The following is a 57,671-nucleotide window of genomic DNA, read 5'->3' on the forward strand; positions in this document are numbered from 1 at the left end:
CTTATCAGGCCTACAAAACCCGAACCACAGGTCGGATAAGGCGTTCACGCCGCATCCGACAGCCAGCGCCTGATGCGACGCTACCGCGCCTTATCAGGCCTACAAAACCCGAACCACAGGTCGGATAAGGCGTTCACGCCGCATCCGACAGCCAGCGCCTGATGCGACGCTACCGCGCCTTATCAGGCCTACAAAACCCGAACCACAGGTCGGATAAGGCGTTCACGCCGCATCCGACAGCCAGCGCCTGATGCGACGCTACCGCGCCTTATCAGGCCTACAAAACCCGAACCACAGGTCGGATAAGGCGTTCACGCCGCATCCGACAGCCAGCGCCTGATGCGACGCTACTGCGTCTTATCAGGCCTACAAAACCCGAACCACAGGTCGGATAAGGCGTTCACGCCGCATCCGACAGCCAGCGCCTGATGCGACGCTACCGCGCCTTATCAGGCCTACAAAATCCGAACCGTAGGTCGGATAAGGCGTTCACGCCGCATCCGACAGCCAGCGCCTGATACGACGCTACCGCGCCTTATCAGGCCTACAAAACCCGAACCAGAGGTCGGATAAGGCGTTTACACCCGTCCGTAGCGATCCGAAAAACGCACCACATCATCCTCTTCGAGATAAGAGCCGGAGCGCACTTCAATTAAATCGAGCGGAATTTTCCCCGGATTTTCCAGGCAATGCGTCGCCCCCAGCGGAATATAAATGGACTCGTTTTCACCAAGCAGTTTGATATCACCGTCAATGGTGACTTTTGCCGTTCCCGCCACCACCACCCAGTGTTCTGCCCGGTGATGGTGCATCTGTACCGACAACCCCTCGCCCGGTTTCACTGTGATGCGTTTCACCTGGTAGCGGTCGCCTGCGTCGATAGAGTCATATTTGCCCCACGGGCGGTACACTTCGCGATGCACCCGATGCTCATGACGACCATCAGCTTTGATCTGCTCGACCACTTTTTTCACATCCTGCACCGCGTTCCGATCGGCAATCAACACCGCGTCTTTGGTCTGCACCACGACCAGATCTTTCACCCCAACGGTGGTCACCAGGCCAGATTCGGCATACACATAGCTGTTTTCGGTTTTGTGATTAATCACGTCGCCGTGGCAAACATTGCCCTCGGCGGTGTGTGCGCTGATCTCCCATAATGAGGACCAGGAACCGACATCGCTCCAGCCCGCATCCATCGGCACCACAACGGCATCTGCCGTGCGTTCCATGACCGCGTAATCCACCGACTCTTCCGGGCAGGCGAGAAACGCTTCTTCATCCACACGAATAAAATCGAGATCCGGATCGATGGCGCTCATCGCTTTTTCACAGGCGTCGAGAATATCCGGACGATATTTTTTCAGTTCTTCGAGATAGCGTCCGGCGCGGAACAGGAACATGCCGCTGTTCCAGTAATAATCACCGTTTGCCACATAGCCCTGCGCGGTTTCCAGATTCGGTTTTTCGACAAACTGCGCCACTTCAAAGGCCACCATATCCTGCTCGCCGGGGGAAACGTCGCCGCGACGAATATAGCCATAACCGGTTTCAGGTAGATCCGGCACAATGCCGAAGGTCACCAGCTTGCCCGCTTCGGCATACGGCATGGCATTACGCACGGCGCTGCGAAAAGCGTCCTCATCGGCAATCACATGATCCGCCGCCAGCACCAGCATTAACGGGTCGCTCTCGGGGCTATGGCGTTTTGTCGCCAGTGCCGCCAGCGCAATGGCAGGTGCGGTGTTGCGCCCTACCGGTTCGAGAATAATGTTCTCGGTGAGTTTGTTTAGTTGACGCAATTGCTCCGCGACAATAAAACGATGTTGTTCATTGCAAATCACCACCGGGCTTTCGCACTCCACGCCATTCAGGCGGCAGATGGTGGTTTGCAGCATGGTGAGATCACCTTTCAGGCATAAAAACTGCTTGGGGTAAAGTACGCGGGAAAGCGGCCATAAGCGGCTACCGGAGCCACCTGCCATCACCACAGGATAGAGTTTCGACTGCGCCATAATTATCCCCGAATATCATTTATAAATTGACGTAACACGTTCTCTTTATCGAGCGTGCGTTCGGCATATTCACGTGCCACCGTGTTGTGTCTGGGCAGCAGGAGCGCCTGGCGGATCCCCGCCACCAGCGCCTCTACCGATTCCGGTTCTACGCAAACTGCAATACCTGGAAAGGTGGCGCAAAGCTGCCCCAGTTCTGTGTGGGCTTCTGCGGTAATCACCGCGTTACCGCCTGCCGCCAGAATATTGGTCAGTTTCGACGGCAATACGGCATCTGCCGCGCCGCGTTTTTGCACTACCAGATGGCAATCGCCCATCTTCAGCAGCGCGGGCAAGGCTTTATACGATTGCAGCGGGAAAAATTGCATGTTGCGCAGTCCACGCTGCTGCGCCATTTTTTCCAGCCGCGCTTTGCCGCCGCCCTGCCCGACAATGGCAAAAATCAACGGTTCATCGCGCAGGCGATCGGCGGCGTCAATAACGTTTTCCAGCCCCTGCTTTTCGCCAATATTGCCGGAGTAAAGAATGATTTTTTTGTTATCCGGCAGACCAAGCTGGTTACGAAGGGCGTCGACATCGGCCTGTGCAACGTGCTGAAAACGGGCGATTTCCGACCAGTTGGGGAAGAAGATGACTTTTTCCGCCGCCACGCCTTTTTCGATGGCTTTATTCATCATCGAGCGTGAAATCGTGGAGACATTATCAACGTTGTGCAGCCCGCTACGTTCGAACGCTGTTGCCAGGCGGGCCACTTTGCCGCCGTTGCCTTTTCCGGCAAGACCCAGCCCCAGCATGGCGTCCACTTCGTAATCCTGAATATGCAGCACGGTACGCGCGCCAGAGAGTTTTGCCAGCAGGCGCATTCCTGGCGTGCAAAACAGCGTTGGCACCACGCCGATAATGCGATCCGGCCTCCAGCGGCGTTGCGCCATCAGCGGGAAGAAACTGCTGACGGCAAAACTGCCAAGATGCAAAAGGCGTTTCAGGGTACTGGGCTGTTCTGGCACATACAGCGGGCAGCGCCACACCGTGGCTGCGCCCTCTTCCCGTTTGTACCGCCAGGCGGAATAGTTCTCGCCCACCTGCCACTGCGGATAGTAAGGCGGCGCGGTAATGACCCGCACTTCATGACCTTGTGCTGCCAGCCATTCCACCATCTCGCCAGTGTATTTGCCGATACCGGTTAGCTCTGGCGAGTAGTTAATGCCGTAGACCAGAATTTTCATAAGCCAGGCACTCCGGCACGCTTCTCAGCGAGAAAATAGGCGCGGCTGTTCGCATGAACATCGTCACTGGCCAGCAGCGCGTCCGCCGTCAACCAGCGGTAATCGTCATGCTGTTCGTCCGGCAGCAACAGCTCTTCTTCCGCTACCCTGAAGCGAAAACCGAGCACCACATAGTGGGTGGTGAAATCTGTACCGGAGAAGTTATCGTCATAAAAATGCTGCCAGACGCCGTAAAACTGGCCTGCTTTCATCGGCAGTCGCAGCCCCAGTTCCGCCAGCGTCAGCCGCTCAAATGCGGCTTCCAGCGTTTCATCTTTCTGCACGCGCCCTCCCGGCACAAACCAGTAACCCTGCGCCGGGCGGTTGGTTCTTTTGCCAAGCAGGAACTCGCCGCGGCTGTTCTCGACAATAAAGTCGAGAGAGACAAGCGGGGTCGAGCGCACTACTGTGGCAAAGTCTTCCTGACGTAAAAACATCATTACCCCCGAAAACGCTCTTGATTCTCAAGAAACCACTGGTAGGTGCTGGCAAGCCCCGCCTCCAGTGAGATTTCGTGATACCAGCCAAGTTGATGCAGGCGTGTCACATCCAACAGTTTGCGCGGCGTGCCGTCCGGTTTGCTGGCGTCGAAAACTACCCGACCTTTGTAGCCCACCACTTTAGCGATAGTTTGCGCCAGCTCGCGGATGGTGCAGTCAACGCCGGTGCCGACATTAATGTGCGACAGCATCGGCTGGGTGTTCTCCAACCAGACTTCGTGCGCCAGCTCCATCACATGAATGCTCGCCGCCGCCATATCATCGACATGCAGAAATTCGCGCATCGGTGTGCCGCTGCCCCACACCACCACGTCCGGCGCATTCTGTGCTGTCGCCTCGTGGAAGCGGCGCAGCAATGCAGGGATCACGTGCGAGTGACTCGGGTGGAAGTTGTCATGTGGCCCGTACAGGTTGGTCGGCATGACCGAGCGGTAATCGCGTCCATATTGGCGGTTGTATGATTCGCACAGTTTGATCCCGGCGATTTTGGCAATCGCGTAGGGCTCATTGGTCGGCTCCAGCGTCCCCTGTAACAACTCGCTTTCTGCCATCGGCTGTTTTGCCAGTTTTGGGTAGATGCAGGACGAACCGAGAAAGAGCAGTTTGTTCACGTCGTTCTGATGCGCGGCGTGAATGATGTTGCTCTCAATCATCATGTTCTGGTAGATGAAATCCGCCGGATAAGTATTGTTGGCAACAATGCCGCCCACTTTCGCCGCCGCCAGATACACCTGGTCAATGCGCTCACTGGCAAAGAAATCATCCACCGCGCGGCTGTCCAGCAGGTTCAGTTCGTCGCGGGTACGCAATACCAGTTCCACATCGCCGCGCTGTTCGAGCTGGCGCTTGATGGCGGAACCGACCATCCCGCGATGGCCAGCGATAAAAATACGTTGTTTACTCATGCTTAAGACTCCAGCGCGATCGCCACGTCGTAGCCGTGAGATTTCAGCAGAGAGTGTTTTTTCGCTGCCTCAAGGTCGTTAGCCACCATTTCAGAGACCATCTCTTTGAGGGTGATTTCCGGTTTCCAGCCCAGTTTTTCGTGCGCTTTGGTCGGATCACCGAGCAGCGTTTCAACTTCAGCCGGACGGAAGTAACGTGGGTCAACGGCGATAATTACATCACCCGGTTTTACGCCTGGTGCGTCATGCCCGGTGACGGAAACCACTATGCCCTTCTCTTCAACGCCCGTGCCTTCAAAGCGCAGTTTGATACCCAGTTGTGCCGCCGCCATTTCCACAAACTGGCGCACGGAGTACTGAACGCCGGTCGCGATAACGAAATCTTCTGGCTGTTCCTGTTGCAGCATCATCCACTGCATTTTTACGTAATCTTTGGCATGACCCCAGTCACGCAGGGAATCCATATTGCCGAGGTACAGGCAGGACTCCAGCCCCTGAGCGATGTTGGCGATTGCGCGGGTAATTTTGCGGGTGACGAAGGTTTCGCCACGGCGCGGCGATTCATGATTAAACAGAATGCCGTTGCAGGCGTACATGCCATAGGATTCGCGGTAGTTGACGGTTATCCAGTAGGCGTACAGTTTGGCGACCGCATACGGAGAGCGCGGGTAGAACGGCGTAGTCTCTTTCTGTGGAATTTCCTGCACCAGACCGTACAGTTCAGAGGTGGAAGCCTGATAGAAACGGGTTTTCTTTTCCAGACCGAGGAAGCGGATCGCCTCCAACAGACGCAGCGTGCCCATCGCGTCAACGTCTGCGGTATATTCCGGTGATTCAAAAGAAACCGCAACGTGGCTCATCGCGCCCAGGTTGTACACTTCGTCCGGCTGTACTTCACGCAAAATGCGCGTCAGGTTGGAGGTATCACTCAGGTCGCCATAATGCAGATGGAATTTCGGGTTGCAGGTGTGTGGATCCTGATAAATATGATCCACGCGCTCGGTATTGAATGACGATGCGCGGCGCTTAATACCATGCACCTCGTAACCTTTCTCCAGCAGCAGTTCTGCCAGGTAAGAACCATCTTGTCCGGTTACGCCGGTGATGAGAGCGACTTTTGACATGTCTTATTCCTCTGTATTTTTTGAATTTATTCAGTTTCAACGCGTTTGCGTATCACCACTGCGGGGTTCCCCCGGCAAACCACATTTGCCGGAAGCGATTTAAAAACACTGCTTCGCGCACCTACGACGGTGCCGTCGGCAATAGTGACGCCGGGCGCGACAAAAACATCCGTCGCCAGCCAGCATTTCTCGCCAATCACAATTGGCAAGGCGTTAATAGTGAAATAGTCACTTGCATGATCATGACTGCCGGTACACAAATAACTTTTTTGTGAAATTACCGAATGAGCGCCAATGGTAATTTCGCCAAGGGTATATAAATTAACCTCATCACCGATCCACGCGTAATCACCTAAAGTTAATTTCCACGGATAAGTAATTTTTACTGACGGGCGAATAACTACGTTTTTTCCTATTTTTGCGCCGAATAAACGTAACAAAAATGCCCGCCAGCGATACAATACTTGCGGTGACCAGGCAAATAATGTTGCCTGTACCGCCCACCATAATTGCACTTTAATCGCGTTGCCGCCCCGGAACCCTTTCGGCACCGAGAACCCACTTAAATCCTGCATCGTTTTCCCTTATATTCAGCTTTTGTTATATAAGGCTTTCGTCTTTGAGGTAGTACGTTGGCGTAAATGCCAGGATAATTCAGCCCAAAAGCCAGGCACATGTAATATTTGTCGTTGTACTTTTTTGGCGTCTGCACACAATTCCATATTATTGGTGGTAGAAATTCCGCCCATGGAAAATTCAGACACCAGGCCATTGAGTTTTTTAAATGCATAACCGGCCTTATACATTTTGGCCGCCAGCGCGTAATCGGAAGAAACTTTATATTCCAGATCATAGCGCCATTTTTTCAGACCAGAAACCGGGAAAAATATCGCCTGATGACTGGCGGGCAGACTGTGATAAATATACCAGCCAGGTTTGGCGCTACGTTTAATTTTATGGCCATCGCCAAAATCCAGCAGCGCATCGCCAGTGACCATCACGTTATCTTGTTGTGTTTTTAACTTACGCACAAAATTCGCGGCATTCGGATGAAAGATATCGCCCGAGTTAAGAAACAAAGCAAATTTGCCTTGCGCCATCGCAATGCCTTTGTTCATGGCGTCGTAGATGCCGTTATCTGGCTCACTGACAAAGCGTAAGTTATGAACACCATTGAGATTTTCCAGATACTCACGGCTGCCGTCGTTCGAACCGCCATCGACAACAATCCATTCGAAGCTGATATCCTCCGCCTGCGCCAGATGCGTCAGGGAGGCGTGTGTTTTAACTATCCCTTCGAGATTACGAAACGCGACGGTGATTATGCTAAGCAACATGTTCTTACCTCGTAATACCCGTCATACTTCAAGCTGCATGTGCGTTGGTTTTCCTCGCTCCCCCCAGTCACGTACTCGTGTACGCTCCTGGGATTCGCTGTGTCACCAACTTCCTGCAACTCGAATTATTTAGGGTGTATATTTAACGCTTTTCGCAAAATAAACGGACAGACGATTAAAAATGCATATTCCGGGCTAAATATTGAACCGGTAAAAAACAGCGACACCGGAGTAAAAAGATATAATTGCACGCGAAAATTGCGGTTATCACCAAAAGCGTTGAGCATCATTTTTATCACTTTCCCCATGTACCACAGCGATAAAAACACCGCGAACCAGGAAAAATAAATAATCAGCAGATATAAACCATTGTCTATGGTTTTTCCGACATCCGCACCGTTAAATATTCCGAATGATGCGACATATTCATAAAGTGAGCCAAATCTGACCACACCGTCAATATGGGTCAAAGAATAACCGACCATCACCAGCGGACCAACAATACGATAATACGATGACGATCCTTCCGTACCTAAATCTCCCAGACGGGTGGAAATATAAGGAAACGCAATGACCACACCAACCAGGAATACAGTCAAAGAAATCAATGCCAGCGGTAATTTTTTCTTAATCGCCTCTTTATTCAGATACTGAAATGCCCACTCCAGCAAATAAAACAGGATAAAGGTCATAACCCCTGAAAACGATCCGGATAATATTATCCCTGCGAGAATCATAGCATCGGTTTTAGGGGTTTTGATACCAAACTGTTTGATACTGAGCCAAATTGAGATTAATGCCAGAGCGAAAAATGCTGGTTCGAAATAAAGTGCCGTGGTGCGCTTGCCACCGAATTTAATGAAATTCAGTACATAGCTGTTACTGTAAATCAGGTATTTCGAAATCGACTCCATAATACTGCTGCCGCCAGTAAGGATAATTTGCGCCATCTCCACCGCCGCCAGCGCCACCACCAGCCCAACCACCAAATAAAAGAAGCGTAATATCTTGCGGTGGTTGTGTGGCGAAATGGTTTTAAAGCGAATGCTCCACACCATGCCAATAATGATCACGATATAGACAAACAGCATCGTCGAGGTAACGTATTTGCTGGCATCCAAAGACTGACCAAACAGGTAGTTAAACGCCGTGAGTCCCGCACCAATCCCTAACGCTATCATCAATTTTTTAACGCTGATGCGCTCTAAAAACAGCAACAACAAGACAGGCAAAAAGGTGACGATGGTGATGGGAAAACTTTCGCCAAGCTGGGCGATTTTGACGTTAACCAGCAGGTAAATCAGCGGCAACAGTAGGTAGCTACAGATCCTGATAGAACTTGACATACTCCTCCAGCATCTGTTGTCCACTGTAGGCGGTGCGACTGCGCTGGCTGAACCCGGTAAGTGTGGTGCCAAATATCGCCTGCGCGATTTCTGGTTTACTTAACTGCACCAGTTGCAGCACTTCTTCTTCGCTGACGGTTTTACCGCCAGACTTTTGCAGCACTTCCCACGCCGCGTCGCTGTGAGTGGCAATCACCGGCACACCGATGGATAACGCTTCACACAAAATCAGCGGGTAGTTATCGACGCGAGAGCTAAATACCAGCGCATCCATTTGATTAAGCGCGCTCATCAGCTTACGTTTGTCGGTTTCAAAACCGTGATTGACCACGTTGCCTGCGCTAAACGGCGAGAACTTACCGAAGGTATGAAGTTCGATTTTATCGTCCAGCGCCATCATTTCGCGTACCAGTCGCTGGTTAGTTTTGCCGTCATAACGCAGGTCATGCGCCACCACAGCGATTTTCGGCTTGCCCTGGGTTTCGCGCACCGGTGGCAGTTCCGCCAGAATTGCCTCGGTTGCCACGTCAATCCCGTTATTGATAATCCGGCAACGTCCAGGCCCGTACAGACTATTGAAAGCGTCAGCCACATGCTGGCTGGGGGAAATAAACTGACAGCCCAGCGCCAGCATCTCACGGAACAACTGGCGTTTGCCTGTAACTCGCTGGTGCGCGCGATCAACCTTCACCGGCGGATAGTTATTTAGAGTCGGGCATTTCTGACAGCCCGTTTTCCAGCCTTCACAACCGTCGGTAAAGGCGCAGCGTCCGGTGACACTCCAGTGGTCGTGCAGCGTCCAGAGCAGAGTGACATCTGGCTTGTGGTTTTTCACTTTTTCGCAAAATCTCACCACGTTGTTGAGATTCAACCAGTAACTGTGCAGGACATGAAAATGCAGCACCACTGGCCCCTGCGTGCGGGTAATGGTGCGATATAACGCATTAAAATTGCCGAACACGTCGCGGTTAAACAGTGGAAACAGTGCGATATTCGCCATCGCCGTCAGGCGTGGGGTGTGTTTAATCACCTGCGGATAGTTTTGATGGCTGACACTCTCTTTGCCGCCCTTGCCGTAGCCGTAGACAAAATGTGACGCCAGCCCCTGTTGCAGTGCGCGCTGGTGGAGATCTAACGCCACGCCTGCCGCCCCGCCCTCCGCCAGCCGCACATTAAATTGCAATATATTCATTTAATTACCTTCACTCGCGCTTTTTCTCCCACCACCAGCGCGTTGTCCGGGACAGCATCGAGCACCACGCTGCCCGCGCCGACAGTCACGTTGTGACCAATGGTGATATCGCCAAGAATAATGACATTGGCACCGAGTTCGACGCCGTTGCCAATTTGGGGGCACGCCATGTTGTCGGCTCCTCGATTGCCAATAGTGACACCGTGGCGAATGGTGAAATCATCCCCCGCCACCACGTTTTTATTGATCACCACCGCGTAGCCGTGATGGATGGTAAAACGACGTCCGATGGTCGCGGCAGCCTGGATTTCATAACCGAAAAAGCATTCAGTGATAATGCGATACAGCACCAGCAGCGGAACCGCCCACAGATTGTTGAGGACGTTCTTTTTGCGCCACACCGAGCAAAAATGGGCAACGCGATAGGCGAGAACCATGCAGCACGGGCGGAGACTCCAGCTATTGGCGCGCAGATCTTCCAGCATCCTTAGCGCCCCCGCAGCCCGTCCGCCAGACGTTTACCATTGCGCACTGACAACAGTGTCAGCAAAGTGCGCCAGGTCATGTGCTTATTGCGGATTTGATAGAGGGTAAACAGTTGATACTTTTTGCTGGCGCGGTCGAATTTGTCTTTGTGCTTGCGGTAAAAATGGAAGTATCCGGAGAATTTTTTCGGTGACGAGGTGATCTGCATTTCGCCGTGATTGATATGCAGGATCTGCGTCGCCTCTTCCACTTTCCACGGTTCGCCATACTCCACCACCATCCGCAGGAAGATGTCGTAATCCTGTGCCGCTTTCAGTTCGGTATCGAACAAGCACTCTTTGAAACGCCACGCCCAGGTAAAAACCTGGTTGCCGATGATGTTGCGCTTGTAGAACAGGCGGCGTGAATACGGCGATTTGGGATACAGCGGCAGGCTTGCCGGTTGGGAATAGACTTCGCCCTGGCAAACGTAGTCGTTAGCGTACAAAAAGGCGTGAGTGACCAGTTGCTGTTTATGGGCGAGGAAGACACTCAGGCGGTTGGGTGTCCACTCGTCATCGTCATCGATCCCGGTGATGTATTCCCCTTGAGCCAGCATAATCGCCTGGTTGCGTACCGCACAGGCTCCACTGTTAATATCGTTGTGAATGTAGGTGATGCGTGGGTCATTGAGGGCTGTGACGTATTGTTGCAACTGTTCCCAGGACGTAGAGCAATCATCAACGATGATCATCTCCCAGTTGCTGTAGTCCTGGCGCAGAATCGATTTGATCGCCCGAATCGCCAGTTGTTGGCGGTTCCAGGTCGGCATATAGATTGAGATCAGCGGATTTTCTTTCATAGTTTGTTCTCCCGGCTTATGAGCTGGTTTGCTTGCCGGATGCGGCGTGAACGCCTTATCCGGCCTACGGGGCGGTGCGAATGCAGGTATCGGGAAACCGACCTCGTTATTTTGCATCCGACTTATATTCATATTCGTAGTAGCCATAATCCTGATACGCACTGGCGCGGCGGAAGATGGAGTTCAGAATCACCCCTTTCACCGTAATCCCGTTCTGCTCAAAACGGCTGAGGCTGGTTTCCACTTCTTTCAAGGTGTTGACCGCATAACGCGCCACCATCAAGGTGGTTCCGGCATGACGCCCGACAATTGCCGCATCGGTCACCGCCAGAATCGGCGGCGTATCAATCAACACCAGGTCGTAGTTTTTACTCGCCCAGCTCACCAGTTCGGCAAAGCGTTCGCTCATCAGAAGTTCAGACGGATTCGGCGGCACCTGACCGCGCGGGATCAGGTCAAAATTAGGAATCGAAGTGGGTTTGGCACTGGCCGCAATATCACCCTTGCCAATCAGTAGCTCCGACAGGCCATTGACGTTATTGGTGCCGAGTAACTCGTGGGTATAGCCTTTGCGCATATCGCAGTCGATCAACAACACCCGTTTATTGGTCTGACTGATCACCGCGGCAAGGTTGGCACAGACAAAGGTTTTACCAATTGACGGGCTAACCCCGGTCAGCATCAGCACATTATTTTGCGCCTGCATCATCGCGAAGTGCAGGCTGGTACGCAGACTGCGGACGGCTTCAATCGCCAGATCGGTTGGATTCCCCACCGCCAACAACTGGCTCTGTTTGTAGCGTTTAATACCTTTAATCGTTTTGACACTATCGCGTGCTTTCTGCCATTCCGACAGTGGAATGCTGGCGTAAACGCTGATGCCATGTTCTTCCAGCACCTGCGGGCTTTCAATACCGCGATTAAACAGTGAGCGCAGCAACACGCCAACAATGGAGAGCATCAGGCCGAGGATAATCGCACCAAGAATAATCAACCCTTTCTTCGGTTTCAGTACACCAGGCTGGGTGATTGCCGGGTCAACAATACGTACATCACCGACGGTACTGGCTTCAGTAATTTTCAGCTCCTGCTCTTTATTCAGCAGTTGCATATAGACCTGTTGACCAGATTCCACATCGCGGGTCAGGCGCACAATCTCTTGCTGAGTTTTCGGCATCGCCGTCACCCGGCCGTTAAGTTTGGCTTTTTCGTCTTCCAGTGCCTGACGTTTCTCCAGCAAGGTACGGTAGGCCGGGTGGACTTTGGTATACAGTTTGGAGATTTCCGCCTCTTTAAAGGTCAGTTCGTTAAGCTGTGCGTCGATGTTGACCATCGAATCGAGCACTGCTTTTGCTTCCAGCGGTAAATCGACGGAATCTTTATCCTGACGGAAGGCATTCAGTTTGTTTTCAGCGACGTCAAGGCGGCTGCGCACTTCCGGCAACTGCTGTGCGAGGAAGGCGAGGCTTTTCGACGCTTCTGCCGACTTACGTTCAATATTTTGTTCCTGATAGTTACGGGCGATGCTGTTAAGAATGTCGCGGATCTGTTCGCGATCTTCACCGGTATAAGTCAGGCTAAGTACACCAGCGTCTTTGCCGTTCTCCGTTACCGTCAGGCTATTTTGCAGTTGATTAATCATCCCGAGCGTGGAGTATTTCGTAACCGTAAACGCACTGCCCGGACTGGCGTGAATGGCTTCGACCATCAGCGCGACGCCCTCTTTTTTCAGCATCTGGCCTGCTTGCCCACGGGCGCTAAAGCCACCATCACTGATCAGGGTGTAGTTTTTGTTGTCCAGAACGTTAAGCGTAAATACCTGATCCGCCATCTCTTTTGGACGGTTAAAGGTGGTCACTTTCACCGTCTCGTTCTGGCGTCCCATCAGACGATCCCAACCCGCACCGAAAATCGGGAACGTGTTTTTGCTCACCGCAATATCAAGGTCGAGATCGTCAACCGTTTTGCCGAGCACCAGACGCGATCGAATCAACTGGATCTCGGCGTCCGATGCTGGCGGTTTGTTGGCTAACGCCGAACCGATGTCCTGCACCAGCGAATTACCGCCACTTTGTTCGATTTGAACCAGTGCATCGGCGCTGTAAATCGGCGTGGCGAAGAAGGTGTAAATCACGGCACAGAGGGCGAATACGGCAGTGATGCCAAGCACCCACCAGCGCGCTTCAATGACGGTGCCGACCAGACGACCAATATCGATTTCATCACTGCCCGTTACCGGAGCGGCATGTTGTTTTACTTTTTCTGTCATTCTTATACCTGCTCTGCGTTCAATGCCTGCGCCCACTGGCGGGCAGACCGTTCAAGTAATGTGTACACCGCTGCAAACGTTTCCCGACTTTTGCGATAGGGGTCGGGGATTTCACATTCGTTATCCCAGTGACCAAACAGCATCACTTTGCCGCGCATCTCCGGCGCTATCTCGCATAAACGGGCGATATGGCGCTTTTCCATGGTCAAAATCAGGTCATAGTTGCGACACAGGCGGCGGCTGATTTGCCGGGCGCAGTGACCTTCCAGAGACAGTTGATGTTCTGCGGCGACGCTGATGGCGGTAGGATCAGCGCCTTTACCTACCAACGCACCGAGCCCAGCGGACTCCACTTTCAGCTCAGGGTGATAACGTTGCAGTAAGCGCTCCGCCGTCGGGGAGCGGCAAATATTGCCGACGCAGACAACTAAGATGTTGTTAAACATGACGATTACCAGTTATGAATGTCGCTGGCTGTATCCGTCATGTAACGGACACCGCTAATAGTTGGCAGCAACTGATTGATCAGGCGGTTCCAGCGGGAAACCGGGGCGGTGGTGACATACACCACGTCGTAAGGCTGGAGGCGGAATTCCGTCGCCATCACCAGCGAAGTGGCATCGGACATATCCAACTGGTAGATGTTGGCAATCTTGCCGCCGCGCCCGCCCTCGCCTTTCAGTGGACGAATGACAAAGATGCCGCTGGCGTTAGAGGTGGTCATATCAATACCTTCGGCATTGCCCAGGGCTTCAGTCAGGGTCATGCCGCTAAAGTCCATTTTCAGGGTGCTCTGTTTCTTCACTTCGCCCATCACGAACACTTTCAGATCGTCATTACGCGGCACGTAAAGAATATCGCCCGGATAAAGCAGTCGGTTCTGGTTGAGATCGCCGTTTTGCATCAGCGCCTGCAAAGAAATACGTTCTTCGCGGCCATTGTGTGTCAGAACGACGTTGCGCCAGTCGGCGGTGTCGGTCAGGCCACCAGCGGCGTTAATGGCATCGAGAATGGTCAGCGGCACGTTGGTAATGGCCTGCTGACCGGATTTATTCACCTGGCCGGAGATATAGGCTTTTTGCGAACGGAAGGCGGCGATATTAACGTCCACCTGCGGGTCAGCGATGTATGTCGCTAAGCGGCGGGTAATATCACTGCGAATTTCAGCGAGAGTTTTGCCCACCACGTGAACCTTGCCAATATACGGATAGAACATGGTGCCGTCAGGCTGTACCCAGTTACCGGCATCGCTGGAGCTGCGGTACTGACCGGCAGGCGTGGTGAGTTCAGGGTGATCCCAGACAGTGACGTTAAGAACATCGCCGGGTCCAACACGATACTGGTAATTAGCAATCTCACTTTCCAGCGTCATATTAGGGCGCGCCACGTTGGGGCGTGGGCGTAATTGATCAACCAGACGTGGGGTAAGCGGATAAACATTCACCATTTTGTCGAGATCGAAATCAGCGTCCTGCTGTTTGATGACGTCTTTACCCATCGTAGACATATTGCTGCCCGGAAGTACTGTGCAACCGCTTATCAAGGTTACTGACACCAATAATGGCATCAATTTCATTTTGGATTTCATCATTGTTTATTTATCACTTTGGCAGAGTCATTATCCTGTGCATTATTCGTCGCAATATCACTATGCACATTTACCTTGCAGTTAATTGAATAAAAATTTAACTGGCATCAGTCCTAAAAAAATTGATTTCATCCGCAGGCTATTGACAGAATAATTCAGACTCATCGTTCAGGCATCCAGACACGCTACCGCCCCTGGCTTTTTAGCTACCAATACACTGATTTGGTTCAAATTTTACAACCCTTTCACCATGCAACAGTCTATGTGAAAGCATTATTCCGGAAATTATTTCCCCGACTATAAGATAGCATTATGGTAATTAAATATTTGCTCTCCAATAATTCAGGAAGAAGTGTTACAGCTAAAGGAATAGCAGGCAAGGTAACAAATCGGTAATTGACTATTTTTAAGAATTATATGAAGGCTATTTTTTGTATCTTTTAGGAGTTTCTTTATGTTGACAATATTTAATATACCACCTCCATATGCGATATTTCTTAAATATATTTGCGGTAAGAGAGTTATTTTCAACACAAAATAAAGGGGATTGATTACCGGATTCATTGTGAATAAAAATCTGATAAGTCATGCCTGAGCATTGCAATTTGGCGCATCATTATCCATGATCGAATTGTGACATTTGTCATACAACGAATAGGTATTGCACTTACTATGGAATGGATTGCCGATCCGTCTATCTGGGCCGGGTTAATCACGCTGATAGTGATCGAACTGGTCCTCGGTATTGATAACCTGGTCTTTATTGCCATCCTCGCAGAAAAACTACCGCCGAAGCAGCGCGACCGCGCACGAGTTACCGGACTACTGCTGGCAATGTTAATGCGCCTGTTACTGCTGGCGTCAATCTCCTGGCTGGTCACTCTGACCCAACCGCTGTTTAGCTTCCGCTCGTTTACCTTTAGCGCCCGCGACTTAATCATGCTGTTCGGTGGTTTCTTCCTGCTGTTCAAAGCTACGATGGAGCTGAACGAGCGGCTGGAAGGGAAAGATAGCAATAACCCCACACAACGCAAAGGAGCGAAGTTCTGGGGCGTGGTGACGCAGATAGTCGTGCTGGACGCCATCTTCTCTCTCGACTCGGTGATTACCGCCGTTGGGATGGTCGATCATTTACTGGTAATGATGGCCGCCGTCGTTATCGCTATCAGTCTGATGCTGATGGCCAGCAAGCCGTTAACTCAGTTCGTTAATAGCCACCCAACCATCGTTATACTGTGCTTAAGTTTCCTGTTGATGATTGGCTTTAGCCTGGTCGCGGAAGGTTTCGGATTCGCCATTCCGAAGGGGTATTTGTACGCTGCTATTGGTTTCTCAGTGATGATCGAGGCGCTCAACCAGTTAGCCATCTTTAACCGACGCCGTTTTCTTTCCGCCAATCAGACGCTGCGTCAGCGCACAACCGAAGCAGTGATGCGCCTGTTAAGCGGGCAAAAAGAAGATGCAGAACTGGATGCCGAAACCGCGTCAATGCTGGTGGATCATGATAATCAGCAAATCTTTAATCCGCAGGAGCGGCGGATGATCGAGCGGGTACTCAATCTGAACCAGCGTACCGTCAGCAGCATTATGACCTCACGTCACGATATTGAGCATATTGATCTCAACGCCCCGGAAGAAGAGATCCGCCGGTTACTGGAGCGAAATCAGCACACGCGTCTGGTCGTTACCGACGGTGACGACGCCGAAGATTTGCTCGGTGTTGTTCACGTTATCGACCTGCTGCAACAGTCGCTGCGCGGTGAACCGCTCAACCTGCGGGTGTTAATTCGCCAGCCGCTGGTATTTCCGGAAACCTTGCCATTGTTACCTGCCCTCGAGCAGTTCCGTAACGCTCGCACGCACTTTGCTTTTGTGGTGGATGAGTTTGGCTCAGTGGAAGGGATTGTGACATTAAGTGACGTCACCGAAACCATCGCCGGGAACCTGCCGAACGAAGTGGAAGAGATCGACGCCCGTCATGATATTCAGAAAAACGCCGACGGCTCCTGGACGGCGAATGGCCATATGCCGCTGGAAGATCTGGTGCAATATGTGCCGCTGCCGCTGGACGAGAAGCGTGAATATCACACCATTGCCGGGCTGCTGATGGAATATTTGCAGCGCATTCCACAACCTGGCGAAGAAGTACAGGTAGGGGATTATTTGCTCAAAACGTTGCAGGTGGAGAGCCATCGCGTGCAGAAGGTGCAGATTATTCCGCTGCATAAGGAAGATAATTTGGAGTATGAGGTGTGAGGGCATGTAGGCCTGATAAGACGCGTAAAGCGTCGCATCAGGCGTTTCATTCAACCGGGAGAGTATGTGACATTGAAGGCTGTTCCGTTCACTTTATGTTCCTCGCTACTTTGGAACGCTCAAGCCGGTGAACGTGCCAGGGTGGCTCAATCGCCACCACCCTGGCAACCCGGGCTCCCGGCGGTAAATCGCCGCTGGCGCGGTCCCCTCATCTTATTCCTTTCGGCTATCGGGTACGGGCGCGAGGTAACATCCCTGTAAAACGCGCCCTCAGCCCACATCCATGTGGGCTGCCCCGGCCTACAGGAAACGATTCGGCGATTTACAGCCGGACCAACACCCTCGCTGAAATACCTTACTTTTACTGATGATTCATCTTTGCTGAAAGTAATCTACGTGATTGCCTGATGCGACGCTTTACGCGTCTTATCAGGCCTACAAATTATGTCATCTGGAAACTTACATCTTCTCCAGCAACTTCTTCACATCTTTACCATTGCGGGAGTCTTTATTGCGCTCAGCCCAGTCGTTCAGGCGACGTTTGGCTTCGTCCTGTAACTGTTTACGCAGCAACTGATCCACTTGCAGACTGTAATTGAGTTGCTGCCAGTTGCCATAAACCCGCAGCGGAACCGGTGTTTCTTTGAAGAATTCAACCAGCTTGCTTTCTCCGTTCCAGCCGCCAACGACACGAATATCAAACTGGGTGTCACAGGTTTGCTCTGCCAGATTCAACGTGCCAGCCCCTGTCAGCGCCAGCACTGGCGATTCACCCTGCATGTCGTTTAACGTCACGACGCCATTATTTAGCGTCAAATCCGTCGTAAAACGGTCAAGCCGTGTCACATTATCGAAGTTTTCAGCAGCCTTCACATCACCGCCGTTACGTTCTACCGCCTGCTGGATCATCTGCTGGAAGTTCATCCCTTCCATGCGCGTGTCGGCCATTTCAACATGCGCCTTCCCTTGCCAATTATGGCGGAAATCTTCCGCATCAATGTCAGCACCGGAGAAATCACCGGCCAGCGACATTTTGCCGGTCAACGAAATCGGATAGTTAAACGCCTTCAGAATAGTGCCAATCTCAACGTTTTCCAGCCGGGGTTGAAAGGATATCCGCGGATTTTTTACCGTCGAGTCCAGCGTGCCCGGCAGCGAAACTTGCCCACCGTTGAGTTTGCCTTGCAGTTGGATAATCTCCAACAAGCCCGACTTGTTGGTCATTTGCGTGGCGACATCGGTAAAATTCATTCCGCGCCAACGCACGTTATCAGCCTGCAACAATATATCGGCGGCAAAACCTTTTAACCCCTGGTAGGCTGGCTCATCAATACGCGAGGAAATAACGGGACGTGGTAACGTTGGTTGATTCTGCCCCTGCTGCGCAGCACCGATTTCACCGTTAACTGTTTCATTAAGCGGGATTAAGTTATCGAGATTAAGCTGCGGGAATTGCAGTCTTAACAACCATTCCGGCTTCTCTGTCAGCGTGACCTGCGCTTGCCCACTGAGCGTACTGTCGTTAGCGGTTAAATTGATTTGATGAAATGACAGACGTTTATGTGGCTCTTGCCACTGGGCCTGGAAACTCCCCTGCCCCTGAATACCTTGTTTTGGCAAGTCTGCGCCCTGCAACTGCCAGTTAATTTGTTCAATAGCCGCCGTTAAATCTTGCGGATAATCAGAGGCATCCACCGTGCCTTTGAGAGATAACGTGAGATCGCGCTGGTCGCGATTAACCCGCCCGGAGAACTCAAACGAGCCACGATGTTGGGGATCTTGCTCCATTTGCAGACGGATATTGCGAATCGTCACCTGCTCGTCATTTTCATGCTGGAACACCAGCACACTGTCAGCTACCTTCAGGCTGGAGATATCAAACGACCAGCCGCGACCTTCTGACAGCTCCGGCAACGTATTATCGCGCGGCGCAACGGGGGCATCTTCACTCCGCACCGCTTCTGTCTGCGGCGTCAGTTGAATGACTGCGCCTTTCAGCATCACCTGCTTAACGCTCAGTTGATGGCTCAGTAGCGGTAAAAGCGCCACATCAAGGCGCATATTATCGGCTCGTACCAGCGGCTGGCTGGCACCCTGGGCGGTAAGGGACATGCGCCCGGAGAGAATACTAAGTTGCGGCCAAACGTGCCAACGCAGTGGCCCGTCCAACTGCAATTGATAGCCGCTACGCGCAGCAACCTGCTTGACCATATAGTCGCGGAAATCATTCGGATTCACCAGCAACACTAGCGCAGATAACCCGGCCACCAGCACGACCAGGAGTATCATCAGCGTCGTCAGAAATCGTCTCATGGAATCCTCAATGGGCCTGAATTAGTCTTTATCGATTCGACTGGCGACCGCGCCCTGCTGGTTGCGATATTTCGCATCTTCACGGCGGTTGTATGGACGCGCTGCCGGGCCGGAAAGCGGCTCAAAGCTCAGCGCGCCAATTAACATCCCCGGGCGCAGCGCCAACGGCAGTTTACCGGAGTTGTAAAACTCCAGCACAATGCAGCCAGACCAGCCCGGATCGATACGGTGTGCGGTGACGTGCACCATCAGCCCTAAACGCGCCAGTGAAGAACGCCCGTCCAGCCAGCCCACCAAATCAGCAGGCAAGGTTACCGACTCCAGCGTCACCGCCAGCGCCAGCTCACCTGGATGAAGAAAAAACGCCTCGTTTTCATCGAGCACGATCTCATCGCTCATCACGCGATCAAGGGCCGCGCTCACTTCGTCTTTAGGACCGCTCAGATCGATAAACGCTGCCGTGTGGCCCCGGAAGGTACGAAATTTATTGCCCAGGCGCACATCCACCGTCGCGCCATTAATACGCTCCACCGGCGGACGTGGGTTGATCGACAAACGGCCTTCATCAAGCCAGGCTTCAATATCTCGGTCACACAGACGCATGGCATTTTCTCCTTTCGCGCATCACTCCCTTAACGCCTTTTACGTCAAGGGCATACCAGGTTATCACTGAACGGTACACAATTTACCAGGCTTATTCAAAGAACTGACTTATTTTCGCTTTCAATATATCGATCGCGATGCGGTTTTTACCGCCGCGCGGCACGATAATGTCGGCATATTGTTTGGAAGGTTCAATGAATTGCAGGAACATTGGGCGCACGGTTTTTTGATATTGCGCCATCACCGAATCCATCGAACGCCCGCGCTCGTTAACATCGCGCTTGATGCGGCGCATCAGGCAGATATCCAGCGGGGTATCAACAAAAATGGAGAAGTTGAGTTCGTCACGTAAACGCGCATCCGTCAGCAGCAAAATGCCTTCGAGAATGATGACTTTCTTCGGTTCAACCTTCACCGTTTCTTTCATACGCGTATGTTCAACATAGCTGTAAACCGGCAGGTCAATAGCCGAACCACGTTTCAGCGCTTGTAAATGCTCAAGCAGCAGACTGTGATCCATCGCACTCGGATGGTCGTAGTTGGTCTTAACGCGTTCTTCCATCGACAGATGGCTTTGATCTTTGTAGTAGCAGTCTTCCGGAATAACGCCGATGTGTTCATCACCCACTTGTTCACGTAATTCACGATAAAGGGTACTGGCAATGAGACTCTTGCCGGAAGCCGATGCGCCAGCGATACCGATAATGACGCACTGATGAGACTGATCAGTCATAAATTTAGCGACCTGATTAACCTGGATGTTAGGAAGGGGGGGCCGAAGCACCAAACGCGGCAATTATAGGGATTTCATCCGCCTGATACCAGTCGAATAGCGTTGCCGCACATTTAGAGTTAATTGTTGACGATCCATTCCCTGACGCAAATTTAATTGTTTACTTTTAACGCAATGTGAAAAATGTTATGTCCGGTTGTGCAAATTGCCGCCAATTACGTCACTTTATGAACAAACCGCATATAAAATGTAAAACTTTTGTACTAGCATAAACACAGATACTAATGCTGGCGACTTGGCCATATGGATAGAGCGGTAATGAGTAAACGATCACAACGTGTTTTAATTACCCTGCCTCATCCACTGCTTCACCTCGTCAGTTTAGGTTTAGTCTCGTTTATCTTTACCCTCTTTTCACTTGAACTTTCGCAGTTTGGTAGCCAGCTTGCGCCGCTGTGGTTTCCGACGTCCATTATGATGGTGGCGTTTTACCGCCATGCCGGGCGGATGTGGCCGGGAATCGCATTGGCCTGCTCGCTGGGAAATGTCGCCGCATCTGTACTGCTTTTTTCTACCAGTTCGCTCAATATGACCTGGACGACCATCAACATTATTGAGGCCGTCGTGGGCGCAATGCTGCTGCGTAAATTATTACCGTGGTATAACCCACTACAAAATCTGGCTGACTGGCTACGTCTGGCATTTGGCAGCGCTATCGTGCCACCTGTATTGGGCGGCGTGCTGGTTGTCTTGCTGGTTCCAGACGACGATCCACTTAAAGCATTTCTGATCTGGGTGCTTTCCGAATCAATCGGCGCACTGGCGCTAGTCCCGCTGGGATTGTTGTTTAAGCCACACTATCTATTGCGCCATCGCGACCCGCGGTTGCTGTTTGAGACGCTGTTAACGTTATCCATCACGCTGGCGTTAAGCTGGCTCTCGATGCGGTATCTGCCGTGGCCTTTTACTTTCATTATTGTGCTGCTGATGTGGAGCGCCGTGCGTTTGCCACGGATGGAAGCCTTTTTGATTTTTCTTGCCACGGTGATGATGGTGTCGCTGATGTTGGCAGCCGATCCGGCTTTACTCGCCACGCCGCGAACCTACCTGATGAGCCATATGCCGTGGCTGCCATTTTTGCTGATCCTGCTGCCCGCCAATATCATGACCATGGTGATGTATGCCTTTCGCGCTGAACGCAAGCATATTTCCGAAAGCGAAACCCGCTTTCGGAATGCGATGGAGTATTCCGCCATCGGCATGGTGTTAGTGGGTATCGAAGGGCAATGGCTGCAATCCAACAAGTCGCTATGCCAGTTTCTTGGTTACAGCCAGGAAGAGCTGCGTGCCATTACCTTTCAACAACTTACCTGGCCGGAAGATCTCAATAAAGATCTGCAACACGTTGAGAAGTTGATCAGCGGTGAAATAAACACCTATTCAATGGAAAAACGCTACTACAACCGTAATGGCGACGTTGTCTGGGCGTTGCTTGCCGTCTCACTGGTACGCCACACCGATGGCACACCACTCTATTTTATTGCCCAGATTGAAGACATAAACGATCTCAAACGCACCGAACAGATCAACAAACGTCTGATGGAACGGATAACACTGGCTAACGAAGCCGGTGGCATTGGCATCTGGGAGTGGGAGCTGAAGCCTAACATCTTCAGTTGGGATAAGCGGATGTTCGAGCTGTATGAAATTCCGTCACATGTCAAACCGAACTGGCAGGTGTGGTACGACTGTGTGCTGCCAGAAGATCGCGGGCACGCCGAGAAAGTGATTCGCGATTCATTGCAGGCTCGTTTGCCTTTTAAACTGGAATTTCGCATTACCGTAAAAGATGGCATCCGCCATATTCGCGCCCTCGCCAATCGTGTGCTGAATAAAGAGGGCGAAGTCGAGCGCCTGCTCGGCATTAATATTGATATGACCGAAGTGAAACAGCTCAATGAGGCGCTGTTTCAGGAAAAAGAGCGCCTGCACATTACGCTGGATTCCATCGGTGAAGCCGTGGTCTGTATTGATATGGCGATGAAAATCACCTTTATGAATCCGGTTGCCGAGAAGATGAGCGGCTGGACGCAAGAAGAGGCGTTGGGTGTTCCGCTACTCACGGTGTTGCAAATTACATTTGGTGATAATGGTCCCTTAATGGAGAACATTTACAGTGCCGACACGTCGCGTTCCGCTATCGAACAAGATGTCGTTCTCCACTGCCGTAGCGGCGGCAGCTACGACGTCCATTACAGCATTACGCCGCTAAGTACCCTTGATGGCAGCAATATTGGTTCGGTGCTGGTAATTCAGGACGTCACCGAATCACGCAAAATGCTGCGCCAGCTTAGCTACAGCGCCTCCCATGATACCCTGACGCATCTCGCCAACCGTGCCAGTTTTGAGAAGCAGTTGCGGATACTTTTGCAGACGGTAAGCAGTACGCATCAACGACATGCTCTGGTGTTTATCGATCTTGATCGCTTTAAAGCCGTAAATGACAGCGCCGGGCACGCGGCAGGTGATGCCCTGCTGCGAGAACTGGCATCGCTGATGTTAAACCTGTTGCGCTCCAGTGACGTGCTGGCGCGGCTCGGCGGTGATGAATTTGGTCTTTTACTACCTGACTGTAATGTTGAAAGTGCCCGCTTTATCGCGACACGCATTATCAGCACGATTAATGACTACCACTTTATGTGGGAAGGCCGTGTGCATCGGGTTGGAGCCAGCGCAGGAATTACACTGATCGATGACAGCAATCATCAGGCGGCAGATGTGATGTCGCAGGCCGATATCGCCTGTTATGCTTCAAAAAATGCGGGCCGCGGCCAGGTGACGGTTTACGAACCACAGCAAGTTACCGCACATAGCGCACAGGCAGCGATGTCACCCGATGATCCGTGGATGATGATTAAAGAGAATCATCTGCTGCTGATCGCCCACGGCGTCGCTTCTCCGCGAATTCCGGAAACGCGTAATCTGTGGCTGATTTCGCTTAAGCTCTGGAGTCGTAACGGCGAGGTTATTAACGAACTGACATTTCGCCGTAGCTTCAGTGATCCGATGCTCAATCTCGCCCTTGATCGCCGGGTATTGCATGAATTTTTCCAACAGGCAGCAAACGCAGTTGCCAGTAAAGGCTTAAGCATCGCCCTTCCCCTTTCCGTTACCGGTTTAAGCAACACCACGCTGGTGGATGAACTGCTTGAACAACTGGAAAATAGCCCACTACAACCACGGTTATTACATCTGATTATTCCGGCAGAAACCATTTTCGACCACGCAGAAAATATGCACAAACTGCGGCTGGCGGGCTGCCGGATCGTGCTCAGTCAGGTGGGACGCGACCTGCAAATCTTCAACGCACTGAACGCGAATATGGCAGATTATCTGCTACTCGACGACGAGTTATGCGCCAGCGTACAAGGCAATTTGATGGATGAAATGCTGATTTCGATCATTCAGGGTCACGCCCGGCGGCTGGGATTGAAAACCATCGCCGGGCCAGTAACGCTGCCGCTGGTAATGGATACGCTTTCTGGCATCGGCGTCGATCTGATTTATGGCGAGGTGATTGCCGATGCCCAACCGCTGGATTTGCTGGTTAATAGCAGTTATTTCGCAATTAACTGAGTATTTTGCCGCCCCCATCGCCTGATGCGTCTACAATTCATCCATTTCGTCGGCCGCCCGGCGACCAGCATCATGCTTCATCTGGTTGCCAGCCTTCCGTATACCAGATATGCAACAGCGCATAAGAACGCCAGGGTTTCCAGCGTTCGGCATAACGGCGGATTTGTGCCGGTGTCATTCCCGGAAATCGCTGTTTAATTAAATAATCATCCGGTAGAAAAACATCTTTCGCTTGCCAGCCGCGCAAGGCGAAATAATTCGCCGTCCAGCGCCCGATTCCAGGAAAGGTTTGCAGCGTTTTCATCGCCTGCTCAACATCACCGGGCATTGTTATCGGTAAGGAGCCATCCAGTACCGCATTTGCCAGATGGATCAACGCCTCTGCACGTTTCAGCGGCATCCCCAACGCTTTTAGCGCCTGCGAATCGGCTGCTGCCAGCCGTTGAGGCGTGGGAAAGCAGATATAATCCGGGAAATCATCCAGACGTTCGCCATAAAGCTGCACCACTTTGGCGGTCAATTTCGCCGCCATCGCCACGCTCACCAGTTGGCCTAAAATGGCGCGCACGCCCTGTTCAAAAGCATCAACACAGCCAGGTAAACGCAATCCCGGCCGCGCCGCGCCTAACTCACCTAACGCCCCATTAACAATCTGCGGATTACATTGCAGATCAAACAGGCGGCTTATTTTCGCCAGGCACTCGGTCGCCACCGGTTCTAATCCCGAACTTAAGTTCACTTGCAACGTATTATTTTCGACATCAGGAACCACCGTTATCATGCCCCGATGTTCGCCCACTGCCAGACTGCGGGCATAATAATTGTCAGCGACCGTTTCCACACCGCTCACCGCACGAGTGGCAAGAAATCCCAACATCCACGACCAGTCATACGGCGGTTGCCAGTTCAGGGTATACATCGCATCTCCTTTTTTATCCGCTTTCAGCATAAACGTTATTCAGACGCAGCGCTTTGCTTTCATATTCCGGTTGTCGCGGCGACAACATTTCGCTAAAGTCACGCCCCTTCTTCACCGGCATGGGGATTATTTCGTGTTTATTGGTTTTGATTACGGTACAGCAAACTGTTCAGTAGCGGTGATGCGTGACGGTAAACCACAGTTGCTGAAAATGGAAAATGACAGCTCGCTGCTGCCTTCAATGCTTTGCGCACCAACGCGTGAAGCTGTAAGCGAATGGCTGTACCGCCATCATGATGTTCCGGCAAACGACGATGAAACGCAGGCGCTGCTGCGTCGGGCGATTCGTTACAACCGCGAAGAAGATATCGATGTTACGGCGAAAAGCGTGCAGTTCGGTCTTTCCTCACTGGCGCAGTACATTGATGATCCGGAAGAAGTGTGGTTTGTGAAATCACCGAAATCGTTCCTCGGAGCCAGCGGTTTAAAACCGCAGCAGGTGGCGCTGTTTGAAGATCTGGTCTGCGCAATGATGTTACACATTCGCCAACAGGCACAAGCGCAGTTACCTGAAGCGATTACCCAAGCGGTGATTGGCCGTCCGATTAACTTCCAGGGGCTGGGTGGCGATGAAGCTAACGCCCAGGCGCAGGGGATCCTCGAACGTGCGGCGAAGCGTGCCGGGTTCAAGGATGTGGTATTCCAGTACGAACCGGTGGCGGCCGGGCTGGATTACGAAGCGACCTTGCAGGAAGAAAAACGTGTACTGGTGGTGGATATCGGTGGCGGTACGACTGACTGTTCATTGTTGCTTATGGGCCCCCAGTGGCGTTCGCGCCTGGATCGTGAAGCCAGTCTGCTTGGTCACAGTGGCTGCCGTATTGGCGGTAACGATCTGGATATCGCACTGGCGTTTAAACACCTGATGCCACTGCTGGGCATGGGTGGCGATACAGAAAAAGGTATCGCCCTGCCGATTCTGCCGTGGTGGAATGCGGTCGCCATCAACGACGTACCTGCGCAAAGCGATTTCTACAGTAGCGCCAATGGTCGTCTGCTTAATGATTTAGTACGAGATGCCCGCGAACCGGAAAAAGTTGCCCTGTTGCAGAAAGTCTGGCGGCAACGTTTAAGTTATCGCCTGGTACGCTGCGCAGAAGAGAGCAAAATTGCGCTTTCCAGTGAAGTTGAAACTCGCGCGTCGCTGCCATTTATCCGCGACGAACTGGCTACGCTGATTAGCCAGCAAGGGTTGGAGAGCGCCCTCAACCAGCCGTTGACGCGGATTCTGGAACAGGTGCAACTGGCGCTGGATAACGCCCAGGAAAAACCGGACGTCATCTATCTGACTGGTGGTAGCGCCCGCTCGCCGCTGATTAAAAAGGCACTGGCGGAACAGTTGCCGGGGATTCCGATTGCTGGCGGCGATGACTTTGGCTCCGTCACCGCCGGACTGGCACGCTGGGCGGAAGTGGTATTTCGTTAAATGAAGGATGGCTCAGCAACGGCTTAAATCTGCCTGCACCTGAGCCAGTTTCTCCGCCGCCTGACGTAACGGTTCCAGCAACGGCATAGTCCGTGCAGAAGCATGAAGACGGAAACGCTGCAATTCTGTCGCGCCGACAGTCAACGCCGATTCCAGTCGATGTCGTTTGGCGGCAATTTTCGCCATTACCGCCTGCCTGTCTGCTGGCGTTACCGCTTCATTCGGCCTGAACACAAATCGGCGTTCGCAGCTCGCTTTCCAGTCAATGACAGCCTGGGTCAGATGGTCGCCAAACCCTTTCACTTGCTTAACGCCGCGTCGGGTAACATCCGCCGCCGTTTCAATACCAAAGGAACGTAACGCCGCTTTACGAGCCGTGCCAACGCCTGGAATCGACGCGGTATCAATAAAAAATCCTTCGAGGAATTTGTGCTTCTGGCGTTCCCGTGCTGTGTCATGGAGTGCTGCCAACGCTTGCGTTTCTTCTTCCGGCAGACCGAGAAGCTCGCTCTTCATTTTTTCGAGCATCGTCCGTTTAGCGATAAAACCTTCCAGCCCACCTGCCTGCTGGATCTGGTTAACTAAATGGTCATAGTCCATTTTTGCGCTATTAAACGCCTCACGGCGTCGTTGGACTTCTGCTTTGTACGCTTTGCTTGCCAGACTGCCAATAATCCAGATAGCCGCCAGCACGGGAACCAAAACGATATAGCGCGGTTCCGCCTGAAGACCGCAAAGTAACAGCGATAACGCTGACAACGCGATCTCAATCAGAATGATGTATTTACTCCTTAGTACCCCAACAGGAAGCAGCCTGCCAGTAAGTTGGAAATGTCCCGGTAATGGTAACTGTAATGCTGGCGGTGGCACTGACGCCATTACCATCGCCCAGACTTTCGCCAGCACAAAATTTCCGCCGGTGGTAATGACCTCTTCACCGGGATCAATAAAATAGATAACGCCTTGATTATCGAGCGCACACCACGGGCAGTCAGTTAAATGATCCGGGTAAATATGCATTGCTGAAACGGTACATTTCTTTAACTGTTGGCGTAGAGAATCAAGTGCCGCTACCCATGTTTTTGCCGTCGGACGCGCGGTTGCCACGCCACTTTCGGTGAACGCCTGCTGAAACAGCGCTTCAATATGGGTTGGTAGAATCGATAACGGAATAGATCGTGGCGGCGGTTTTAATCCTCGTTGCTGACTGCCCGACGCGTAGGCATAACGGAAATGGGCAATATCCGTCTCCAGCGCATTACCCGCTTCAGGTATAAGCGGCACACCGGAATAAGGATGACGCCCACCAAATAAGACGTGAAAAATCAGCAACGCAAGGCCAAAATTATCGTGATTCACTGTGCGTTCAAAGCCAACAAATGACGGCAAGCTTTGCAGTTCTGGCGGCGTAAAATGCGACACGCCGACTTCGCATAAATGCAGCGTGCCATTGGCGTTAATCTGAAAGGAATCACTGTCGATCAATACAACTTTGCTATCGCGGCCTACCATAAAGCTATTCTGGTTTACGTCACCCACGACATGCCCGTGCTCGTGAATCGTAGTAAAAGATGAAGCTATATTACGCGCAACATAGAGTAGAAAATCCCACGCACAATGAGGGTAACTCTGGCGACGATGTGCCGGGCTATAGATCATATGAATCGGTTCTTTACCTGAAACCTTTGGCATCATAAAACCGATGGTTTTTCCGCCGCGCCCGGCGTGAAGCGTTGCCTGCGGCCAGGCGACATAATTCAGCAACTGCGCATCAACTGTCGCCGCCATAAAGGCAAGTTTGTCCTGTTTTAAGGCGGGTGGCGGCGTGTGATAAATCTTGGCGACGCTATCGACAAACTCCTCAATATCATAAACCGCACCTTCGCCACCTTTGCCCAGTTCACGGTCTGGCGTAACGCACTCGCCAGTAGCGGTATACAAGGTTGATTTCATGGTAACCAAATAGCCAGCGCCAGCGTTTTATCATCGTTCGTGCGTTCATTTACTGCCTCACTGAACAAAAATTGCTTCAATAAATCTGGCAGTAAATCGTATTGTTCAGGCGTAGCTGATTTGAGTCCATTGAAAAATGGCGCAAAGAAAGGCCCATGGGGCACGTTATCCAGCATATTTAATGCCAGCCGTTGAATGCCATCCGTAAATGTTGCCACTTTTACCGCCCGTTCAGTGCAGGTGTAAGTTTCCAGTCTGGAAACGGCATCTTCATCGGTAACGAAGTGCGTCATATTGGCATATTCACCCACCATCGGCATGAGCGGCAGTTGCAGGCCGTGACCAAAATCCACCACCACGCCACCATCGCCAATCTGCATAATCAAGGTGCCGTTAGCCGATGAAATCAATCCCAGAAACGTGCAGGCAAAATCGCGAACCGCTAATTCTTTGGCTTCAGCCTCGGCAAAAAGTCGCTGACGAATAGACAGCACAATATCCGTGGCGAGGACGTCATTAAGCCCCAATTCCCCGCCCTGCACTTTCTGCAACATATAAGCCATCGCTTCATTGACAGCAAGCATCGCGCCTTCACCACCCAGCGACACGCTACCTGCGCCATCAGCAAGAAACACCACCAGTAATGGCTGCTGGTCTTTTAGCCAGACAACCTGCATCTGGCAGGCATCCTGGCAAGGCAAGCCAGAGCTGATGTGCGACGTTCCGACGGCAGATGCATAAACCAGGCGCCAGCTCACACTGACGTCCAACCTTTCGGTGCTTCCAGTACAACTTCCGTTCCCGGCGTGGAACGGGAAACCGAACGTAGCGAACTGGATAACCAACTAAACAATTCGCGGAATTGTAATCCTTGCAGTGTCAAAGGCTGGCGGACGCTGATTTGTGCCAGGGTCTTCATATCAGCCCCCTGAACACCAATGGTGAAAAAGGCAAACTTCTTAGCGTCTTCCCCCTGAAACACTTTGTGGGCGGCAGTCTGCCACTCATCGGTTGGCGCGCCATCGGTGATCAGGAAAATCCACGGACGATAATAGGAGATACCATTGGCACGATACTCCCGCTTACGTTCCTCAACCATATTCAAGGCTTTGGTAATGGCTGCGCCCATGGGTGTATCGCCCTGAGCAAACAGGATGGGCGGGAAAAAGTTAGCGGCGCTGGTAAATGGTTGTTCCACATACACCGGGCCGAAAGTCACAATACCCAGTTCGACTCTTTTTAATGCCAGCGGATCGGCAAGCAGTTCATCGCGAAAGGTAACCAATCCGGCGTTAAGTTCATTAATGGGTTTGCCGTTCATCGAACCAGAAACATCCAGCAGCAAAATGCAGGGGCAACGTGGTTCCGGATTACTGGCAAAATCGCTGGTGGCAAAGGTGATTTGTTCGCTCATAAGAGATCCTTTCTTAGAGAATTATTAAGGTTCGGTATCATACCGACTGCAATAATGAATTAAGAGCAGGTGAAACAACTTTCAGAATTCAGTCCAACTGCGTAGATAATTTTGCTATTCGCCTCGCAAGAACGAGGTCTTATAGATTGACAGTAAGGGGGGAGTGACATACTTTCAGGAGTGAGGGTTGAGCGGGGTTTCCCCCGCCCTGGTAGTCTTAGTAAGCCGGTAAGCTAACGACTAAGAGCACCACGATGATGATCCATTTCATCATGACCCTTTCCTTCTTTAAGGCCCCTTCTTCGGGAGGGGCTTTCCCGTTTCAGCATCCCGCTGAAATCGTCGGCTTACCTCCTTATCGCCATGCACGTAGTCTATCGCTAACCTGCAGATAAAATAGTTTCACATGTTATTACTGGATGCGCGCTCGCAAAGTGCACAACCATTCAGACGATTCGCGAAACTGTTTCATAATTCCTCCATTTTTCTCCCTGATTAGCTGGCTACACTAGTATCATTCCGCGAAACGTTTCAGGAAGAGAAACTCTTAACGATGAAAGGCAGTTATAAATCCCGTTGGGTAATCGTAATCGTGGTGGTTATCGCCGCCATCGCCGCATTCTGGTTCTGGCAAGGCCGCAATGAATCCCAGAGCGCAGCGCCTGGTGCGACGAAACAAGCGCAGCAGCCGCCAGCCGGTGGCCGTCGTGGTATGCGCTCCGGACCGCTGGCTCCCGTGCAGGCAGCAACTGCCGTTGAACAGGCAGTTCCGCGTTATCTCACCGGGCTTGGCACCATTACCGCTGCAAACACCGTCACAGTGCGCAGTCGCGTTGACGGCCAGTTGATGGCGTTGCATTTTCAGGAAGGTCAGCAGGTAAAAGCGGGGGATTTACTGGCTGAGATTGATCCCAGCCAGTTCAAAGTTGCACTGGCCCAGGCACAAGGACAACTGGCAAAAGATAAAGCCACACTTGCCAATGCCCGCCGTGATTTGGCGCGTTATCAACAACTGGCAAAAACCAACCTCGTTTCCCGTCAGGAACTGGATGCCCAACAGGCACTGGTCAGTGAAACCGAAGGCACCATTAAGGCGGATGAAGCCAGCGTTGCCAGCGCACAACTGCAACTCGACTGGAGTCACATCACCGCACCAGTCGATGGTCGGGTTGGCCTGAAACAGGTTGATGTCGGTAACCAAATCTCCAGCGGCGATACCACTGGCATTGTGGTGATCACCCAGACGCATCCTATCGATCTGGTATTTACTCTACCGGAAAGCGATATCGCCACCGTTGTGCAGGCACAAAAATCCGGAAAACCGCTGGTTGTTGAAGCCTGGGATCGCACCAACTCGAAGAAATTAAGTGAAGGTACGCTGTTAAGTCTCGATAACCAAATCGACGCCACCACTGGCACCATCAAAGTAAAAGCACGCTTTAATAATCAGGATGATGCGCTGTTCCCCAACCAGTTTGTTAACGCCCGCATGTTAGTGGACACTGAACAAAACGCCGTGGTGATCCCAACCGCTGCACTGCAAATGGGTAACGAAGGCCACTTTGTCTGGGTGCTGAATAGCGAAAACAAAGTCAGCAAGCATCTGGTGACACCGGGCATTCAGGACAGCCAGAAAGTGGTGATCCGCGCAGGTATTTCCGCAGGCGATCGGGTAGTGACGGACGGCATTGACCGCCTGACCGAAGGGGCGAAAGTGGAAGTGGTTGAAGCGCAAGGCACAAGCACACCAGAAGAGAAAGCCACCAGCCGCGAATATGCGAAAAAAGGAGCGCGCTCCTGATGCAGGTGTTACCTCCGAGCAGCACAGGCGGCCCGTCGCGCCTGTTTATTATGCGTCCTGTCGCCACCACGCTGCTGATGGTAGCGATCTTACTCGCCGGGATTATTGGCTACCGCACCCTGCCCGTTTCGGCGTTGCCGGAAGTGGATTATCCGACGATTCAGGTGGTTACGCTTTACCCCGGTGCCAGCCCGGATGTGATGACCTCTGCCGTTACCGCGCCACTTGAACGCCAGTTCGGGCAAATGTCCGGACTGAAACAGATGTCGTCGCAAAGTTCCGGCGGCGCGTCGGTCATCACTTTACAGTTCCAGCTAACATTACCGCTGGACGTTGCCGAGCAGGAAGTGCAGGCCGCAATTAACGCCGCCACTAACCTGTTACCAGGCGATCTGCCTAACCCACCGGTTTACAGCAAAGTGAATCCGGCAGATCCGCCGATCATGACGCTTGCCGTTACCTCAACCGCCATGCCGATGACGCAGGTGGAAGATATGGTAGAAACCCGCGTGGCGCAGAAAATCTCGCAGATTTCCGGCGTCGGGCTGGTAACGCTTTCCGGCGGTCAGCGTCCGGCCGTTCGCGTCAAACTTAACGCTCAGGCGATTGCCGCCCTCGGCCTGACCAGCGAAACTGTACGCACAGCTATTACCGGCGCGAACGTTAACTCGGCTAAAGGTAGCCTCGACGGCCCCTCCCGCGCAGTCACGCTTTCCGCAAACGATCAAATGCAGTCTGCGGAAGAGTACCGTCAGTTAATTATCGCGTACCAGAACGGCGCGCCGATTCGTCTTGGCGATGTCGCTACCGTAGAACAAGGGGCGGAAAACACCTGGCTTGGTGCGTGGGCGAATAAAGAACAAGCCATCGTCATGAATGTTCAGCGCCAGCCTGGCGCTAACATTATCTCCACCGCTGACAGCATTCGTCAGATGCTGCCGCAGCTCACTGAGAGTCTGCCGAAATCAGTAAAAGTGACGGTGCTTTCTGACCGCACCACCAATATCCGCGCATCGGTCGACGATACCCAGTTTGAGCTGATGATGGCTATCGCGCTGGTGGTGATGATTATCTACCTGTTTCTACGAAATATTCCGGCAACCATCATTCCTGGCGTCGCGGTGCCGCTGTCGTTAATCGGCACCTTCGCGGTCATGGTATTTCTCGATTTCTCGATCAATAACCTGACCCTGATGGCGTTAACCATCGCCACCGGGTTTGTGGTCGATGATGCCATCGTGGTGATCGAAAACATTTCGCGCTATATCGAAAAAGGTGAAAAACCGCTGGCAGCGGCGCTCAAGGGTGCAGGCGAAATCGGCTTTACCATTATCTCGCTGACCTTCTCGCTGATTGCAGTGCTGATCCCATTGCTGTTTATGGGCGATATCGTCGGGCGACTGTTCCGCGAATTTGCCATTACTCTGGCAGTAGCGATTTTGATCTCAGCCGTCGTGTCGCTGACCCTGACGCCGATGATGTGCGCGCGGATGCTTAGCCAGGAGTCGCTGCGTAAACAGAACCGCTTCTCCCGCGCCTCGGAAAAAATGTTCGAGCGGATAATCGCCGCCTATGGTCGCGGACTTACGAAGGTGCTGAATCATCCGTGGCTGACCTTAAGCGTGGCGCTCAGTACGCTGCTGCTTAGCGTGCTGCTGTGGGTGTTTATTCCAAAAGGCTTCTTCCCGGTGCAGGATAACGGCATTATTCAGGGCACCTTGCAGGCACCGCAATCCAGCTCCTTTGCCAATATGGCCCAGCGGCAACGCCAGGTCGCGGAGGTGATTTTGCAAGACCCGGCAGTGCAAAGCCTGACCTCATTTGTGGGCGTTGATGGCACTAACCCGTCGCTGAACAGTGCGCGTTTGCAGATCAATCTGAAACCGCTGGATGAGCGTGATGATCGGGTACAAAAAGTTATCGCCCGTTTGCAAACGGCGGTAGATAAAGTGCCGGGCGTCGAGCTCTTCCTGCAGCCAACGCAGGATCTGACCATCGATACTCAGGTCAGCCGCACGCAGTACCAGTTTACATTGCAGGCCACGTCTCTGGATGCGCTCAGTACCTGGGTGCCGCAGCTAATGGAAAAACTCCAGCAACTGCCGCAGCTTTCTGATGTCTCCAGCGACTGGCAGGACAAAGGACTGGTGGCGTATGTTAACGTTGATCGCGACAGCGCCAGCCGTCTGGGGATCAGCATGGCGGATGTTGATAACGCCCTGTACAACGCCTTTGGTCAGCGGCTAATTTCGACGATTTATACTCAGGCCAACCAGTATCGCGTGGTGCTGGAGCACAACACTGAAAACACACCAGGGCTGGCGGCGCTGGATACCATTCGCCTGACCAGCAGCGACGGCGGCGTAGTGCCACTCAGCTCGATAGCTAAAATTGAGCAGCGTTTTGCGCCGCTCTCCATCAACCATCTGGATCAGTTCCCGGTAACGACCATCTCCTTTAACGTGCCGGATAACTATTCACTGGGCGATGCGGTGCAGGCGATTATGGATACCGAGAAGACGCTAAATCTGCCAGTGGATATCACCACGCAATTCCAGGGTAGTACCCTCGCCTTCCAGTCGGCATTGGGTAGCACTGTCTGGCTGATTGTCGCGGCAGTGGTGGCGATGTATATCGTGCTCGGTATTCTGTACGAAAGCTTTATTCACCCGATCACTATTCTCTCGACGTTGCCAACGGCAGGTGTCGGCGCATTGCTGGCGTTGCTGATTGCCGGTAGTGAGCTGGATGTGATCGCCATTATCGGCATTATTTTGCTGATCGGTATTGTGAAGAAAAACGCCATCATGATGATCGACTTCGCGCTGGCCGCTGAGCGCGAGCAAGGCATGTCGCCGCGAGATGCCATCTACCAGGCCTGCCTGCTGCGTTTTCGTCCGATCCTGATGACCACGCTGGCAGCGCTGCTCGGTGCATTGCCGCTGATGTTGAGTACCGGAGTCGGCGCGGAACTGCGTCGTCCGTTAGGTATCGGCATGGTCGGCGGTCTGGTTGTCAGTCAGGTGCTGACGCTGTTCACCACGCCGGTGATTTATCTGCTGTTCGACCGCCTGGCATTGTGGACCAAAAGCCGCTTTGCCCGCCATGAAGAGGAGGCGTAAGTGAAGTTTTTTGCCCTCTTCATTTACCGCCCGGTGGCGACGATTTTACTGTCGGTTGCCATTACCCTTTGCGGCATACTGGGCTTCCGTATGCTGCCGGTCGCCCCGCTGCCGCAGGTCGATTTTCCGGTAATTATGGTCAGCGCCTCGCTGCCCGGTGCGTCGCCAGAGACGATGGCGTCTTCCGTTGCCACACCGCTGGAACGCTCGCTTGGACGCATTGCCGGGGTCAGTGAAATGACCTCCAGCAGTTCGCTCGGCAGCACGCGTATCATTTTGCAGTTTGATTTTGACCGGGATATCAACGGCGCGGCGCGCGATGTACAGGCGGCGATCAACGCCGCCCAAAGTCTGCTGCCCAGTGGGATGCCAAGCCGTCCGACTTATCGCAAAGCGAACCCGTCGGATGCACCAATTATGATCCTGACGCTGACGTCCGATACTTATTCGCAGGGGGAACTGTACGATTTTGCCTCGACGCAACTGGCTCCGACAATTGCACAAATCGACGGCGTCGGTGATGTCGATGTCGGCGGCAGCTCGCTGCCTGCGGTGCGCGTCGGGCTGAATCCACAGGCGCTGTTTAATCAGGGCGTGTCGCTGGACGATGTGCGCACCGCCATCAGCAATGCCAACGTGCGTAAACCGCAGGGGGCGCTGGAAGATGACACTCACCGCTGGCAGATCCAGACCAACGATGAGCTGAAAACTGCCGCCGAATACCAGCCGTTGATTATTCATTACAACAACGGCGGCGCGGTTCGTCTGGGTGATGTGGCAACGGTAACCGACTCAGTACAGGATGTGCGCAACGCCGGGATGACCAACGCCAAACCGGCTATTTTGTTGATGATCCGCAAACTGCCGGAAGCCAATATCATCCAGACGGTAGACAGCATCCGGGCGAAATTACCGGAGTTACAGGAGACAATCCCGGCGGCGATTGATCTGCAAATAGCTCAGGATCGCTCCCCCACCATTCGCGCCTCGCTGGAAGAAGTCGAGCAGACGCTGATTATTTCGGTGGCGCTGGTGATTTTAGTGGTCTTTTTGTTCCTGCGTTCAGGTCGGGCGACGATCATTCCTGCGGTTGCAGTGCCGGTTTCGCTGATTGGCACCTTTGCAGCGATGTATCTTTGCGGTTTCAGTCTCAATAACCTGTCGCTGATGGCACTCACCATCGCTACTGGCTTTGTAGTCGATGACGCCATCGTGGTGCTGGAAAACATTGCCCGTCATCTGGAAGCGGGAATGAAACCGCTACAGGCCGCACTGCAAGGCACCCGCGAAGTCGGTTTTACAGTTCTGTCGATGAGCCTGTCACTGGTAGCTGTGTTCCTGCCGCTGTTGTTGATGGGCGGCTTGCCGGGGCGCTTGTTACGCGAGTTTGCCGTGACGCTTTCGGTGGCGATAGGTATTTCACTGCTGGTTTCCCTGACGCTGACGCCGATGATGTGCGGCTGGATGCTGAAAGCCAGCAAGCCGCGTGAGCAAACACGGTTACGCGGTTTTGGCCGGATGCTGGTTGCACTGCAACAAGGCTACGGCAAGTCGCTGAAATGGGTTCTCAATCACACCCGTCTGGTAGGCGTAGTGCTGCTTGGCACCATTGCGCTGAATATCTGGCTGTATATCTCGATCCCGAAAACTTTCTTCCCGGAGCAGGACACCGGCGTACTGATGGGCGGGATACAGGCCGATCAGAGTATTTCGTTTCAGGCGATGCGCGGTAAGTTGCAGGACTTCATGAAAATTATCCGTGATGACCCGGCGGTGGATAATGTCACTGGCTTTACCGGTGGCTCGCGAGTTAACAGCGGAATGATGTTTATCACGCTGAAACCGCGCGATGAACGCAGCGAAACCGCCCAGCAAATTATCGACCGTCTGCGCGTGAAGCTGGCGAAAGAGCCAGGGGCGAATCTGTTCCTGATGGCGGTACAGGATATTCGCGTTGGCGGACGTCAGTCGAACGCCAGCTACCAGTACACGTTATTGTCTGACGATCTGGCAGCACTGCGCGAATGGGAGCCGAAAATCCGCAAAAAACTGGCGACGTTGCCGGAACTGGCGGACGTTAACTCTGACCAGCAAGACAACGGCGCGGAGACGAACCTGGTTTACGACCGCGACACGATGGCGCGATTGGGAATCGACGTGCAGGCCGCTAACAGCCTGCTGAATAACGCCTTCGGTCAGCGGCAAATCTCGACCATTTACCAGCCAATGAACCAGTATAAAGTGGTGATGGAAGTTGATCCGCGCTATACCCAGGACATCAGCGCGCTGGAAAAAATGTTCGTCATTAATAACGAAGGCAAAGCGATCCCGCTGTCATATTTCGCTAAATGGCAACCGGCGAATGCGCCGCTGTCAGTGAATCATCAGGGACTGTCCGCAGCCTCAACCATCTCGTTCAACCTGCCGACCGGGAAATCACTCTCGGACGCCAGTGCGGCAATCGACCGCGCAATGACGCAGCTTGGCGTACCTTCCACGGTGCGCGGCAGTTTTGCCGGAACGGCGCAGGTGTTCCAGGAGACGATGAATTCGCAGGTGATCCTGATTATCGCGGCCATCGCCACGGTGTATATCGTGCTGGGGATGTTGTACGAGAGTTACGTGCATCCGCTGACCATTCTCTCCACCCTGCCCTCGGCGGGCGTTGGAGCGCTACTGGCGCTGGAGCTGTTTAATGCTCCGTTCAGCCTGGTCGCCCTGATAGGGATTATGCTATTAATCGGCATCGTGAAGAAAAACGCCATCATGATGGTCGATTTTGCGCTTGAAGCCCAACGCCACGCTAATCTGACGCCGCAGGAGGCCATTTTCCAGGCCTGCCTGCTGCGTTTTCGCCCGATAATGATGACGACCCTGGCGGCGCTGTTTGGCGCGCTGCCGCTGGTATTGTCGGGCGGCGATGGCTCGGAACTGCGGCAACCATTGGGGATCACCATTGTCGGCGGCCTGGTGATGAGTCAGCTCCTGACGCTGTATACCACGCCGGTGGTGTATCTCTTTTTCGACCGTCTGCGACTGCGTTTTTCGCGAAAATCTAAAGAAACGGTAACCGAGTAAATGACAGATCTTCCCGACAGCACCCGCTGGCAATTGTGGATTGTGGCTTTCGGCTTCTTTATGCAGTCGCTGGACACCACCATCGTTAACACTGCCCTTCCCTCAATGGCGCAAAGCCTGGGGGAAAGCCCGCTGCATATGCACATGGTCATTGTCTCTTATGTGCTGACCGTGGCGGTGATGCTGCCTGCCAGCGGCTGGCTGGCGGACAAAGTCGGCGTGCGCAATATTTTCTTTACCGCTATTGTCCTGTTTACCCTTGGTTCACTGTTTTGCGCGCTTTCCGGCACCCTTAATGAACTGTTGCTGGCGCGCGCATTGCAGGGCGTGGGCGGTGCGATGATGGTGCCGGTTGGCAGGTTGACGGTGATGAAAATTGTTCCGCGCGAGCAATATATGGCGGCGATGACCTTTGTGACGCTGCCTGGCCAGGTTGGCCCACTGCTTGGCCCGGCGCTGGGCGGACTGCTGGTGGAGTACGCGTCATGGCACTGGATCTTTTTGATCAACATTCCGGTTGGAATTATCGGCGCGATCGCCACACTAATGTTAATGCCGAACTACACCATGCAGACGCGGCGCTTTGATCTCTCCGGCTTTCTGTTGCTGGCGGTTGGCATGGCGGTATTAACGCTGGCGCTGGATGGCAGTAAAGGTACGGGCTTATCGCCGCTGGCGATTGCTGGCCTGGTTGCTGTTGGCGTGGTGGCGCTTATGCTTTATCTCATACATGCCAGAAATAACGCCCGCGCCCTGTTCAGCCTGAAACTGTTCCGCACCCGTACCTTTTCGTTGGGCCTGGCGGGGAGCTTCGCCGGACGTATCGGCAGCGGTATGTTGCCCTTTATGACGCCGGTTTTCTTGCAGATTGGTCTCGGCTTCTCACCCTTTCATGCCGGATTGATGATGATCCCAATGGTGCTCGGCAGCATGGGGATGAAGCGGATAGTCGTGCAGGTAGTGAACCGCTTTGGTTATCGTCGGGTACTGGTGGCGACTACGCTGGGCCTGTCGCTGGTCACACTGCTGTTTATGGCCACCGCGCTGCTTGGCTGGTACTACGTTTTACCATTCGTTCTGTTTTTACAAGGGATGGTCAACTCAACGCGTTTTTCCTCCATGAACACGCTGACACTGAAAGATCTGCCGGACAAACTGGCAAGCAGTGGCAACAGCCTGCTGTCGATGATTATGCAATTGTCGATGAGTATCGGCGTGACCATCGCCGGGCTGTTGCTTGGGCTTTTTGGTTCGCAGCATGTCAGCGTCGACAGCGGTGCCACACAAACCGTCTTTATGTACACCTGGCTAAGCATGGCGTTTCTTATCGCCCTTCCGGCGTTCATCTTTGCCAGAGTTCCGAACGATACACATCAAAATGTGGCTATTTCGCGGCGCAAAAGGAGCACTGAATGAAGTTCTGGCGGCCCGGCATTACCGGCAAACTGTTTCTGGCGATCTTCGCCACCTGCATCGTCTTGCTGATCACGATGCACTGGGCGGTGCGTATCAGTTTTGAGCGCGGCTTTATCGATTACATTAAGCATGGCAATGAGCAACGGCTGCAAATGCTTGGCGACGCACTTGGCGAGCAGTACGCCCAGCATGGCAACTGGCGCTTCCTGCGTAACAACGATCGTTTTGTGTTTCAGATCCTGCGTTCACTTGAACATGATAGCAACGACGATAAGCCCGGCCCCGGTATGCCGCCGCACGGCTGGCGCACCCAGTTCTGGGTGGTCGATCAAAATAACAAAGTGCTGGTTGGCCCTCGCTCACCTATTCCACCGGACGGCACACGGCGGCCTATTCTGGTCAATGGTCTGGAAGTCGGCGCGGTGATCGCCTCCCCTGTCGAGCGGCTGACCCGCAATACCGATATCAATTTTGATAAGCAACAACGGCAAACCAGTTGGCTGATTGTGGCTTTATCTACTTTACTGGCAGCGCTGGCGACGTTCCCACTGGCACGCGGCTTGCTGGCACCGGTAAAACGGTTAGTTGACGGCACGCACAAACTGGCAGCAGGTGATTTCACCACTCGCGTGACGCCCACCAGCGAAGACGAACTGGGCAAACTGGCACAGGACTTCAACCAGCTCGCCAGTACGCTGGAGAAAAACCAGCAGATGCGCCGCGATTTTATGGCCGACATTTCTCACGAACTGCGCACGCCTTTAGCGGTACTGCGCGGCGAACTGGAAGCCATCCAGGATGGTGTACGTAAATTCACGCCAGAGACAGTGGCTTCTTTACAGGCGGAGGTCGGAACGTTGACTAAACTGGTCGACGATCTCCATCAGTTGTCGATGTCTGATGAAGGCGCTCTCGCCTACCAGAAAGCAACGGTGGATCTCGTTCCACTACTTGAAGTCGCGGGCGGCGCATTTCGCGAACGTTTCGCCAGTCGTGGGTTGACTCTGCAATTCTCCTTGCCGGACAGCATTACCGTATTTGGCGATCGCGATCGTTTAATGCAGTTGTTTAATAACTTACTGGAAAACAGCCTGCGCTACACCGACAGTGGCGGTGGCCTGCATATTTCCGCCGAACAGCACGACAAAATGGTGCATCTGACCTTTGCCGACAGCGCACCGGGAGTCAGCGACGATCAGTTACAAAAATTGTTTGAGCGTTTTTATCGCACGGAAGGTTCCCGCAACCGTGCCAGCGGCGGCTCCGGGCTGGGGTTGGCAATTTGCCTGAACATTGTTGAAGCACATAATGGTCGCATTGTTGCCGCCCATTCGCCTTTTGGCGGGGTTAGCATTACAGTAGAGTTACCGCTGGAACGGGATTTACAGAGAGAAGTATGACCGAGTTACCTATCGACGAAAACACGCCGCGTATTTTGATCGTGGAAGATGAACCCAAACTGGGGCAGTTGCTCATTGATTATCTGCGTGCCGCAAGCTATGCGCCGACGTTGATTAGCCACGGCGATCAGGTACTGCCGTATGTGCGCCAGACGCCACCGGATCTGATCCTGTTAGATCTGATGCTACCAGGCACCGATGGTCTGACACTGTGTCGGGAGATTCGTCGTTTTTCTGATATTCCCATTGTTATGGTGACAGCCAAAATCGAAGAGATCGACCGCCTGCTGGGGCTGGAAATCGGTGCTGATGATTACATCTGTAAACCGTATAGCCCGCGGGAAGTGGTAGCGCGCGTCAAAACTATATTGCGTCGTTGCAAACCGCAGCGTGAGTTGCAACAGCAAGATGCAGAAAGCCCGTTAATTATCGACGAAGGTCGTTTTCAGGCTTCGTGGCGCGGCAAAATGCTTGATCTGACCCCTGCGGAATTTCGCCTGCTGAAAACACTCTCCCATGAACCGGGAAAAGTGTTCTCCCGCGAGCAGTTACTCAATCATCTTTATGACGACTACCGCGTAGTGACCGACCGTACCATCGATAGCCACATTAAAAACCTGCGCCGCAAGCTGGAAGCACTGGACGAAGAGCAGTCATTTATCCGCGCCGTTTACGGTGTCGGTTATCGCTGGGAAGCCGACGCCTGCCGCATTGTTTAACGTATCTTTGCCCTCGCGAGGGCTGAATTCCTTGTTTATTAATCCGTCATGCCCCTCTCTGAAAGGAGCTGTCTCTTGATCAGGAGATCTGATCAAGAGACAGCTCCTTTAGGGGGGTATTCCCCTGATTGGCAACCTTATGAATATCACCCATACTTAAATCGTTACATACTGTTTTCAATACGCAATTTCAATCAAGGAGTCATTATGGCTGGTTGGTTTGAACTCAATAAGAGCAGTGATAATCAGTTCCGGTTTGTGTTAAAAGCGGGTAACGGTGAGACTATTCTCACCAGCGAACTGTATACCTCAAAAGCCGCTGCGGAAAAGGGCATTGCCTCTGTGCAAAGCAACAGCCCGCAGGATGAACGCTATGAGAAAAAAACAGCGAGCAACGGCAAATTTTATTTCAATCTGAAAGCCGCTAATCATCAGATAATCGGCTCCAGTCAAATGTACGCCACCGCTCAATCACGCGAAATCGGAATTGCCTCAGTAAAAAACAATGGCGTAAGCCAGACTGTGAAAGATAAGACTTAATTGTTATGCCGGGCGCGGATAACGCGCCCGGCTTTATTTCTAATAAACACTTACTTATTGATGCTAAGGATCAAGCCGCGCCATTAAAATAATGGGAGGATAAGTTTCATATCAGGTGAAAGAATTTTTGTTCTTCTTTTTGAACGCCACGTTATTTATTTCCTGCAAGTGCCGAAGAAATTATCGTTATTCGTATCCTTACCAAAACCAGGACGCGACCAGACATTTGCACTGGAGCCACCCCCACCGATTGCGCTACAATGCCCGCCCTTAAAGTGGGGACACTCCCCTAACCGCTTCATCAGGTGAAGCGGATCTGACCTGTCATCAGAACGAGAGAATTATGTTTAAACCGGAACTCCTTTCCCCGGCGGGAACGCTGAAAAATATGCGTTACGCTTTCGCTTATGGCGCAGATGCTGTTTATGCGGGGCAACCGCGTTACTCCCTGCGTGTGCGCAACAACGAATTTAACCACGAAAATCTCCAGCTCGGCATCAATGAAGCCCACGCGCTGGGGAAAAAGTTTTATGTCGTGGTCAACATTGCGCCACACAATGCCAAGCTAAAAACCTTTATCCGTGATCTGAAACCGGTGGTGGAAATGGGGCCGGACGCACTGATTATGTCCGATCCGGGGCTGATTATGCTGGTGCGTGAACACTTCCCTGAAATGCCGATCCACCTTTCCGTGCAGGCCAACGCCGTAAACTGGGCGACGGTGAAATTCTGGCAGCAAATGGGGTTGACCCGCGTGATCCTCTCCCGCGAGCTGTCGCTGGAAGAGATTGAAGAGATCCGCAATCAGGTTCCGGATATGGAGCTTGAAATCTTCGTTCACGGCGCGCTGTGCATGGCCTACTCCGGCCGCTGCCTGCTCTCTGGCTACATCAACAAACGCGATCCAAACCAGGGCACCTGCACCAACGCCTGCCGTTGGGAGTACAACGTGCAGGAAGGGAAAGAAGATGACGTTGGCAACATCGTACACAAATACGAGCCGATTCCGGTGCAAAACGTCGAGCCGACGCTGGGTATCGGTGCGCCAACCGACAAAGTGTTTATGATCGAAGAAGCCCAGCGCCCGGGCGAGTATATGACCGCGTTTGAAGATGAGCACGGCACTTACATCATGAACTCGAAAGATCTGCGCGCCATCGCCCACGTTGAACGCCTGACCAAAATGGGCGTGCATTCGCTGAAAATCGAAGGCCGCACTAAATCTTTCTACTATTGTGCACGTACCGCGCAGGTTTATCGTAAAGCTATCGATGACGCCGCTGCGGGCAAACCGTTCGACACCAGCCTGCTGGAAACACTGGAAGGCCTGGCGCATCGTGGTTACACCGAAGGTTTCCTGCGTCGTCATACTCACGACGATTACCAGAACTACGAATACGGTTATTCCGTTTCTGACCGCCAGCAGTTTGTTGGAGAGTTTACCGGTGAGCGTAAAGGCTCTCTGGCAGCCGTAGCGGTGAAAAATAAATTCTCCGTTGGCGACAGCCTGGAACTGATGACGCCACAGGGCAATATCAACTTTACCCTTGAGCACATGGAAAACGCCAAAGGTGAAGCGATGCCGGTCGCGCCTGGCGATGGCTATACCGTGTGGCTCCCGGTTCCGCAGGATCTCGAGCTGAATTACGCACTGCTGATGCGTAATTTCTCCGGGGAAACCACGCGTAACCCGCACGGTAAGTGATTCATTTCGATTATTTTTCCCGGATAGAAAATTCTTAGAAACCGATCACATACGGCTGCATTTATTAAGGTTATTATCTGTTTCGCTGAAAAACATAACCCATAAAATGCTAGCTGTACCAGGAACCACCTCCTTAGCCTGTGTAATCTCCCTTACACGGGCTTATTTTTTTGTACCACGCTTTCATCCTGTTCTGACTCCGCCTTTTCTTTTCTGCTCTACACTATCTACAGACCAATCATAAAGGCAGACGACCATGGCAGATTTTCCCGCCAGCTTACTGATTCTTAACGGCAAAAGTGCTGGCAATGAGATATTGCGCGAAGCGATTATGCTGTTGCGTGAAGAAGGAATGACGATCCATGTACGAACCACCTGGGAGAAAGATGATGCCGCGCGTTATGTTGCTGAAGCCCGTCAGCTTGGCGTTGCAACGGTAATTGCCGGAGGTGGAGATGGCACTATTAATGAAGTCTCCACGGCATTGATTCAGTGCGAAGGTGATGACATTCCTGCTTTGGGAATATTGCCGCTAGGTACAGCGAACGATTTTGCCACCAGTGTGGGTATTCCTGAAGCGCTGGATAAGGCACTTAAACTGGCAATTGCCGGTAACGCCATTGCGATTGATATGGCGCAGGTCAACAAACAAACCTGTTTTATCAACATGGCGACGGGCGGATTTGGTACGCGCATTACCACCGAAACACCGGAGAAATTAAAAGCCGCGCTGGGTGGCGTCTCTTACATCATTCACGGCTTAATGCGCATGGATACGTTGCAACCGGACCGCTGCGAAATCCGTGGTGAAAATTTTCACTGGCAAGGCGATGCGCTGGTTATTGGTATTGGCAACGGGCGTCAGGCCGGTGGCGGTCAGCAACTGTGCCCGAATGCGCTGATTAACGATGGGTTATTGCAACTGCGTATTTTCACCGGTGACGAAATTCTTCCCGCTCTCTTCTCAACCTTAAAACCTGATGAAGAAAACCCGAATATTGTTGAAGGCGCTTCGGCGTGGTTCGAGATACAAGCGCCGCATGAAATCACCTTTAACCTTGATGGCGAACCATTAAGTGGCCAACGTTTTCATATAGAAATACTTCCGGCGGCGTTGCGTTGTCGATTACCGCCGGACTGCCCGTTATTGCGCTAGTCAAAAATTTATTCTCTCCTGAACAGGGGTACATCAATTTTTGCCGGATGCGGTGCGAACGCCTTATCCGGCCTACGGGAGGTGTGTTGTTCGCAGGCCAGATAAATGAAGCGTATCAGGCAATCGTAATTTTGCTATCGAGATAAACGTCCTGCACGGCGTTAATCAGTTTCACGCCGTCGGCCATCGATTTCTTGAACGCTTTACGCCCGAGAATCAGCCCCATTCCGCCCGCGCGTTTGTTGATAACCGCAGTACGCACCGCATCGCTAAGGTCGGTTTCACCGCCCGCGGCACCGCCGGAGTTAATCAGCCCTGCGCGGCCCATATAACAGTTAGCTAACTGATAACGCACCAGGTCAATCGGGTTTTCGCTGGTTAACTTGCTGTAAACGCGATCGTCGGTATAACCGTAATTAATCGCTTTATAGCCGCCGTTATTCTCCGCCATTTTTTGTTTGACAATATCCGCGCCAATGGTCGCCGCCAGATGGTTCGCCTGACCGGTCAGGTCAGCGGAAACATGGTAATCGATGCCCTCTTTCTTAAAGGCGGAGTTGCGCAAATAAGCCCACAGCACGGTCACCATGCCCAGCTCATGTGCACGTTCAAAGGCCGCAGAAATTTCTTCAATCTGCCGACGTGACTCTTGCGAGCCAAAATAGATGGTCGCGCCAACTGCCACTGCTCCCATGTTGAACGCCTGCTCTACACTGGCATACAGCGTTTGATCGTAGGTGTTTGGGTAACTTAGCGTCTCGTTGTGGTTGAGTTTGACGAGGAATGGAATGCGGTGAGCGTAACGCCGCGATACCGATGCCAGCACGCCATAAGTTGACGCCACACAGTTACAGCCCGCTTCTATCGCCAGTTCAACAATGTTTTTCGGGTCGAAATAGAGCGGGTTAGCAGCAAATGAAGCCCCCGCGGAGTGCTCGACCCCCTGGTCAACCGGCAGAATAGAAAGATACCCGGTTCCGGCCAGACGCCCGGTGTTATACAGCGTCTGCATATTACGCAGCACCGCTGGCGGACGATTATTGTCAATCATCACGCGGTCTACGTAGTCATGTCCGGGGAGATAAAGCTGGTCAGAAGGAATAGTCATACAACGATGCTGTAAAAGGTTGTCGGCATCTTTGCCAAGCAACTGCGCAATATCTGTCATTACTATGCTCCCGTAAATTCCGATTGGATATCGGCTATGGATTGTCCTGGCCCACCTTTTGCGGGCAATTATAATCCTGGTCGTTATGAGCTATTTTTTCCATCTTTCGGCTGTTTTTTCAGCGTTTCCTGTTGGCACGACTCATCAGAAAAAGTGTTACCGCGGTCAAGATTTCACCACAAAGGTATTTAAAAGGTATCATCAAATGGTATTGTCATCGCGTACCTTACATTACCTGTCATGAAGGAATCAAAAGATGAAAACAACAGCAAAGCTGTCGTTCATGATGTTTGTTGAATGGTTTATCTGGGGCGCGTGGTTTGTACCATTGTGGCTGTGGTTAAGTAAAAGCGGGTTTAGTGCCGGAGAAATTAGCTGGTCGTATGCCTGTACCGCCATAGCGGCGATCCTGTCCCCTATTCTGGTTGGCTCCATCACTGACCGCTTTTTCTCGGCGCAGAAAGTGCTGGCTGTATTGATGTTCGCTGGTGCAGTGCTGATGTATTTCGCTGCGCAACAGACCACTTTTGCCGGATTCTTCCCGTTACTGCTGGCCTACTCGCTAACCTATATGCCGACCATTGCACTGACTAATAGCATCGCCTTTGCCAACGTGCCGGATGTGGAACGTGATTTCCCACGCATTCGTGTGATGGGTACTATCGGCTGGATTGCCTCTGGTCTGGCATGTGGATTCTTGCCGCAAATGCTGGGTTATGCCGATATCTCACCGACTAATATTCCGCTGCTGATTACCGCCGGAAGTTCTGCTCTGCTCGGTGTGTTTGCATGTTTCCTACCCGACACACCACCAAAAAGCACTGGCAAAATGGATATTAAAGTCATGCTTGGCCTGGATGCACTGATCCTGCTGCGCGATAAAAACTTCCTCGTCTTTTTCTTCTGTTCATTCCTGTTTGCTATGCCGCTGGCGTTCTATTACATCTTTGCCAACGGTTATCTGACCGAAGTCGGTATGAAAAACGCGACCGGCTGGATGACGCTCGGCCAGTTCTCTGAAATCTTCTTTATGCTGGCATTGCCGTTTTTCACCAAACGATTTGGTATCAAAAAGGTATTATTACTTGGTCTGGTCACCGCTGCGATTCGTTATGGCTTCTTTATTTACGGCAGCGCGGATGAATATTTCACCTACGCACTATTGTTCCTCGGCATTTTGCTGCACGGCGTAAGTTACGATTTTTACTACGTTACCGCATACATCTATGTCGACAAAAAAGCCCCCGTGCACATGCGTACTGCCGCGCAGGGGTTGATTACGCTCTGCTGCCAGGGTTTCGGTAGTTTGCTCGGCTATCGTCTTGGCGGCGTAATGATGGAAATGATGTTCGCTTATCAGGAACCAGTCAACGGGCTGACCTTCAACTGGGCCGGGATATGGACTTTCGGTGCGGTGATGATTGCCATTATCGCCGTGCTGTTCATGATTTTTTTCCGCGAATCCGACAACGAAATTACGGCTATTAGGGTCGATGATCGCGATATTGCGTTGACACAAGGGGAAGCAAAATGAAAACAGAACGTATTCTCGGTGCTCTTTACGGGCAGGCGTTAGGGGATGCGATGGGGATGCCCTCCGAGCTTTGGCCGCGCAGCCGCGTCAAAGCGCATTTTGGCTGGATTGACCGTTTTCTGCCCGGCCCAAAGGAGAATAACGCGGCCTGCTATTTTAACCGCGCCGAGTTTACCGACGACACCTCGATGGCGCTGTGCCTGGCGGATGCGTTGCTGGAACGCGAAGGCGAGATCGACCCGGATCTGATTGGGCGTAAAATCCTCGACTGGGCACTGCGTTTCGACGCCTTCAACAAAAACGTGCTTGGCCCGACCTCAAAAATTGCGCTTAACGCCATTCGCGACGGTAAACCCGTCGCTGAACTGGAAAACAATGGCGTGACTAACGGTGCGGCGATGCGCGTCTCACCATTGGGGTGTTTACTCCCGGCGCGTGATGTTGATTCCTTTATTGATGATGTGGCGCTGGCGTCCAGCCCGACCCATAAATCCGATCTGGCGATTGCGGGGGCGGTGGTTATTGCATGGGCGATTTCTCGTGCCATTGACGGCGAAAGCTGGTCAGCGATTGTTGATTCTCTACCCTCGATTGCGCGACATGCTCAACAAAAACGCATCACTACCTTCAGCGCCTCACTGGCGGCACGTCTGGAGATTGCACTAAAAATCGTTCGTCACGCCGACGGCACCGAATCTGCCAGCGAACAGCTATATCAAGTGATTGGCGCAGGCACCAGCACTATTGAGTCCGTTCCGTGCGCCATTGCGCTGGTTGAACTGGCACAAACCGATCCGAACCGCTGCGCTATTCTGTGCGCCAATCTTGGTGGTGACACTGACACCATCGGCGCTATGGCGACGGCGATTTGTGGCGCATTGCATGGCGTAAATGCTATCGATCCGGCATTAAAGGCTGAGCTGGATGCGGTTAATCAGCTTGATTTCAACCGCTATGCCACGGCGCTGGCGAAGTATCGCCAACAACGGGAGGCGGTATGAGCGGCACCAGGTTACACACGCTGCTGTCGCAATTAACTACGCGTCAACCGGTGATGGTTGTCGGTGCGGCTGTCATTGATGTGATCGCTGACGCTTACGCCCTGCCCTGGCGCGGGTGCGATATCGAACTGAAACAGCAGAGCGTAAATGTTGGCGGCTGTGCGCTGAACATTGCCGTGACGTTAAAACGTCTCGGTATAGAAGCGGATAACGCCCTGCCGCTCGGTCAGGGGGTGTGGTCGGAGATTATTCGTAACCGGATGGCAAAAGAGGGATTGCTCAGCCTGCTCGATAACGCCGAAGGCGATAACGGCTGGTGTCTGGCGCTGGTTGAACCTGATGGTGAACGTACCTTTATGTCGTTCAGCGGTGTGGAAAATCAGTGGAATAGCCAGTGGCTGACGCGATTAACCGTTGCACCAGATAGCCTGCTCTATTTTTCCGGTTATCAACTGGCCTCGCCCTGTGGCGAATTGTTAGTGGAATGGCTGGAAGGACTGCAAGACGTGACGCCGTTTATTGATTTCGGCCCGCGGATTGACGATATCCCGGATGCATTGCTTGCGCGCATCATGGCCTGTCGGCCACTGGTGTCGCTCAATCGCCAGGAAGCTGAGATTGCCGCCGAACGTTTTGCTTTATCCGCAAATATCACAATGCTTGGCACGCAATGGCAGGAGAAATTTGCCGCGCCGCTGATCGTTCGTCTCGATAAAGAAGGCGCGTGGTATTTCAGCAACAACGCTTCTGATTGCGTTCCGGCATTTCCAACGCAAGTCGTGGACACTATTGGCGCAGGTGATAGCCATGCTGGTGGCGTGCTTGCCGGACTGGCCTCCGGTCTCCCACTGGCAGACGCCGTATTGCTGGGCAATGCGGTAGCGTCGTGGGTTGTCGGACATCGCGGCGGTGATTGCGCGCCAACGCGCGAAGAACTACTCCTCACACACAAAAATGTATAGATCGCTGCGACAGTGGCTGATGCTGTACTCAATAGGCCGTTGCTGTTGGTCAAGCGCCACTTGCTTGATCACCAGCACCGGTATTTTGCTATCTAACTGAATATGTGACTGAAACTCGGCATCCGGCATTCGGGCGCTAACGCGGGAACGGGTGCGCAGGGGAAAGATACGCTGACTGCGGAAATAGTCATAGAGAGAAATACCGATGGCATCAACATCATGAATTAAATGCACTGGAACCCACGACTCTTCTATCGATACCGCTTCTTCATCCACATAGCGAATACGCTTAAGCAAGAAGACATCGCTGCCCGCGGCAATCGCCAGTTGCTGTGCAACTTCTTCGGGACACTTTACCACTCGCTTATTAACCCACAACGTATCGGGTTTTTTCCCACGCAACACCACCTGCTGAGAAAAACCTCGCGCTTCTTTCAACGAGTATTCGAAGATGTTGTTGATCTGCGTTCCGTAGCCACGCGAACGCGTCACCACTCCCTCTTCTTCCAGCGCCTGCATCGCCTTGCGCACCGTAATGCGCGAAACGCCGGTTAACTGACTTAAATCACGCTCGCCGGGCAAAATATTTCCATGCTCCAGCCCCCCACTGCGCACGGCATTTTTTACCGTTTCGGCAAACTTAATATAAAGCGGCGTGTTGTCCGCCGCTAAAATACGTTCGTTCAGTTGAGCGATAAGCTGGGTATGCGCTTGTTCCATTTGTCTTTTTCCAGGCGATGAGTCTGGAGGAAGTATATCACTGCTGGTTATTTAAGGCGTTTCTTTAATGCCATCAACAAATGCCTGCAGCTCCTCCACCGTGCCATTAAACACATTAAAATCCACCGGACCATTTACGCCATCCACCTGTCCACGGTCGGAATGCTGCCAGAAATGCCAGGCCTGGCCGTCATTGTCCGGGCGTCGTTGATAATAATGGGCCACCCACCACGGGTATTCATTGAAATATCCCGCCAGATTCGTGTGATAAAACGTCGCCCCCGCATAAATAATCGGCTTTTTGCCCGTGCTCTTTTCAACCATTTTTAGCCACTGACTTACCCGCTTGCGTAATTCTTTTGCCGATAATTTCCCACGTTCTTCTACGTCCAGCACCGCTGGCAGATCGCCTTGTGAGAAATCCACCGTTTGCAGAAATAATCGCGCCTGAACGGAAGCTGAGACCGACGGAGAAAAATAGTGATATGCCCCGCGCAATAAGCCATTTTTGTGGCTTTGACGCCAGTTACGCGAGAAATACGGGTCTACCAGATTTTCGCCTTCCGTAGCCTTAATAAAAGCAAACTGTAAGCGGATACCGTTGTCGCGCATTTTTGCGACACGTTGCCAGTCGATCCGCGCCTGCCAGCGTGAAACATCAATACCATGAATGGTGTAATTGGCAGGGATTCGAATAGCAAAAGATTTGACCGGGCGATAACCATAAAAGTGGATGTAGTCTTTAATCTGAATTGCTGTCGACCAGAAAAAATTCACCGTCTGACGAGGATAAATCGCCACGATGGAAATTAGCCCCAGAGCGCAGAACAAGGCAGTGAATTTTTTTCGACTGGCTATTTTTAGCTGCATTGGTTTCATCCCTGAATTTCAGCGCGAACACGCTGAAAAATGCCAAAGCAGCTATAGTATGATGCTCACCACCAGGCGTGAAAGTGGTGAACCGGACCATTCCCGTGGCCAACTTCCAGCGTGTCGGCCTGGGCTAACGCCGCTGATAGCCAGCTTTTTGCTTCCTGTACGGTGTCAGCCCAATTCGTGTGACGCGGACGCAGCGCTGCCAGCGCCGCAGATAATGTACAACCAGTGCCATGCGTGTTTTTGGTCATAATACGCGGTGCGGTAAACCGTTGTTCGCCGTCGCGGGTAAACAACCAGTCCGGGCTTTGCTCATCATCCAGATGACCACCTTTCATCAACACGGCACCACAGCCCATCGCCAATAATTCACGCCCTTGCTCCAGCATTTCCTGTTCATTACGCGCGTGTGGAGAATCGAGTAAAGCAGCAGCCTCCGGTAAATTTGGGGTAATTAATGAAACCTGCGGCAATAATTGACTGCGTAGCGTGGCAACCGCCGAAGGTGAAAGCAGCGGATCACCGCTTTTAGCCAGCATAACGGTATCCAGCACCACGTTTTGGATCTGGTAACGTTGCAGCCGTTCTGCCACCGCTTCAACAATATCCGTCTCTGCCAGCATGCCGATTTTGGTGGTATCGATTCGCACATCGCTGAACACTGAGTCGAGTTGTGCGGCAACAAAGTCAGGCTCAATGCGATACACCGACTGTACACCGCGGGTATTTTGCGCCACCAGTGCGGTGATTACCGAACAACCATAAGCGCCAAGTGCCGAGAAAGTTTTAAGATCGGCCTGAATCCCCGCACCACCACTCGGATCAGTACCGGCAATCGTCAGAGCGTTAACCCGTTTCATGCCTACACCTCCTGCGTCAGTTGCCAGAGCGCATCAAGGAAATGGGGGATAAAACTACCCGGCCCTTCGCTTCTGGCGACCGCACGTTCTCCGGCTTGTTTCATCCAGTGGCAGGCAGATGCAACATTTTCCAGCGTATCGCCCGGTAATGCACAACTGGCAGCGACAACTGCCGATAATGCACAACCAGTTCCTACCACTTTGGTCATTAACGGATCGCCGCCGTGAATGCCAACGATGCGACGACCATCGGTAACATAATCTACCTCGCCCGTGACCACGACGACAGCCCCGGTTTCATTCGCCAGTGTTTGTGCTGCGGGTAACGCGTTGGCTGTGGCGTCGGTGGAATCCACACCGCGACCACCATTGGCGATACCAGCTAATGCCATAATTTCAGAGGCATTACCGCGTATCGCCGCTGGCTTTAACGATAAAAGTTCGTGGCAAAAATGACGGCGATATTCGAGTGCGCCAACCGCGACCGGATCAAGCGTCCAGGGGGTTTGGGAGCGTGTTGCCTGTTCTACGGCAGCACGCATCGCTTGTGCTCGTAGCTGCGTCAGTGTGCCTACGTTAATCAACAAGGCACTGGCGATGGCCGCAAACTGACTGGCCTCTTCGGTTTCGATAACCATCGCTGGCGATGCACCGAGCGCCAGTAAGGTATTGGCAGTAAAGGTTTGCACCACATCATTGGTCATGCAATGCACAAGGGGAGAGTGTTGGTGAAAGAGGTGTAACATGCGCGCAGATTGCGCGGAACTCAGCAGGTCGACTTGCATAGTTTGCTCCTGCCATAACGTGAAGAAGCAATGACCTGATGGTCTGTGACTTCCCTACGCTGGCATTATCCAGATCAGGTGATACGGGTATTTCTCAGCCTTCACGCAGAAGGGCACCCCGAGTCGTTTGGTTGCGATGATGGATCGCAGATAAGGATGGTAAGGCCCCGCGCACACGTTGTAAACGAGGAAAAACGGCGATATTACAATAACGTTGTGAAATTATTTTATATAAGAATCCAGCACCTTCAGAACGACATCCAGATCTTCTTCACGCTTTAATTCATCGCCCTGATGAACAATGTGTTCCGTCAGATGGCCTTTAATCACTTCTCGCATCAAGCCGTTTACCGCACCACGAATGGCGGCAATCTGTTGTAGTACGGCAGCACATTCGTGCGGCTCGTCGAGCATTTTCTTGAGCGCAACAACCTGTCCCTGAATCTTACTGGCGCGCGCTTTCAGTTTCTGTTTGTCACGGATGGTATGAGACATGGCAACACCTGGTTAACAAGATAATGAAAAATCATAGCACTATTAATCTACTGGGGGGTAGTATCATGTACTGGGGGGGGAGTAGAATCAGGGCGTCGATTTAATACTAAGAATTATTATCATGACCGAATTTACCACTCTTCTTCAGCAAGGAAACGCCTGGTTTTTCACCCCCAGCGCCATCTTACTTGGTGCGCTTCATGGGCTGGAGCCAGGGCACTCAAAAACGATGATGGCAGCGTTTATCATCGCCATTAAAGGCACCATTAAACAGGCGGTGATGCTTGGACTGGCGGCAACTATTTCACATACGGCGGTGGTCTGGTTGATTGCCTTTGGCGGGATGGTGATCAGCAAACGCTTTACTGCGCAGTCAGCGGAGCCGTGGCTTCAGTTGATTTCCGCGGTGATCATTCTTGGCACCGCATTCTGGATGTTCTGGCGTACCTGGCGCGGTGAAAGAAACTGGCTTGAGAATATGCACGAGCATCACCATCATGACCATGAACATCATCACGACCATGATCACGAACATCATCACCATCACGAGCATGGTCAGAGCGACGAGTATCAGGATGCTCATGCGCTGGCCCATGCCAGTGACATTAAACGACGCTTTGATGGTAGAGAGGTCACCAACTGGCAAATTTTGCTGTTTGGCTTAACCGGCGGGCTTATCCCCTGCCCTGCGGCAATAACAGTGTTGTTGATTTGCATTCAGTTGAAAGCCCTCACATTGGGTGCAACTCTGGTCGTCAGTTTCAGCATCGGCCTGGCATTAACGCTGGTCACCGTAGGCGTTGGCGCAGCAATCAGTGTTCAGCAGGTTGCAAAACGCTGGAGCGGATTTAACACCCTCGCTAAACGTGCCCCCTATTTTTCCAGTCTGTTAATTGGTTTAGTCGGATTGTATATGGGAGTGCATGGCTTTATGGGTATTATGAGATAAAACAATCACCTGGGCTTCGTTATCCCTTTAGCCCAGGATGATTCTTAAATCAGCTTATTCCGCTCACTTCTCGCTCAATGAGGATGCTTTTGCTGCATCCTTTCATTTACACTTTTTACGAAATCATGGGATCACTAACAAAATATCTCTTGTCGGTTATATTGTATGGCAGGAAAGATATGCGACTGATTTTACTGATCCCCAAAGTGGAGAGTATATGACCATAAAAAATAAGATGTTGCTGGGTGCGCTTTTGCTGGTAACCAGCGCAGCATGGGCCGCACCAGCCACCGCGGGTTCGACCAATGCCTCGGGAATTTCGAAGTATGAGTTAAGCAGTTTCATTGCTGACTTCAAGCATTTCAAACCAGGTGACACCGTACCAGAAATGTACCGTACCGATGAGTACAACATTAAGCAGTGGCAGTTGCGTAACTTGCCCGCACCTGACGCTGGAACCCACTGGACCTATATGGGCGGTGCATATGTGCTGATCAATGATACCGACGGAAAAATCATTAAAGCCTACGACGGTGAGATTTTTTATCATCGCTAAAAAAAGCCCCCTCGGAGAGAGGGGGAAATGCAGACACCTTATTATTTTTTATTATTAGCCACTTGCTCGTCTTGTTTGTTATTAGTCGTATTTCACGTTGATCAGTGCAGTTGCCTCAAGTGCACCCGATTTAACTTTATTTTTATCGTATACATAGTAACTGGCCAGGACAGGTATATTAATAATATTGCTATTTAAAGGAGCTCCGGGTTTATCTGTTTTCCATAATGATGTCGCCGCGCCCTGATCGCCGCTAGCAGAAATTTTGATGGCTGCTTCAGTCCCTTTTGGTGGTTCTTTTAGATCCAAAACAAATCCTACACCATTATCTATGTTGCCACGCAAAATTGTATTGCTTCCTGTAACTAAGTCACTGCTGGAAAGATATACGACCATATTCCGCGATGCTTGTTTTGTGCCGCCGAAAAGATTATCACACTTCAACGTAATTATTCCTTCCTTACTGTTCGCCGTAATCTTTCCCTGACTTCTGAGTTGGGACAAGGCAATATCATCTACTTTTATTATTGTGTTTTCAGGCTTACAGGTCGTATTTTTAGGATAATAGGAAATACTTAACCCAAGCGTAAATGTATCCCCCGCCAGTTTACTGGTGAGATAACTTACACACCAGTTAATCTTCAATGTCTTACAAATGCCCAACCAAAAGTCAATGGATGAAGATGACTCACCGCCAATATTTGCAATCACAGTATCTGAAATAAACCAGGTAGGTTTTCTTTCTCCAGTAAAATCAGGTGTACCTTTGGATATTTTAACCACATAGGGTAATACTGCCTGCGCATTGCTGGATTTCCCAATCGTGTCACTGGTTTTACCTAAAGACTCTATTTTAACCTTTAACTTTTCGCCATTACCAAAAGGTCCAACTTCAACCCAATCACTTTGGATATTTTTATAGACTATTTTATCCGTGCTCGTATCACAAGATATCCCCGTAAACACGACACTTTTACTAAAGGAAACCTCATTCGCTAAAATCTCCCCCACATTAATACTATCAGTAATATTTAATGATGCAGTGGTACGACATCCAGCCCAGGTAAAATTAGCCCATAAAATAAAAATTAGTAACATTCCATTTCTGAAAATCATATTCCACCTCTCACCGACAGATATAATTTTTACTTTCATCAATCTCTTTACCGAAGGTGATTGTGCATGAAAGCCCTTGTTGCTTATCAATTGCCACATTAACCGCTGGTGGTATTTCATTGGTGCGAATAAAAAGCTGACTTCCCTGGCCGACAACGCCAATATTATGACCGTGGATATCATTGACTTCGTAGCCAAATGTTAACGGTTGCCCATCCACTCTTAATGCTTTTATAAACCAGGGTTTGCGTTGATCGGTGTCGAAATTGACCAGAACGACCGCGCCGCGATAAGGGGCGGCAATTTTACGGTTACCGCGTAATTCTGTTTCACTGTCACTTTGCGATACATCCAGCATCAGGTGATTTTCCCGATGAGGAGTTATTCCGTCGTATATCACGACACCATTACGGTTCGTGGTGCGATATTTTTGCCCATTCACATAAGCATCTTTAATTCCCGGCGCATGCATCACGGCAAAAGTTTCAGAAAGACGATTCGCCAGATTAACGCCACCCGACCAGGCGACAATGCCCCCTGAAACACTGGCTCCAGCCTGCCGATAATTACTCGACTGACTATAACTGCCATTCACTGTCGCCACAGGCGCGTTCCAGGTTAAATTCGCACCTGCTGTCGTTTCATTTCCCTGATGTTGATGACTCAGGTTGACACCATAATTGAACTGATCTCGACTCCCTACTGTTCCTGATAATCCCGTATTATTTGAGGCAAAACCCTGATCATCAAACGTCGTTGAGTCAGACATATATATTTGCCGACGAGGCGTCGTAACGTCATCTCCCCAGTCAAAGGGTATCGATATAAAAATATTAAAGCGTTTCTCTTCATGATGATTCTCGTCATATGCCTGACTTGCCGCGAGGGTATAGCTTATCCGTTGCAAATTATTGGAATAACTCAACTGATAATCTTTACTGCTGCCGCTACGCCCCCAGTAATCCCGCCATAAAGTACTTAATGACACAGATCCCCAGCCTTCTGGCATTGACTGACTCATATTGGCGGAAAAGCTATTTTTGCGACCAAAATCATTCTGGTAATAATCGGCAATGTCATAGACATCGTTTTTATCACGACGATAATTATCTTTATTATTTGCCCACACATAATCGTTAAACGTCCGGTAATCACGCGACGAATAACGCCAGGCCGCCAGACCAAAACGTGTCGATGTTTGGCTCAAAAATTTGTTATAAGCAATTTGATAACTTTGCCCGTCAAACACATCACCATTGTCTTGCTTACTGTGCGATTTAGTTGCGTCGACTGAAATTGCGCCAATGCGCGTGTTCCAACCTGTTCCCAGGGTAAACGCGTAGTAATTATTAGCAATCATCGTGCCGCCATACAGCGTCAATAAGTTATTAAAACCATACTGATAACCTGCCTGGACAAAATCACTTTGCTTGCTCGCACCTTCAATATGACTACGGCCCGCTGCAAAATCATATTTCGACACGCCGGGTTGCAGCATATTAGGTACTGCCGCATAAGGCACCAGATATGT

At 51.9% G+C, this 57,671-nt stretch carries 47 protein-coding genes and 1 riboswitch (1 of these 48 running past the window's edge); of the genes, 17 read left to right on the forward strand and 30 right to left on the reverse strand.

The window, feature by feature from the left end:
• Window positions 1-578 precede the first annotated feature (578 nt).
• The 14 genes from cpsB to wza form a co-directional block, all read right to left on the reverse strand.
• Window positions 579-2,015, reverse strand: coding sequence for a mannose-1-phosphate guanyltransferase (cpsB, locus tag C0K55_RS00005; RefSeq protein ID WP_000079312.1), 1,437 nt, complete (start codon window positions 2,013-2,015; stop codon window positions 579-581).
• Between the two features lie 2 nt (window positions 2,016-2,017).
• Window positions 2,018-3,241, reverse strand: coding sequence for a colanic acid biosynthesis fucosyltransferase WcaI (gene wcaI, locus C0K55_RS00010; RefSeq protein WP_061090435.1), 1,224 nt, complete (start codon window positions 3,239-3,241; stop codon window positions 2,018-2,020).
• Entirely contained in the window at window positions 3,238-3,717 is a 480-nt protein-coding gene (gmm, locus tag C0K55_RS00015; RefSeq protein ID WP_000479830.1) for a GDP-mannose mannosyl hydrolase, read from the reverse strand. Before gmm ends, wcaI begins: the two co-directional genes overlap by 4 nt.
• Window positions 3,718-3,719: 2 nt before the next feature.
• Window positions 3,720-4,685, reverse strand: a complete 966-nt coding sequence (gene fcl / locus C0K55_RS00020) for a GDP-L-fucose synthase (protein WP_016248895.1) — start codon at window positions 4,683-4,685, stop codon at window positions 3,720-3,722.
• A 2-nt stretch (window positions 4,686-4,687) separates the two neighbouring features.
• Window positions 4,688-5,809: a GDP-mannose 4,6-dehydratase gene (gene gmd, locus C0K55_RS00025; protein ID WP_000048206.1), complete on the reverse strand. Its 1,122-nt coding sequence runs from the start codon at window positions 5,807-5,809 to the stop codon at window positions 4,688-4,690.
• Window positions 5,810-5,835: 26 nt separating this feature from the next.
• A complete protein-coding gene (wcaF, locus tag C0K55_RS00030; RefSeq protein ID WP_001153571.1) occupies window positions 5,836-6,384 on the reverse strand; it encodes a colanic acid biosynthesis acetyltransferase WcaF in 549 nt (182 codons plus the stop codon).
• 15 nt (window positions 6,385-6,399) lie between these two features.
• Window positions 6,400-7,146, reverse strand: coding sequence for a colanic acid biosynthesis glycosyltransferase WcaE (gene wcaE, locus C0K55_RS00035; protein ID WP_001516635.1), 747 nt, complete (start codon window positions 7,144-7,146; stop codon window positions 6,400-6,402).
• A 125-nt stretch (window positions 7,147-7,271) separates the two neighbouring features.
• Window positions 7,272-8,492 (reverse strand): colanic acid polymerase WcaD, encoded by a 1,221-nt coding sequence (gene wcaD / locus C0K55_RS00040; RefSeq protein ID WP_105266148.1) that lies wholly within the window; start codon window positions 8,490-8,492, stop codon window positions 7,272-7,274.
• The gene (gene wcaC, locus C0K55_RS00045; protein WP_105266147.1) at window positions 8,467-9,684 is read right to left on the reverse strand and encodes a colanic acid biosynthesis glycosyltransferase WcaC; all 1,218 of its coding nucleotides are present in this window, start codon (window positions 9,682-9,684) and stop codon (window positions 8,467-8,469) included. Before wcaC ends, wcaD begins: the two co-directional genes overlap by 26 nt.
• Window positions 9,681-10,169 (reverse strand): colanic acid biosynthesis acetyltransferase WcaB, encoded by a 489-nt coding sequence (wcaB, locus tag C0K55_RS00050; RefSeq protein WP_000888754.1) that lies wholly within the window; start codon window positions 10,167-10,169, stop codon window positions 9,681-9,683. Before wcaB ends, wcaC begins: the two co-directional genes overlap by 4 nt.
• A gap of 2 nt (window positions 10,170-10,171) precedes the next feature.
• Window positions 10,172-11,011: a colanic acid biosynthesis glycosyltransferase WcaA gene (wcaA, locus tag C0K55_RS00055; protein ID WP_105266149.1), complete on the reverse strand. Its 840-nt coding sequence runs from the start codon at window positions 11,009-11,011 to the stop codon at window positions 10,172-10,174.
• Window positions 11,012-11,117: 106 nt separating this feature from the next.
• Window positions 11,118-13,280, reverse strand: coding sequence for a tyrosine-protein kinase Wzc (wzc, locus tag C0K55_RS00060; RefSeq protein ID WP_016248899.1), 2,163 nt, complete (start codon window positions 13,278-13,280; stop codon window positions 11,118-11,120).
• Window positions 13,281-13,282: 2 nt separating this feature from the next.
• Complete coding sequence (wzb, locus tag C0K55_RS00065; RefSeq protein ID WP_000482894.1) at window positions 13,283-13,726, reverse strand: low molecular weight protein-tyrosine-phosphatase Wzb; 444 nt, start codon at window positions 13,724-13,726, stop codon at window positions 13,283-13,285.
• A 5-nt stretch (window positions 13,727-13,731) separates the two neighbouring features.
• On the reverse strand, window positions 13,732-14,871 hold the full coding sequence (gene wza, locus C0K55_RS00070; RefSeq protein ID WP_000978108.1) for a polysaccharide export protein Wza: 1,140 nt from the start codon (window positions 14,869-14,871) through the stop codon (window positions 13,732-13,734).
• Window positions 14,872-15,540: 669 nt separating this feature from the next.
• On the opposite strand from wza, the gene C0K55_RS00080 reads away from it, so the two are divergent.
• Entirely contained in the window at window positions 15,541-17,124 is a 1,584-nt protein-coding gene (locus C0K55_RS00080; RefSeq protein WP_000454698.1) for a TerC family protein, read from the forward strand.
• A gap of 459 nt (window positions 17,125-17,583) precedes the next feature.
• Here C0K55_RS00080 and asmA read toward each other — a convergent pair whose 3' ends face one another.
• The 3 genes from asmA to udk all read right to left on the reverse strand — a co-directional run bounded on the left by asmA (window position 17,584) and on the right by udk (window position 20,773).
• A complete protein-coding gene (gene asmA / locus C0K55_RS00085; protein WP_001252379.1) occupies window positions 17,584-19,437 on the reverse strand; it encodes an outer membrane assembly protein AsmA in 1,854 nt (617 codons plus the stop codon).
• A gap of 21 nt (window positions 19,438-19,458) precedes the next feature.
• The gene (gene dcd, locus C0K55_RS00090) at window positions 19,459-20,040 is read right to left on the reverse strand and encodes a dCTP deaminase (protein ID WP_001234771.1); all 582 of its coding nucleotides are present in this window, start codon (window positions 20,038-20,040) and stop codon (window positions 19,459-19,461) included.
• Window positions 20,041-20,131: 91 nt separating this feature from the next.
• On the reverse strand, window positions 20,132-20,773 hold the full coding sequence (gene udk / locus C0K55_RS00095) for a uridine kinase (protein ID WP_000132077.1): 642 nt from the start codon (window positions 20,771-20,773) through the stop codon (window positions 20,132-20,134).
• 318 nt (window positions 20,774-21,091) lie between these two features.
• Here udk and C0K55_RS00100 point away from each other — a divergent pair, with 318 nt between their 5' ends.
• Window positions 21,092-24,409 (forward strand): diguanylate cyclase, encoded by a 3,318-nt coding sequence (locus C0K55_RS00100; protein WP_105266146.1) that lies wholly within the window; start codon window positions 21,092-21,094, stop codon window positions 24,407-24,409.
• Window positions 24,410-24,479: 70 nt separating this feature from the next.
• Here C0K55_RS00100 and alkA read toward each other — a convergent pair whose 3' ends face one another.
• Window positions 24,480-25,328, reverse strand: coding sequence for a DNA-3-methyladenine glycosylase 2 (gene alkA, locus C0K55_RS00105; RefSeq protein WP_000288421.1), 849 nt, complete (start codon window positions 25,326-25,328; stop codon window positions 24,480-24,482).
• 133 nt (window positions 25,329-25,461) lie between these two features.
• On the opposite strand from alkA, the gene yegD reads away from it, so the two are divergent.
• Window positions 25,462-26,814, forward strand: coding sequence for a molecular chaperone (gene yegD / locus C0K55_RS00115; protein WP_105266145.1), 1,353 nt, complete (start codon window positions 25,462-25,464; stop codon window positions 26,812-26,814).
• 12 nt (window positions 26,815-26,826) lie between these two features.
• On the opposite strand, the gene C0K55_RS00120 is transcribed toward yegD, so the two are convergent.
• The 4 genes from C0K55_RS00120 to C0K55_RS27065 form a co-directional block, all read right to left on the reverse strand.
• Window positions 26,827-28,767, reverse strand: coding sequence for a helix-hairpin-helix domain-containing protein (locus C0K55_RS00120; protein WP_105266144.1), 1,941 nt, complete (start codon window positions 28,765-28,767; stop codon window positions 26,827-26,829).
• On the reverse strand, window positions 28,764-29,525 hold the full coding sequence (locus tag C0K55_RS00125) for a PP2C family serine/threonine-protein phosphatase (RefSeq protein WP_064767429.1): 762 nt from the start codon (window positions 29,523-29,525) through the stop codon (window positions 28,764-28,766). The genes C0K55_RS00120 and C0K55_RS00125 overlap by 4 nt, the downstream gene beginning before the upstream one ends.
• On the reverse strand, window positions 29,522-30,181 hold the full coding sequence (locus C0K55_RS00130; protein ID WP_000003146.1) for a vWA domain-containing protein: 660 nt from the start codon (window positions 30,179-30,181) through the stop codon (window positions 29,522-29,524). The genes C0K55_RS00125 and C0K55_RS00130 overlap by 4 nt, the downstream gene beginning before the upstream one ends.
• 217 nt (window positions 30,182-30,398) lie before the next feature.
• Window positions 30,399-30,455 carry a type I toxin-antitoxin system Ibs family toxin gene (locus tag C0K55_RS27065; protein WP_122983111.1) on the reverse strand — a complete coding sequence of 19 codons (57 nt, stop codon included), beginning with the start codon at window positions 30,453-30,455 and terminating at the stop codon, window positions 30,399-30,401.
• Window positions 30,456-30,734: 279 nt separating this feature from the next.
• On the opposite strand from C0K55_RS27065, the gene mdtA reads away from it, so the two are divergent.
• The 9 genes from mdtA to yegS all read left to right on the forward strand — a co-directional run bounded on the left by mdtA (window position 30,735) and on the right by yegS (window position 45,118).
• A complete protein-coding gene (mdtA, locus tag C0K55_RS00135) occupies window positions 30,735-31,982 on the forward strand; it encodes a multidrug efflux RND transporter subunit MdtA (protein ID WP_061090428.1) in 1,248 nt (415 codons plus the stop codon).
• Window positions 31,982-35,104 carry a multidrug efflux RND transporter permease subunit MdtB gene (mdtB, locus tag C0K55_RS00140; RefSeq protein WP_105266143.1) on the forward strand — a complete coding sequence of 1,041 codons (3,123 nt, stop codon included), beginning with the start codon at window positions 31,982-31,984 and terminating at the stop codon, window positions 35,102-35,104. The genes mdtA and mdtB overlap by 1 nt, the downstream gene beginning before the upstream one ends.
• Window positions 35,105-38,182: a multidrug efflux RND transporter permease subunit MdtC gene (gene mdtC, locus C0K55_RS00145; protein WP_105266142.1), complete on the forward strand. Its 3,078-nt coding sequence runs from the start codon at window positions 35,105-35,107 to the stop codon at window positions 38,180-38,182.
• Window positions 38,183-39,598: an MFS transporter gene (locus tag C0K55_RS00150; protein WP_000130868.1), complete on the forward strand. Its 1,416-nt coding sequence runs from the start codon at window positions 38,183-38,185 to the stop codon at window positions 39,596-39,598. It abuts the gene before it with no gap.
• A complete protein-coding gene (baeS, locus tag C0K55_RS00155) occupies window positions 39,595-40,998 on the forward strand; it encodes a two-component system sensor histidine kinase BaeS (protein ID WP_000675181.1) in 1,404 nt (467 codons plus the stop codon). The genes C0K55_RS00150 and baeS overlap by 4 nt, the downstream gene beginning before the upstream one ends.
• Window positions 40,995-41,717, forward strand: coding sequence for a two-component system response regulator BaeR (gene baeR, locus C0K55_RS00160; protein WP_000137876.1), 723 nt, complete (start codon window positions 40,995-40,997; stop codon window positions 41,715-41,717). Before baeS ends, baeR begins: the two co-directional genes overlap by 4 nt.
• Before the next feature lie 207 nt (window positions 41,718-41,924).
• A complete protein-coding gene (locus C0K55_RS00165) occupies window positions 41,925-42,257 on the forward strand; it encodes a YegP family protein (RefSeq protein WP_001516646.1) in 333 nt (110 codons plus the stop codon).
• Between the two features lie 343 nt (window positions 42,258-42,600).
• A complete protein-coding gene (trhP, locus tag C0K55_RS00170; RefSeq protein WP_000476033.1) occupies window positions 42,601-43,962 on the forward strand; it encodes a prephenate-dependent tRNA uridine(34) hydroxylase TrhP in 1,362 nt (453 codons plus the stop codon).
• A gap of 256 nt (window positions 43,963-44,218) precedes the next feature.
• Entirely contained in the window at window positions 44,219-45,118 is a 900-nt protein-coding gene (yegS, locus tag C0K55_RS00175) for a lipid kinase YegS (RefSeq protein WP_000753102.1), read from the forward strand.
• Window positions 45,119-45,233: 115 nt separating this feature from the next.
• Here the strand turns inward: yegS and fbaB are convergent, their stop codons facing one another.
• A complete protein-coding gene (fbaB, locus tag C0K55_RS00180; RefSeq protein WP_000129564.1) occupies window positions 45,234-46,286 on the reverse strand; it encodes a class I fructose-bisphosphate aldolase in 1,053 nt (350 codons plus the stop codon).
• 256 nt (window positions 46,287-46,542) lie between these two features.
• Between fbaB and C0K55_RS00185 the strand changes: the two genes are divergently transcribed.
• The 3 genes from C0K55_RS00185 to C0K55_RS00195 are packed head-to-tail and all read left to right on the forward strand — an operon-like array spanning window position 46,543 to window position 49,783.
• Window positions 46,543-47,820 carry a nucleoside permease gene (locus C0K55_RS00185; RefSeq protein ID WP_001516671.1) on the forward strand — a complete coding sequence of 426 codons (1,278 nt, stop codon included), beginning with the start codon at window positions 46,543-46,545 and terminating at the stop codon, window positions 47,818-47,820.
• A complete protein-coding gene (locus C0K55_RS00190; protein WP_000846195.1) occupies window positions 47,817-48,821 on the forward strand; it encodes an ADP-ribosylglycohydrolase family protein in 1,005 nt (334 codons plus the stop codon). Before C0K55_RS00185 ends, C0K55_RS00190 begins: the two co-directional genes overlap by 4 nt.
• Window positions 48,818-49,783 carry a carbohydrate kinase family protein gene (locus tag C0K55_RS00195; protein ID WP_001516672.1) on the forward strand — a complete coding sequence of 322 codons (966 nt, stop codon included), beginning with the start codon at window positions 48,818-48,820 and terminating at the stop codon, window positions 49,781-49,783. Before C0K55_RS00190 ends, C0K55_RS00195 begins: the two co-directional genes overlap by 4 nt.
• Here C0K55_RS00195 and C0K55_RS00200 read toward each other — a convergent pair.
• The 5 genes from C0K55_RS00200 to rcnR all read right to left on the reverse strand — a co-directional run bounded on the left by C0K55_RS00200 (window position 49,757) and on the right by rcnR (window position 53,519).
• Entirely contained in the window at window positions 49,757-50,503 is a 747-nt protein-coding gene (locus tag C0K55_RS00200) for a GntR family transcriptional regulator (RefSeq protein WP_105266141.1), read from the reverse strand. The two genes, C0K55_RS00195 and C0K55_RS00200, sit on opposite strands and share 27 nt — an antisense overlap.
• 51 nt (window positions 50,504-50,554) lie before the next feature.
• Window positions 50,555-51,373, reverse strand: coding sequence for a glycoside hydrolase family 25 protein (locus C0K55_RS00205; protein WP_016262131.1), 819 nt, complete (start codon window positions 51,371-51,373; stop codon window positions 50,555-50,557).
• Window positions 51,374-51,438: 65 nt separating this feature from the next.
• Window positions 51,439-52,239 carry a bifunctional hydroxymethylpyrimidine kinase/phosphomethylpyrimidine kinase gene (thiD, locus tag C0K55_RS00210; RefSeq protein WP_016248946.1) on the reverse strand — a complete coding sequence of 267 codons (801 nt, stop codon included), beginning with the start codon at window positions 52,237-52,239 and terminating at the stop codon, window positions 51,439-51,441.
• A 2-nt stretch (window positions 52,240-52,241) separates the two neighbouring features.
• Window positions 52,242-53,024, reverse strand: coding sequence for a hydroxyethylthiazole kinase (thiM, locus tag C0K55_RS00215; protein WP_105266140.1), 783 nt, complete (start codon window positions 53,022-53,024; stop codon window positions 52,242-52,244).
• Window positions 53,025-53,058: 34 nt separating this feature from the next.
• A riboswitch (TPP riboswitch) is annotated at window positions 53,059-53,155 on the reverse strand.
• 91 nt (window positions 53,156-53,246) lie between these two features.
• Window positions 53,247-53,519 (reverse strand): Ni(II)/Co(II)-binding transcriptional repressor RcnR, encoded by a 273-nt coding sequence (rcnR, locus tag C0K55_RS00220; RefSeq protein WP_000019944.1) that lies wholly within the window; start codon window positions 53,517-53,519, stop codon window positions 53,247-53,249.
• A gap of 121 nt (window positions 53,520-53,640) precedes the next feature.
• Between rcnR and rcnA the strand changes: the two genes are divergently transcribed.
• Both rcnA and rcnB read left to right on the forward strand, forming a co-directional pair.
• Window positions 53,641-54,468: a nickel/cobalt efflux protein RcnA gene (gene rcnA / locus C0K55_RS00225; RefSeq protein WP_105266139.1), complete on the forward strand. Its 828-nt coding sequence runs from the start codon at window positions 53,641-53,643 to the stop codon at window positions 54,466-54,468.
• Between the two features lie 217 nt (window positions 54,469-54,685).
• Window positions 54,686-55,024, forward strand: coding sequence for a Ni(II)/Co(II) efflux transporter accessory subunit RcnB (gene rcnB / locus C0K55_RS00230; protein WP_000153060.1), 339 nt, complete (start codon window positions 54,686-54,688; stop codon window positions 55,022-55,024).
• Between the two features lie 81 nt (window positions 55,025-55,105).
• Here the strand turns inward: rcnB and C0K55_RS00235 are convergent, their stop codons facing one another.
• Window positions 55,106-56,140: a fimbrial protein gene (locus tag C0K55_RS00235; RefSeq protein ID WP_001516675.1), complete on the reverse strand. Its 1,035-nt coding sequence runs from the start codon at window positions 56,138-56,140 to the stop codon at window positions 55,106-55,108.
• A gap of 10 nt (window positions 56,141-56,150) precedes the next feature.
• Window positions 56,151-57,671 carry the 3' portion of a fimbrial biogenesis outer membrane usher protein gene (locus tag C0K55_RS00240; RefSeq protein ID WP_105266138.1) on the reverse strand. Its footprint extends 960 nt past the window's final position, so 1,521 of the gene's 2,481 nt are visible here — the last part of the coding sequence; its start codon lies beyond the right edge, outside the window; its stop codon occupies window positions 56,151-56,153.

This window comes from Escherichia sp. MOD1-EC6098 (assembly GCF_002965865.1).
GTDB lineage: Bacteria > Pseudomonadota > Gammaproteobacteria > Enterobacterales > Enterobacteriaceae > Escherichia > Escherichia marmotae.

Excerpts from the sequence above, each read along its gene's own strand:
- C0K55_RS00200 (WP_105266141.1), bottom strand. The coding sequence starts at position 50,503 with ATGGAACAAGCGCATACCCAGCTTATCGCTCAACTGAACGAACGTATT.
- asmA (WP_001252379.1), bottom strand. The coding sequence starts at position 19,437 with ATGAGACGATTTCTGACGACGCTGATGATACTCCTGGTCGTGCTGGTG.
- cpsB (WP_000079312.1), bottom strand. The coding sequence starts at position 2,015 with ATGGCGCAGTCGAAACTCTATCCTGTGGTGATGGCAGGTGGCTCCGGT.
- wzb (WP_000482894.1), bottom strand. The coding sequence starts at position 13,726 with ATGTTTAACAACATCTTAGTTGTCTGCGTCGGCAATATTTGCCGCTCC.
- mdtB (WP_105266143.1), top strand. The coding sequence starts at position 31,982 with ATGCAGGTGTTACCTCCGAGCAGCACAGGCGGCCCGTCGCGCCTGTTT.
- wcaA (WP_105266149.1), bottom strand. The coding sequence starts at position 11,011 with ATGAAAGAAAATCCGCTGATCTCAATCTATATGCCGACCTGGAACCGC.
- C0K55_RS00080 (WP_000454698.1), top strand. The coding sequence starts at position 15,541 with ATGGAATGGATTGCCGATCCGTCTATCTGGGCCGGGTTAATCACGCTG.
- C0K55_RS00205 (WP_016262131.1), bottom strand. The coding sequence starts at position 51,373 with ATGCAGCTAAAAATAGCCAGTCGAAAAAAATTCACTGCCTTGTTCTGC.
- thiD (WP_016248946.1), bottom strand. The coding sequence starts at position 52,239 with ATGAAACGGGTTAACGCTCTGACGATTGCCGGTACTGATCCGAGTGGT.
- C0K55_RS00165 (WP_001516646.1), top strand. The coding sequence starts at position 41,925 with ATGGCTGGTTGGTTTGAACTCAATAAGAGCAGTGATAATCAGTTCCGG.
- fbaB (WP_000129564.1), bottom strand. The coding sequence starts at position 46,286 with ATGACAGATATTGCGCAGTTGCTTGGCAAAGATGCCGACAACCTTTTA.
- wcaE (WP_001516635.1), bottom strand. The coding sequence starts at position 7,146 with ATGTTGCTTAGCATAATCACCGTCGCGTTTCGTAATCTCGAAGGGATA.
- C0K55_RS00100 (WP_105266146.1), top strand. The coding sequence starts at position 21,092 with ATGAGTAAACGATCACAACGTGTTTTAATTACCCTGCCTCATCCACTG.
- C0K55_RS00235 (WP_001516675.1), bottom strand. The coding sequence starts at position 56,140 with ATGATTTTCAGAAATGGAATGTTACTAATTTTTATTTTATGGGCTAAT.
- C0K55_RS00190 (WP_000846195.1), top strand. The coding sequence starts at position 47,817 with ATGAAAACAGAACGTATTCTCGGTGCTCTTTACGGGCAGGCGTTAGGG.
- gmd (WP_000048206.1), bottom strand. The coding sequence starts at position 5,809 with ATGTCAAAAGTCGCTCTCATCACCGGCGTAACCGGACAAGATGGTTCT.
- mdtA (WP_061090428.1), top strand. The coding sequence starts at position 30,735 with ATGAAAGGCAGTTATAAATCCCGTTGGGTAATCGTAATCGTGGTGGTT.
- baeS (WP_000675181.1), top strand. The coding sequence starts at position 39,595 with ATGAAGTTCTGGCGGCCCGGCATTACCGGCAAACTGTTTCTGGCGATC.
- C0K55_RS00195 (WP_001516672.1), top strand. The coding sequence starts at position 48,818 with ATGAGCGGCACCAGGTTACACACGCTGCTGTCGCAATTAACTACGCGT.
- fcl (WP_016248895.1), bottom strand. The coding sequence starts at position 4,685 with ATGAGTAAACAACGTATTTTTATCGCTGGCCATCGCGGGATGGTCGGT.
- baeR (WP_000137876.1), top strand. The coding sequence starts at position 40,995 with ATGACCGAGTTACCTATCGACGAAAACACGCCGCGTATTTTGATCGTG.
- wcaD (WP_105266148.1), bottom strand. The coding sequence starts at position 8,492 with ATGTCAAGTTCTATCAGGATCTGTAGCTACCTACTGTTGCCGCTGATT.
- C0K55_RS00185 (WP_001516671.1), top strand. The coding sequence starts at position 46,543 with ATGAAAACAACAGCAAAGCTGTCGTTCATGATGTTTGTTGAATGGTTT.
- udk (WP_000132077.1), bottom strand. The coding sequence starts at position 20,773 with ATGACTGATCAGTCTCATCAGTGCGTCATTATCGGTATCGCTGGCGCA.
- C0K55_RS00150 (WP_000130868.1), top strand. The coding sequence starts at position 38,183 with ATGACAGATCTTCCCGACAGCACCCGCTGGCAATTGTGGATTGTGGCT.
- C0K55_RS00120 (WP_105266144.1), bottom strand. The coding sequence starts at position 28,767 with ATGAAATCAACCTTGTATACCGCTACTGGCGAGTGCGTTACGCCAGAC.
- thiM (WP_105266140.1), bottom strand. The coding sequence starts at position 53,024 with ATGCAAGTCGACCTGCTGAGTTCCGCGCAATCTGCGCGCATGTTACAC.
- gmm (WP_000479830.1), bottom strand. The coding sequence starts at position 3,717 with ATGTTTTTACGTCAGGAAGACTTTGCCACAGTAGTGCGCTCGACCCCG.
- wcaF (WP_001153571.1), bottom strand. The coding sequence starts at position 6,384 with ATGCAGGATTTAAGTGGGTTCTCGGTGCCGAAAGGGTTCCGGGGCGGC.
- wcaB (WP_000888754.1), bottom strand. The coding sequence starts at position 10,169 with ATGCTGGAAGATCTGCGCGCCAATAGCTGGAGTCTCCGCCCGTGCTGC.
- wcaC (WP_105266147.1), bottom strand. The coding sequence starts at position 9,684 with ATGAATATATTGCAATTTAATGTGCGGCTGGCGGAGGGCGGGGCGGCA.
- C0K55_RS00130 (WP_000003146.1), bottom strand. The coding sequence starts at position 30,181 with ATGAGCGAACAAATCACCTTTGCCACCAGCGATTTTGCCAGTAATCCG.
- wcaI (WP_061090435.1), bottom strand. The coding sequence starts at position 3,241 with ATGAAAATTCTGGTCTACGGCATTAACTACTCGCCAGAGCTAACCGGT.
- yegS (WP_000753102.1), top strand. The coding sequence starts at position 44,219 with ATGGCAGATTTTCCCGCCAGCTTACTGATTCTTAACGGCAAAAGTGCT.
- wzc (WP_016248899.1), bottom strand. The coding sequence starts at position 13,280 with ATGACAGAAAAAGTAAAACAACATGCCGCTCCGGTAACGGGCAGTGAT.
- rcnA (WP_105266139.1), top strand. The coding sequence starts at position 53,641 with ATGACCGAATTTACCACTCTTCTTCAGCAAGGAAACGCCTGGTTTTTC.
- trhP (WP_000476033.1), top strand. The coding sequence starts at position 42,601 with ATGTTTAAACCGGAACTCCTTTCCCCGGCGGGAACGCTGAAAAATATG.
- dcd (WP_001234771.1), bottom strand. The coding sequence starts at position 20,040 with ATGCGTCTGTGTGACCGAGATATTGAAGCCTGGCTTGATGAAGGCCGT.
- alkA (WP_000288421.1), bottom strand. The coding sequence starts at position 25,328 with ATGTATACCCTGAACTGGCAACCGCCGTATGACTGGTCGTGGATGTTG.
- rcnR (WP_000019944.1), bottom strand. The coding sequence starts at position 53,519 with ATGTCTCATACCATCCGTGACAAACAGAAACTGAAAGCGCGCGCCAGT.
- rcnB (WP_000153060.1), top strand. The coding sequence starts at position 54,686 with ATGACCATAAAAAATAAGATGTTGCTGGGTGCGCTTTTGCTGGTAACC.
- wza (WP_000978108.1), bottom strand. The coding sequence starts at position 14,871 with ATGATGAAATCCAAAATGAAATTGATGCCATTATTGGTGTCAGTAACC.